The sequence below is a fragment of the Photorhabdus hindustanensis genome, assembly GCF_002968995.1.
Lineage (GTDB): Bacteria > Pseudomonadota > Gammaproteobacteria > Enterobacterales > Enterobacteriaceae > Photorhabdus > Photorhabdus akhurstii.
This window is the reverse complement of the sequence record NZ_PUWT01000032.1, coordinates 1-52,641: the sequence shown is the minus strand read 5'-3', so window position 1 is coordinate 52,641 and position 52,641 is coordinate 1. Positions and strand designations below refer to the sequence as shown.

At 42.6% G+C, this 52,641-nt stretch carries 43 protein-coding genes, 1 tRNA gene and 1 rRNA gene; 15 read left to right on the top strand and 30 right to left on the bottom strand.

Going from position 1 to position 52,641, the window contains the following annotated elements; genetic code table 11:
- Both C6H66_RS13215 and C6H66_RS13210 read left to right on the top strand, forming a co-directional pair.
- Positions 1–1,583: type VI secretion system Vgr family protein (locus C6H66_RS13215; RefSeq protein WP_105395841.1), on the top strand; the 1,583-nt coding region annotated here is incomplete at its 5' end.
- Positions 1,580–2,371: a DUF4123 domain-containing protein gene (locus C6H66_RS13210; RefSeq protein WP_105395839.1), complete on the top strand. Its 792-nt coding sequence runs from the start codon at positions 1,580–1,582 to the stop codon at positions 2,369–2,371. The genes C6H66_RS13215 and C6H66_RS13210, both read left to right, overlap by 4 nt.
- A gap of 1,016 nt (positions 2,372–3,387) precedes the next feature.
- Here C6H66_RS13210 and cas6e read toward each other — a convergent pair.
- The 9 genes from cas6e to C6H66_RS13165 all read right to left on the bottom strand — a co-directional run bounded on the left by cas6e (position 3,388) and on the right by C6H66_RS13165 (position 14,684).
- Positions 3,388–4,062: a type I-E CRISPR-associated protein Cas6/Cse3/CasE gene (gene cas6e / locus C6H66_RS13205; protein ID WP_046395573.1), complete on the bottom strand. Its 675-nt coding sequence runs from the start codon at positions 4,060–4,062 to the stop codon at positions 3,388–3,390.
- On the bottom strand, positions 4,049–4,795 hold the full coding sequence (cas5e, locus tag C6H66_RS13200) for a type I-E CRISPR-associated protein Cas5/CasD (protein ID WP_105395838.1): 747 nt from the start codon (positions 4,793–4,795) through the stop codon (positions 4,049–4,051). The genes cas6e and cas5e overlap by 14 nt, the downstream gene beginning before the upstream one ends.
- Positions 4,796–4,805: 10 nt before the next feature.
- Positions 4,806–5,840 carry a type I-E CRISPR-associated protein Cas7/Cse4/CasC gene (gene cas7e / locus C6H66_RS13195; protein ID WP_046395575.1) on the bottom strand — a complete coding sequence of 345 codons (1,035 nt, stop codon included), beginning with the start codon at positions 5,838–5,840 and terminating at the stop codon, positions 4,806–4,808.
- A 20-nt stretch (positions 5,841–5,860) separates the two neighbouring features.
- The gene (gene casB / locus C6H66_RS13190; protein ID WP_105395837.1) at positions 5,861–6,442 is read right to left on the bottom strand and encodes a type I-E CRISPR-associated protein Cse2/CasB; all 582 of its coding nucleotides are present in this window, start codon (positions 6,440–6,442) and stop codon (positions 5,861–5,863) included.
- Positions 6,442–8,046, bottom strand: a complete 1,605-nt coding sequence (casA, locus tag C6H66_RS13185; protein WP_046395577.1) for a type I-E CRISPR-associated protein Cse1/CasA — start codon at positions 8,044–8,046, stop codon at positions 6,442–6,444. Before casA ends, casB begins: the two co-directional genes overlap by 1 nt.
- A 14-nt stretch (positions 8,047–8,060) precedes the next feature.
- Positions 8,061–10,778, bottom strand: coding sequence for a CRISPR-associated helicase/endonuclease Cas3 (locus tag C6H66_RS13180; RefSeq protein ID WP_105395836.1), 2,718 nt, complete (start codon positions 10,776–10,778; stop codon positions 8,061–8,063).
- Positions 10,779–11,297: 519 nt separating this feature from the next.
- Positions 11,298–12,719 carry a Fic family protein gene (locus C6H66_RS13175; RefSeq protein ID WP_248000672.1) on the bottom strand — a complete coding sequence of 474 codons (1,422 nt, stop codon included), beginning with the start codon at positions 12,717–12,719 and terminating at the stop codon, positions 11,298–11,300.
- 89 nt (positions 12,720–12,808) lie between these two features.
- Positions 12,809–13,360, bottom strand: coding sequence for a dihydrofolate reductase family protein (locus C6H66_RS13170; protein ID WP_105395835.1), 552 nt, complete (start codon positions 13,358–13,360; stop codon positions 12,809–12,811).
- Between the two features lie 292 nt (positions 13,361–13,652).
- Positions 13,653–14,684 carry a hypothetical protein gene (locus C6H66_RS13165; RefSeq protein WP_046395580.1) on the bottom strand — a complete coding sequence of 344 codons (1,032 nt, stop codon included), beginning with the start codon at positions 14,682–14,684 and terminating at the stop codon, positions 13,653–13,655.
- A gap of 482 nt (positions 14,685–15,166) precedes the next feature.
- Between C6H66_RS13165 and C6H66_RS13160 the strand changes: the two genes are divergently transcribed.
- The 11 genes from C6H66_RS13160 to miaE all read left to right on the top strand — a co-directional run bounded on the left by C6H66_RS13160 (position 15,167) and on the right by miaE (position 31,659).
- Positions 15,167–15,676 carry a sigma-70 family RNA polymerase sigma factor gene (locus C6H66_RS13160; RefSeq protein ID WP_046395581.1) on the top strand — a complete coding sequence of 170 codons (510 nt, stop codon included), beginning with the start codon at positions 15,167–15,169 and terminating at the stop codon, positions 15,674–15,676.
- Positions 15,655–16,668: a FecR domain-containing protein gene (locus tag C6H66_RS13155; RefSeq protein WP_105395834.1), complete on the top strand. Its 1,014-nt coding sequence runs from the start codon at positions 15,655–15,657 to the stop codon at positions 16,666–16,668. The genes C6H66_RS13160 and C6H66_RS13155 overlap by 22 nt, the downstream gene beginning before the upstream one ends.
- Positions 16,669–16,754: 86 nt before the next feature.
- A complete protein-coding gene (locus tag C6H66_RS13150) occupies positions 16,755–19,358 on the top strand; it encodes a TonB-dependent receptor (protein ID WP_105395833.1) in 2,604 nt (867 codons plus the stop codon).
- Between the two features lie 488 nt (positions 19,359–19,846).
- Positions 19,847–20,974 carry a PLL family lectin gene (locus C6H66_RS13145; RefSeq protein WP_105395832.1) on the top strand — a complete coding sequence of 376 codons (1,128 nt, stop codon included), beginning with the start codon at positions 19,847–19,849 and terminating at the stop codon, positions 20,972–20,974.
- A 486-nt stretch (positions 20,975–21,460) separates the two neighbouring features.
- A complete protein-coding gene (locus C6H66_RS13140; RefSeq protein ID WP_105395831.1) occupies positions 21,461–22,585 on the top strand; it encodes a PLL family lectin in 1,125 nt (374 codons plus the stop codon).
- 667 nt (positions 22,586–23,252) lie between these two features.
- Positions 23,253–23,654 carry a DUF8189 domain-containing protein gene (locus tag C6H66_RS13135; RefSeq protein WP_181150204.1) on the top strand — a complete coding sequence of 134 codons (402 nt, stop codon included), beginning with the start codon at positions 23,253–23,255 and terminating at the stop codon, positions 23,652–23,654.
- Positions 23,655–24,435: 781 nt separating this feature from the next.
- Positions 24,436–24,933 carry a DUF8189 domain-containing protein gene (locus C6H66_RS27470; protein WP_479687611.1) on the top strand — a complete coding sequence of 166 codons (498 nt, stop codon included), beginning with the start codon at positions 24,436–24,438 and terminating at the stop codon, positions 24,931–24,933.
- 540 nt (positions 24,934–25,473) lie between these two features.
- The gene (locus C6H66_RS13125; RefSeq protein WP_105395830.1) at positions 25,474–26,604 is read left to right on the top strand and encodes a PLL family lectin; all 1,131 of its coding nucleotides are present in this window, start codon (positions 25,474–25,476) and stop codon (positions 26,602–26,604) included.
- Positions 26,605–27,346: 742 nt separating this feature from the next.
- Positions 27,347–27,802 (top strand): type II toxin-antitoxin system PemK/MazF family toxin, encoded by a 456-nt coding sequence (locus C6H66_RS13120; protein ID WP_036808434.1) that lies wholly within the window; start codon positions 27,347–27,349, stop codon positions 27,800–27,802.
- A 535-nt stretch (positions 27,803–28,337) separates the two neighbouring features.
- Entirely contained in the window at positions 28,338–30,893 is a 2,556-nt protein-coding gene (mutS, locus tag C6H66_RS13115) for a DNA mismatch repair protein MutS (RefSeq protein WP_105395829.1), read from the top strand.
- A 4-nt stretch (positions 30,894–30,897) separates the two neighbouring features.
- Entirely contained in the window at positions 30,898–31,659 is a 762-nt protein-coding gene (gene miaE / locus C6H66_RS13110) for a tRNA isopentenyl-2-thiomethyl-A-37 hydroxylase MiaE (protein WP_046397302.1), read from the top strand.
- Between the two features lie 104 nt (positions 31,660–31,763).
- On the opposite strand, the gene C6H66_RS13105 is transcribed toward miaE, so the two are convergent.
- The 17 genes from C6H66_RS13105 to cysJ form a co-directional block, all read right to left on the bottom strand.
- The gene (locus C6H66_RS13105; protein ID WP_105395828.1) at positions 31,764–32,051 is read right to left on the bottom strand and encodes a HigA family addiction module antitoxin; all 288 of its coding nucleotides are present in this window, start codon (positions 32,049–32,051) and stop codon (positions 31,764–31,766) included.
- 48 nt (positions 32,052–32,099) lie between these two features.
- Positions 32,100–32,333 (bottom strand): type II toxin-antitoxin system RelE/ParE family toxin, encoded by a 234-nt coding sequence (locus C6H66_RS13100; protein ID WP_339416778.1) that lies wholly within the window; start codon positions 32,331–32,333, stop codon positions 32,100–32,102.
- A gap of 464 nt (positions 32,334–32,797) precedes the next feature.
- Positions 32,798–33,796 (bottom strand): RNA polymerase sigma factor RpoS, encoded by a 999-nt coding sequence (gene rpoS, locus C6H66_RS13095; RefSeq protein ID WP_036808449.1) that lies wholly within the window; start codon positions 33,794–33,796, stop codon positions 32,798–32,800.
- 51 nt (positions 33,797–33,847) lie between these two features.
- Positions 33,848–34,825 (bottom strand): murein hydrolase activator NlpD, encoded by a 978-nt coding sequence (nlpD, locus tag C6H66_RS13090; protein WP_181150203.1) that lies wholly within the window; start codon positions 34,823–34,825, stop codon positions 33,848–33,850.
- Positions 34,826–34,994: 169 nt separating this feature from the next.
- Positions 34,995–35,621, bottom strand: a complete 627-nt coding sequence (locus C6H66_RS13085) for a protein-L-isoaspartate(D-aspartate) O-methyltransferase (protein ID WP_036778033.1) — start codon at positions 35,619–35,621, stop codon at positions 34,995–34,997.
- A complete protein-coding gene (gene surE, locus C6H66_RS13080) occupies positions 35,615–36,379 on the bottom strand; it encodes a 5'/3'-nucleotidase SurE (protein WP_036808455.1) in 765 nt (254 codons plus the stop codon). Before surE ends, C6H66_RS13085 begins: the two co-directional genes overlap by 7 nt.
- Complete coding sequence (gene truD / locus C6H66_RS13075) at positions 36,357–37,406, bottom strand: tRNA pseudouridine(13) synthase TruD (protein WP_105395826.1); 1,050 nt, start codon at positions 37,404–37,406, stop codon at positions 36,357–36,359. Before truD ends, surE begins: the two co-directional genes overlap by 23 nt.
- Positions 37,407–37,409: 3 nt before the next feature.
- The gene (ispF, locus tag C6H66_RS13070) at positions 37,410–37,883 is read right to left on the bottom strand and encodes a 2-C-methyl-D-erythritol 2,4-cyclodiphosphate synthase (protein ID WP_011145090.1); all 474 of its coding nucleotides are present in this window, start codon (positions 37,881–37,883) and stop codon (positions 37,410–37,412) included.
- A gap of 13 nt (positions 37,884–37,896) precedes the next feature.
- Positions 37,897–38,628: a 2-C-methyl-D-erythritol 4-phosphate cytidylyltransferase gene (gene ispD / locus C6H66_RS13065; protein ID WP_105395825.1), complete on the bottom strand. Its 732-nt coding sequence runs from the start codon at positions 38,626–38,628 to the stop codon at positions 37,897–37,899.
- Between the two features lie 5 nt (positions 38,629–38,633).
- Positions 38,634–38,954 carry a cell division protein FtsB gene (gene ftsB, locus C6H66_RS13060; RefSeq protein WP_036808472.1) on the bottom strand — a complete coding sequence of 107 codons (321 nt, stop codon included), beginning with the start codon at positions 38,952–38,954 and terminating at the stop codon, positions 38,634–38,636.
- Between the two features lie 146 nt (positions 38,955–39,100).
- Entirely contained in the window at positions 39,101–39,733 is a 633-nt protein-coding gene (gene cysC, locus C6H66_RS13055; RefSeq protein WP_105395824.1) for an adenylyl-sulfate kinase, read from the bottom strand.
- Between the two features lies 1 nt (position 39,734).
- Positions 39,735–41,177, bottom strand: a complete 1,443-nt coding sequence (gene cysN / locus C6H66_RS13050; RefSeq protein ID WP_105395823.1) for a sulfate adenylyltransferase subunit CysN — start codon at positions 41,175–41,177, stop codon at positions 39,735–39,737.
- 11 nt (positions 41,178–41,188) lie between these two features.
- Positions 41,189–42,097 (bottom strand): sulfate adenylyltransferase subunit CysD, encoded by a 909-nt coding sequence (gene cysD, locus C6H66_RS13045; protein WP_036808476.1) that lies wholly within the window; start codon positions 42,095–42,097, stop codon positions 41,189–41,191.
- 9 nt (positions 42,098–42,106) lie between these two features.
- Positions 42,107–43,519: a siroheme synthase CysG gene (gene cysG, locus C6H66_RS13040; protein WP_105395822.1), complete on the bottom strand. Its 1,413-nt coding sequence runs from the start codon at positions 43,517–43,519 to the stop codon at positions 42,107–42,109.
- A 216-nt stretch (positions 43,520–43,735) separates the two neighbouring features.
- On the bottom strand, positions 43,736–44,470 hold the full coding sequence (locus tag C6H66_RS13035) for a phosphoadenylyl-sulfate reductase (protein WP_105395821.1): 735 nt from the start codon (positions 44,468–44,470) through the stop codon (positions 43,736–43,738).
- Positions 44,467–46,197, bottom strand: coding sequence for an assimilatory sulfite reductase (NADPH) hemoprotein subunit (cysI, locus tag C6H66_RS13030; protein WP_105395820.1), 1,731 nt, complete (start codon positions 46,195–46,197; stop codon positions 44,467–44,469). Before cysI ends, C6H66_RS13035 begins: the two co-directional genes overlap by 4 nt.
- Positions 46,197–47,999 (bottom strand): NADPH-dependent assimilatory sulfite reductase flavoprotein subunit, encoded by a 1,803-nt coding sequence (cysJ, locus tag C6H66_RS13025; protein WP_105395819.1) that lies wholly within the window; start codon positions 47,997–47,999, stop codon positions 46,197–46,199. Before cysJ ends, cysI begins: the two co-directional genes overlap by 1 nt.
- 267 nt (positions 48,000–48,266) lie before the next feature.
- Between cysJ and queD the strand changes: the two genes are divergently transcribed.
- Positions 48,267–48,629, top strand: a complete 363-nt coding sequence (gene queD, locus C6H66_RS13020) for a 6-carboxytetrahydropterin synthase QueD (protein ID WP_036808482.1) — start codon at positions 48,267–48,269, stop codon at positions 48,627–48,629.
- A 44-nt stretch (positions 48,630–48,673) separates the two neighbouring features.
- Here queD and queE read toward each other — a convergent pair whose 3' ends face one another.
- Positions 48,674–49,345, bottom strand: a complete 672-nt coding sequence (gene queE, locus C6H66_RS13015) for a 7-carboxy-7-deazaguanine synthase QueE (RefSeq protein WP_046397290.1) — start codon at positions 49,343–49,345, stop codon at positions 48,674–48,676.
- A gap of 170 nt (positions 49,346–49,515) precedes the next feature.
- On the opposite strand from queE, the gene C6H66_RS13010 reads away from it, so the two are divergent.
- Entirely contained in the window at positions 49,516–50,901 is a 1,386-nt protein-coding gene (locus tag C6H66_RS13010; RefSeq protein WP_105395818.1) for an amino acid permease, read from the top strand.
- Positions 50,902–51,171: 270 nt separating this feature from the next.
- Here C6H66_RS13010 and C6H66_RS13005 read toward each other — a convergent pair whose 3' ends face one another.
- From C6H66_RS13005 to rrf, 3 genes are all read right to left on the bottom strand, one after another.
- The gene (locus C6H66_RS13005; RefSeq protein WP_105395817.1) at positions 51,172–51,954 is read right to left on the bottom strand and encodes an endonuclease/exonuclease/phosphatase family protein; all 783 of its coding nucleotides are present in this window, start codon (positions 51,952–51,954) and stop codon (positions 51,172–51,174) included.
- A 137-nt stretch (positions 51,955–52,091) separates the two neighbouring features.
- Positions 52,092–52,168, bottom strand: a tRNA-Asp gene (locus tag C6H66_RS13000).
- Positions 52,169–52,370: 202 nt separating this feature from the next.
- Positions 52,371–52,486: ribosomal RNA gene (gene rrf, locus C6H66_RS12995) — 5S ribosomal RNA — on the bottom strand.
- Positions 52,487–52,641: the final 155 nt, after the last annotated feature.

The following is a 52,641-nucleotide window of genomic DNA, read 5'->3' as shown; positions in this document are numbered from 1 at the left end:
AACTGGATGAATTTCATTACACACGGGAATATGTGACGCAGAAACGGGAGTCCGATTACGCCTTTTTTGCCCGGTTAGTTGCCGAAGAGGGGCTGAATTTCTGGTTTGAAGACGACAAGCTGTTTTTCAGCGACAGCCATTTAGGGATGACGGCCAATTTACCGCTGGTCTACAACCCGCAGATAGAGACGGCCACGGAAATGAATGTGGTTAATCAGGTGCGTCTGGGGGTCTCCATGACCCCGAATCGGGTCATTTATAAGGACTACAATCCCCAGAATCCTGCTTACCGCCTGACGCATCGGGCCAATATCGATCCCCGTGTCGAGGGGCAGAAAACCTTGTTTGAGCTTTTTGAAAGCTACGGCCGCTTTCAGAAAGACGCGCAGGCGAAACCGTTTGTCCAGCGCCGTCAGCAGGCTGTCGAAAATCAACGTCAGGCCGGCTGCGGGCAAAGCAACTGTTTTAAACTGATGCCCGGTAAAATCTTTGCGCTTAACGAACACCCGGTTGACGCCATGAACACCCGCTGGCAAATCGTCACTATCCATCATCACGGCAAATGTCCGCAGGCATTGCAAGAACAGAGCGGAGAATCAGGTACTTATCTGCACAATGAATTCAGTTTTATTTCGGGTTATCGAGACTGGCGAGCGCTATACCGTTACAAACCGCTGGCGGACGGTGATGAAGTGGCCACCGTGGTCGGCCCGGAAGGCGAAGAGATTTATGTCAATGAAGAGGGGTGTATCCGCATCCATTTTCACTGGGATCGTTATGATAAAGCCGATGAAAACGCCACCTGTTGGGTACGATTCGCGCAAGGCTGGAATGGCAGCGGTTACGGTTTTATGGCGGTTCCCCGTATCGGTCAGGAGGTGATTGTTTCTTATCTGAACGGTGATATTGATCGCCCGATTGTCACCGGTTGCACCTACAACGGTTCAAACCGGCCGCCGTTAAATTTACCTGCGGAAAAGACCCGCACGACATTTAAAACCCAAACCCACAAAGGGGAAGGTTTTAATGAATTGCGCTTTGAAGATGAGAAAGACCGGGAGGAGATTTACCTGCGCGGGCAGAAAGATCTGACCGCCCATATTCAGCACGACGCTTACTGGCATATTAAACATGACCATAAACAGCGCGTCGATAATAACCGCTATAGCGAAATTTCAGTGGATGATCATCAGCATGTCAAAGGCTCGGGGAAGTACAGCACCGATGGCGATGTTTCACACCGTATCTCAGGCAGTCAACATTTACAGACCGGGGAGGCGTTGGTGGCGGAAAGCGGTCAGGAAACGCACCTGAAAAGCGGCGGTAAGATGGTGTTGGAGGCGGCGTCAGAAATTACCTTAAAAGTCGGCGGCCATTTTATCCGGTTAACTCCCGGCGGTATTCTGACTTCCCCCAATTTGCTGGTCGGGCAAGGTTCAGCCGGTGCGGGCCGTGGATTGTCTCTGCAACTGCCGGAAGGAGTTGCGCCTCTGCCGGAGGTTAAACTCCCTGCCAAACCGCTTTGTGCCGTGCTGGCTCAACAGGAAACAAATTGGATTATTGATAATTTGGAGGATAAATGAACAAGTCAATAAATTGGCAACAGTGGCTGAGTATCCCTAATAAACCATCGGTTTTCTTTATGCTCAATTCACTGGCGGAACCTAACCCGGTGGCGCTCTTTTATCGCAACGACTGGGTAGAGCAGGCTTTTCCGCTCTACAGCAATACACCGATGGATCACATGCTGGCGCAAAGTCCCTGGCTGGTTCAGCCCAAGTCAGGTTGCCTGTCAGTAATCGGTCATCTGCTTGATAGCCAAACTCTGAGCGATAACAGTTGGGGATGGGCTTATCGCAGCGACGAGTCATGGATACAGCAGCTTAATCATTGGCGTTCACGCCAGCAGGTGATATTGCGGGAGAGGCAAGTGATTTTTCGCAGTATGGACCCACGTATCCTCGGTCTGTTATTACCGGCAATGATCGTCAGCGATTGGTCGGCATTTTTGACACCGGTGAGTGAGCTGATGATCGATATGCCCGAACCACAGATTTATTATCGGCCTGAAAATTGTGGTCAAGGCGGCAGTGAATCGCCCTTTATTCTGGGCGATCATTTATCGCATGCCTGGCACCATTCCGATTACGCCCTGCAAGGGATGGCATCTGCGATCAGTTATAATTGCTGGGAAAACCACGGAGAATTGGCTGATAAGCTAGATAAGCCAGAGGGACAGTTAGTGGAGCAAATTATCAATTGGTTAAAATACCGTTTGGCAAACGGAGATAATATTAGCAAACTTACCTACGTAGATTTTTTACAAACACTGACTGACGACGCCCCTTCCCAAAGGTTTATTGAAAGTTGAGAGAGAAACAACACACAATCAATAATATAATCAACAACACCATTATTATGTCCCCGTAAAAACGGGGAGCATTTTTACTTCAACTATCATCATCAAACCTGAATCCGGTTTATCCCCATAAATTCAGGGAACTCTGACCTTCTATGTCAATTACCTTTCCAGATGACGGTTGATCCCCGTAGATTACGGGGATCAAATTGTAACAAATGGCGATAGTTCTGTATTTAGCGGTTTATCCCCGTAGAAACGGGGAACAAATCTATCTCTGCCAGCTAAATACGCTAGCTGTTCGGTTTATCCCCGTCAATCACAGGGAACACGCTTCCAAACCCCAAGCATAACAGTATCAAGTCGGTTCACCCCCGTAGACACAAGGAACACCGCTTACTACCGACCGTATCACTGTTACTGTCCGGTTTATCCCCCCATAGAGGCAGGGAGCATCAGGAAAACCAGTTATCAGCGTCATTTTCACACGGTTAATCCCCGTTAGACAATACAGGGAACACACTTTTAGATCTACAGCTATTTGGGGCGCTGCTAGGTCCATCCCCGTTAGTACAGGGAACATTTAGCGAACATAGTAAAGCATCACTCATGCCGCGGTTTATCCCTACAAATGCAGGGAACACTTACATTCTCTCTTTGACGAGATATATCGAGTTTGGTTCACCCCGGTAACGGTCAGGAACATCCACTACACGATATCCTATCATTGATTATAACTGCTTATCCCATTAAACACAGGGAACATATTCTGCCTGGTTCAAATGTATACCAAAATTCAGGTTCATCCCCACAGACGTGAGGAACACGGTAATTATTTTATCCATATTTCCAAGAGTAGCGACTACCCCCTACTCTACAGAATGATATTAATTAGCAATATCACTTTTTACCATGCTTTTGAAATGTAACACAAACAATTAATAACCACGAATGCGTCACCTTTAACATCAATATCCCGATACAACAAAGAATATTGCATTACGCGCTCCGACAAAAATAAATTTCCATTACACTGATCTGATTAACATCAATCCGCATCCCATCGCTTTAGCGCGACCAAAGCCTTTTGCATACTGTTCCAAATATAGCTCACCGTTAGTCACCGTCAGAAGTCCTTGGAAATCAACACTGGAAAATTGTATTTTCTGCCCATGCTTTTTTACACTTCGATGCTGGGTATAACCTTCAACATCCAGTAAATCGTCAAACTGAATACCCCATTGCTGCATACGACGGCTATTCAACAACCAATTACGGGCGGCATCATCCATCATGGCTTTTATTTTCCCCTGCCTTGTTTCACCTTTCTGCCTTGCCATAAACTTAGCATGCATCAAGACATCATGACGCCGACGTTTTCCAAAAGAGTCGGTAATACAGATTGTTGGATTAACGCGTAATTTGAAAGCTAAACGTTGCCCCTCCTGCAATTGAGGATAAAACGCTTTCGTTTCCACCTCAAACAATGGTGACTGAGTTTGAGGTGATGTTTTAGATAAAACATAGAATACGGGTAATCCCATTATTCCGTTCTCTTCCCGAAATAGAAATTGACGTTTTTCGTCTGTTGAAAACAATTTCCATAACAATTGATGAGAAGTATAAACGCCATTCGCACCCATTTTTGCTAATATATTTGCTGTTTGACTCGATTGCCGAAGCACAATTTTAGACAAATACATCAACACTCTCCTCGATAGAAAGTTGATACATAGTACGTTGCCGGAATTGCCAACGCGCCCGGTTAATCGGCTCATCCCAAGGATGGCTGATCAAGATATTTGAAGAACTCATTTCATCTTTATTTCCCTCCCAAAAATAAGTCACAATCCCATTTGCCCCTAACCATAATTTATCCTCTCTATCCGAATGCATCAGCGGTGGAAAAGGGATATCCAACGCTGTTTTTAATGTTGATGACGTAATGAGTTTAGGGCAGAGAGGTAAAGCAAGCGGGCAAGATTTACGTCCAAGATGCAAGATAAATACGGGTTTAAGTAAAGCATCCCGTAATTGTTCAAGCGTAAAACCAGTGTGTTCAGTTAATGTAATCGCAACAATCCAAATACCATCACAACGATAATCGCGATTAGACAGAATGGTATTCAGTCTATCTGATCTTAATTCACTTTTACGGTTCTGATGAACCACATTACTATTGTGCGTCGGCACTTGCGTCGTATGATAATCACGCATTAAAGAGCCAGGAACAGTCTGCTTAATTGCAATCAACACACTTTTTTGTAATTTTGCTAATTCAGACTCATCATCTCGTCGAATACCTAATGCTGCTCCTAATAACCCCAAAATCGCGGAGCGACCCGGATACAATTCCGTTGGCCGCTCTCCCCCAACCGCAGGTTGGCCCCAACTTGCCATCGGGCCATATAATCGGAAGACTAAATATGCTTTCATTCTGCCTCCATTACCGCACAACAAATTCAAGCAGCTCGGTTAAAGTTCCTTCCCCTGTGAATGTGTTGAATTTATAGCGGGCATCGGCACAAGTACCGTAAACTTGATCAATATTGTGCATCTGGCTTTCTAAGGCATTAATTGCCGATGGCCCCTGGTCGCTGTCATTAATAGGTTTTAAAAATGCAACGGATAAAGAACGAGGTTGTTGTTCGCCTTTCTCAGCGAGAGCAAAACTGGCATAAGCACGAGAAGCAAAACTATTTTGTTTACCCGTAGGCGACACTTTCACAGCGGCTTCTGTTAATGCTTTAATCGCTTTATTAGCCAGGGTTTCATCGCCATCCAAATTTTTTATTAATTGCGTTTTATTAATGCAGATATAACTGTAAAACAGCGCAGCGGCAAAACCCAATTCGCCGATATGGGCTGACCCGGTATCTTCCTTGCCATCATTTAAATCATCCACCGCCGTAAAATAATCATCTTCAATCACCACACTATGCACACTAATAGCATGAGCGACCTGACAAGATGCCTCGACGTTAAATGCCGGACTTGAAGCTAACATCCGACCAAACAAAGCAATATCCACCGCAGTTTGCTTAGTTTTTAATAAATGAAGTTCTTCGGCTGTCGGCGCCCGATTTTCTTTCGCCAACACCTCAATCAACGACATGACAGATCGTTGTTCTGCCGGACTGATATGAGCCAATTGCTCAATTTCTAAAGCATCTTTTTTCGTTTTTCCAAAAACACCAGCAATCGTTGTAGCCAATGCTTTAGCGGATTTTTCTTTCACTCCAGCACTGACCAAAGCGTCAAATACCTTAATACCAAATCGCTTGGTGCGAATACCAATATTCTCTGATAGCACCTGTTCAAATAATTCAGAAGTACGCCAGTGGCGTTTTAAGCTTTGAGAACTCACGCGTAAACGTTCAAAACCGCCCATTCTCGCTGTTTTAGGCCGGCCTAAATCATCACGATTCAGATTAGATGGCGCATAGGAAGTTAATAAGTGTAATTGAACAAACTGACTCATAATAATCATCCTAAACTCAATTAATGAAAATCCGATAAATCAACCGATTTACCACTAGCTGCACGGTAATAATCCATAACCCACTTCACCTTAATACGCTTATCCGCCTTACATGGCTGTAATTGACCATATTCAGCGAACCACTCCTCAATATCCCGTGCTAGAGCCAAAACAGAAATATTGCCTTTGACTTTCTGTAAAATTTGACGTAATCGACGTAGTAATTCATTCGGTGTTTTAGCATTTTGTAATTGTGAGAATCTTAATTCACTGACAACCGGTTTATTTCCTCCTCCTTTCTTACCCGCCGCTACCGCCAATGTAATACCACTGTTGCTTTTAACATAAACTAATGCTGCCGCCATTGTGGCCCAATATTCTAATTTTACCGGACTCTCCGATAAGCTAATTTCATCAGGCAAACTGAACCACAAATCCCGAAAACCTTCAGTTAACATGGCCATCTCAACGTTTTCACAGCGCTTTAACTGAGCTTTATAAGTAGAAGGCGCTGGAATAATACCTTTCTCTTTTAACTGCTTCGGTGACATAAACATACTTTGCCACCAACGCAATAATATGATTTCGATCTTGCTGTCCATTACATTTCCTCTTTACCAGAGTGAATATGGTGATTAGTAATAAATGTATTGATCTCTTTTAAAGCTCTCTGTCCATATAGCCCGATAATTAACTGTTGACGCGCTCTCATACGTTTTACCATTGAACGTTCATTACCCAATTCAGATAAAGCAACATATTCATCGAATAAATTTCTACAGAGATGACGCAAGGTATTAAGCCAATGTTTAGCCTGCTCTGGTGTCAGAAAAGGTGAATCCGAACGTCTATTATTGATAAGTTGATACACCACAGAAAAAAACAGCGATTCACTTTGTTGCCAAAAATTCAGGTCAATAAAGGAAATGTCTCCTCTCACATCCGCAGGCTTTTCAAACCAAGCCGCTTTTATTTGATTCCGGCATAGCCAAATCATATTGGTCGCCAATTTTTGCAGCTCTTTGACTTGATATAGAATCTTTTCCTGTTGTTCAGGTAAGACAAAAAACAACGGCACAGTGACAGAATACCAACAACGTGCTTTCATATTATCCATATCGTAGCCAAATACCCACAGACGAGGCATGACTCTTCGCAGTTCAGCAAAATGACAACATAAAGAGTAAAAATGGCTGACGACCGGCGCGCAACGCTGCCCTCTCTCATGGCTGGTAAAGACTAAAGCATCCCAAATTTTATACGTCACCCCTCCAGGTTGGCCTTTAATCGATAAATGTTGGGTTGGTTCTTTAAGATCCCATTTATAGGGCGTTAACGGATGGGTCCAATTACCGGAATAATTACCGCCATAGTTTTGTGTCCGATATTCAGAGACAGTGAATGCAGAATATTGACCTGAAATTTTGCAAATATTTTCACCCTTTTCCACCACCAAACGTATCCGTCTCGGCATCGCCCAATACATATGTAAGGGATGAACATCCTTAGCATAAATTTCTGTCCCTCCATTAACACTCACTTTTGTTGGCGCTAGCCAGGGAAAAATCTGAGCACTGGTTAAATCAGGTTCTGCATAATGCCATTCACTTCGACTAATGACGTTTAACCACAGTTTTTGCCATAACGTTGTATCCGTTTGTTGCGGCGCCATTAACGTGGTTAATGGTCCTCCACCTCGTAATCCTACTCGATGCCCCACTCCTCCTGACGGCGCATTAATTTGTAAGGTAAACAGCGCCAAAGCCGCCATTTCAAGAGACATCACATCTCCGACGCCACGTTTAACAAAATGATCCGTATTAAGTTTTAAACCATTCGCTCCCGGCGCTTCAATTAATAATCCAGCTACAGTCGTTGATTTTGCGGTTTGCAGCGGATCAAAATCTTGCATAAAAAGTGGCCCTATACCGGTAACATTGAAGGCGTGTATCACTTTATTAAAAGCTTGCTGTAATACCTTTTTATCAGGTGATGTTTCATATAGAGCATGCCATTGATATTTATCTTCCGGCGCAAAAACGGTTTGTAATAAACCAATGGCAAATTGACAAGCTGCTCCTTGAAAATCAGCTCGTGGTAAAGCAAAGTCCATAACATCATGATCACATATCGCATTAATAGGCAGTACTTTTTCACTACCATCACGTAATCGAAAGGGCAACCACGGGTCCTGAACTAAGTTCATAACACCTCCTGCTTTTATCTTTCACAAAAGCCTATTGTTGAAGAATAGGTAAAATTCGGATCTTGTTCCGGCAACCAAGGTCGCAAATATCTAATTTGGTAATATCTCTGTTGCAAGGCATTGAGAGCGGGTATTAACGCTGTTGGAATTGGCGCTAATTTATTTGCATACTTATTTCTGGATAATTTAATCGTACTCAGCGACACTGAAAATTCGCCGGAATTTACCCAAGGCACCAGTTGTCCTGAATCATTTTTTTTCAGTAATAACACCTCAACAGTTTCAATATCACTGTAGCGAGCATTAATATCGGAATCATCTTCATACCAACGATCAGCACTGCGATCACAATAACCATATAATTGCCACTGTAACCAAAAAGATTTAGCTTTAGCTGTCTGACTTCGCTCCTCGTCAATAAATTCATTCCCTTGGTGTTTTAACACTTCCGGCGCTTGCTCATAGGCATGACCATAAACCGCTTCAATTAATTGGCGAGTTTCCGTAGGCATACGTATAGCACCTAATTTTCTCAACACGCGCATGCTTAACCACAGACGGACAGGCGAGCGATAAACACATTGCGTGTTACGAAAATTATAGCTTAACCAATCTGATCCAGGTTGCTCCCGCCATTCAGGCGCGTGAACAAACAATATTGGCGCAGGGCGTGAATCTTTAATACCCCATCGATAGATACCATCGCTATCGCGGGTGTGGCGATGCAAACGCCCGGCTCGCTGAATAAGATCATCAATAGGACAAATATCTGAAATCATGACATCGGCATCAGTATCTAAACTCTCCTGAAATATTTGTGTGGCGATTAATGCTTTGCCCCGCCGCATTTCACCCTGACTATTTTTACCAAAAATAGTCATAACATGATTTTCAATCTCTTTCCGATGCTGCAAGATAAACTGGCTATGAAATAATAGACAGCGCTCAGGTTCAGTAAGCAAACTTTGCAGTGTCTGATAAGCTTCAATAGCATCATCAACGGTATTTCTTATCCAAACGACACATTGCCCTTGTACAATGGCGGCTAATACTTTTTCAACACAACTACTAAAGCTATTTAAGAAATCAACTTTCACTTCCCGGCTAACATCTTTTCGGCTTGATAACGGTTGTTCAATAACGGGCGATACGGCATTTAAACTTATTTTTGTTGCTAAAGGAAAATCCGTTTTTTGTAATAATTGAGAACTTAGTCCACCGGCATTCAGCCAAATATCCGTTAAACGTTGACGCTGTTTAAAGGTCAATGTTGCTGTCAATAAAATGGCTGAACCGCCCTGATAAAGATGCAGCGCTAATAAATTTTCCAGCAAATTAAACATAAATTCATCAGCAGCATGGACTTCATCAACGATGAGTACTTTACGATTAAGCCCAAATAATCTCAGTGATTGATAACGCCTTGGCAATACAGCCAATAAAGCCTGATCAATTGCTCCGATTCCAACAGGCGCCAACAGCGCTTGCTTACGTGGGTCCGCTAACCATTGATTACACTGCGCCGAAGAGGGAATATCTGTTTTACCATAGTTTCTATCTGGATGACCTAACGCCAAAACGGGTTCACGAAATTGATTATTCATCTCCCGCATACCATGAGCTAAAACGATATTTGGTTTACTATCATCCTCTATCGATAGCATTTGCTGGTAATGTTTAGCAATGCGGCTAAATATTGCATTAGACGATGCCATTGTAGGCAAACCAAAATAAAAACCATCAGCGGCTTTTGCCTGCATTAAACGGTGTGTAAGCGCAAGCGCCGCTTCTGTTTTCCCAGCCCCGGTAACATCTTCCAAAATAAACAGTTGAGGAGAATGATCTACAGATATTGATTCGGCCCACTGTTGCAATGGTGTTGCGGCAAAACCGTAATATTCCTGGATGGAAATAAACGGCTTAACTACCGGCTCTTTATCTAAATTGGCCGCCATAACCGCCTTTTTTGCCATTGCTTGAGCATGTTTCCAATAATCAGCTAATGGTATAGGCTCAGATTGATACGTAAAATAATGATTATCAGAACCAATCCAATCCGCCAATATTGCAATACCCGCAAACTGCCAACTCACTTGTTCCAGTCGCCGTCGCCACTCTTTGGATTGTAATTTTTCAATGGGAAACTCAGGTTGAAATAATTCAACCAAATGATGTGCAAAAAGTGTAGCAGCATTAAGGTTATGAGGTTCAGTAAAACGTTTAATCGCTTTATAGTTTGTTTTATCAATTGGCCGACCGTGATGCCCTAATACACAATCCATGAATACCATTAGGGTATCAAACATCTCTCGCTGTTCTCTTCGCTCGACACCTTCAATATCAACCAGTCTATTAAGTAATTCCGTTTTGATATTTTCCCAGAAATATAACCCTATACGATCATGACAAAAATAACGACCACCAGACTCTTTAGGGCAATCTGGTCGATGCAGACCCACTGCCAGACCGGGAAGTAATTTTTGAAAAGCAGATGCAAATTTACCAATATCGTGCAAAGCCAATATAAAAGAGACTATGCTTTGTAGCTGCTGCGTAGATAACGCTAAAAAATTAGCGAGATCTCTAGTTAACGATCTTTCTAAAGAGAGTAACTGCATTCCTACCGCAGCAACATCTAAACAATGGTAAGGAAGCAGATGATAATCTGCACTATCAACCTCTAAGACTCGCTTCGCCTTACCCCAGTATTGAAAATAAATCGGCATTTCCATCTGAAATCCTTACTTAAACATCTGTTTTACCTATTTTTAGAACATAATGCGAAAATTTAGATCAGAAAAATACTAGTTTCTGTTTTTTTAGGATAATTCTGTATAAAAACTCATTACCTAAACAGACGAATTTTTGACCTATCTCTGAGCATAAGCCAGAATTGAAGCGACATCGTAGTGCAAGGAGCCGTTTAACCGGGTAGCCAACCTACATTTATCCATTTGATAAATAAAGATAATCACATGTAATGTCTGTACCCGTTTTACCAAAGGTTCATTTACACTGATAACCCTGCGTATATGATGTCAGGCCAAGGTGAGATGAAAATACTGACGGGTGTTTAGCGATGTCAATTACTATTATTTCGTAAATCGATCTAAATCCTTATCTGTATAAGTTTAAGCCCTGATACGACGGCATAACGAAAGCGCTAATTAATAGCTTCTCTAAGATAATGGCGTAATTAACCCGGAAATTTTTTATGGTCATTTAGCTATTCAATAGCGTGAATACAAAGACTATCGGTGTTTTCCTTTCCATTTTTCAAATTGCGAAGGTCGGAGGCTATATCTTGCCAACACACCTTCATGCAATCGCCGTAGCTCTTCAATAACCAATGCCTTTAATGTGTCATGCTCAGATTGGCTTAATTCATCGGAAATTAATTTATCTATAACGTCAATTGAATCCATCTCAGGTTTGGCAACTACCTGATAAACGATCTGCTTAATCACATTTCGATATTGTAATCTTAACGGATCTGGTGCGGTGATTCCCTGCGTGACAGCCAAATATTCTTGGGCAGAACGCTCATAAGCCCATAGATAAAGATCCCGTAGCAATTCAACTCGAGTCATTTCATAAATACCAAGCATTGCACGGCTATATGCCTCTTCCGGTACATCGACAAAAGTTAACGGACACAGATTTGAACGAATCAACGGCAAATTAGCCGCCAGACGGGAAGTTCGCTTATTTACATCGGCAAAAGGTTGTAAATACGGCAAGTGGACCATCATAAAAAAGGATTGCTCAAACGGATCTGATATAGCTCGTGCTTTCCCGAGCAACGAATTTAAAACTTCACTGATATGGGCCTCACCAAATAACGGTCTGAAAACACTTTTTCCTATTTCAACTTGATGTTGACGGATACGTCCTTCATAGACAGGATTAGATAATAAATTTTCAGATAATGCACTGTGTAAATTGAGAACGGTATATCGATTAAAATCGAGTTCCTCAATACCATCGACAAGTAATTCAATAGCGGCTTTATGGTTTAGGATCATTTGAGTTTCAATAGCGTTTTTTCCTACCGCAATTTTTCCATATTCAATCAACTTTACCGTATCCAATCGACTGTAAGTGTTTCCTTCCAAATAACTTGAAGCCCATGATAAATCAATGAGCAAACGATCCAAGATAGCTCTACCATAGGTTCCCGCGGGCTGTGAGATTTGTTTCGTATCTCCAATTCTCCAAAGCTGATTACGAATTGGCACCGACAGATAATAAGTGACATTCGGCTCATATGATTCCAGAAACTCTCGCTGATAACCGACAGGCGTCCTCGCTTTGATGGGTTGATCAATATAACGAAGAATATCCTTACTATCCTCAGACAGTGGAATATAGCTTGGGAAATTATCCGATCTATCCGCTACCGAATCTGATGTTTCCTCCGTAGCGATAACATAGCGGCGACTTCGACCTTCACCCAATATCTGTACTTTCTTATCTTCAACAAGTCGCCCCAACCAACGTTGAACAGTCCTTCTAGGAACAGAGGGATACTCCGCCAATAAATCCGAAACAGACATAGGTTGTGATGCAACACACAAGGTTTCATAAATATCAGTCATTGAACTCATAACGAACCAACAGATTCCAGTCAGAATACTGGCGCGATTATGGCGCAATTCAGATAATCGCGCCACTTTTGCGCCATCAATATGGCGCGATTAATGTGAGCAATACATATGGCTGTAGCGTTGAACCAGTTTAAATGAACATGACAGCAGTAATCTTATTTACGGGGTAGGATTGCATCAACATCTAGCAAGCTTTCAATCGCGCCGCTACGTAAAAAACGTTGAGTCTTAGGCGTAACATGTACTTTTTCACTCACAGGAAGAACCTCAACGCCCGCGCCTAAAAATACCGGAATCGTGGTTAAGAATATTTGCTGTAATTCACCAGCCTCAGCAAAATACGCAGCGGTTTTACCTCCCCCGACTAACCAGACATCTTTACCATTAGCCACTTTCTTCGCCCTGGCAGCAATAGCTCTTACTGTTTCATTGGTTATGGTGATATTCAACCGTTCAGGCGTTGACAGCGCCCTATGAGAAAGAACGAAAGCGGGAATATTTTTGTATGGCCAATCACCCGGTGAGTTTGCCATTATCCATTCGTATGTTTTTGACCCCATAATTACAGCGCCAATACCTCGATAAAAATCATCATAAGGTGTTGCATCATCCCCAAGCACAAACTCATATAACCAATCCAGCCCATTGTTTTCATTAGCAATATAACCATCTATTGTCGCAGCGACGTAATAAATTAATTTCGGCATTATTACCTTCCTATTAAACACGATGTTAAAACGCTATACGCCCAGATTGATGATAGTTGAAATGTTTTCACCAATAAACATATGAAAAAGAAAAACACTAAAACATTGCTTCCATATCCGAAAACGTAAATTCTATCATTCAATATCGCTTGGTCAAAGATATGAAAAATTCAAGAAATTAAAATAAAAAGTAAAATAAATCATTTAGCTAATAAAATAAGCCCAAATACGGAAATATAATATCTGTTGGCGCCTTAACACTTGATGATGAAAAATAGCTTATCTATAAAAGCTAACTTTCATCATCCATAATATTGTCATAGAAGCGATATTCAGGAACTTTAGCCTCATTAATCGTGCCAATTCTTACTGGCAAATGACCATACGAATGACATAATAATTTTATATAATTCCAATATTCCCGCTCTGTTTCTATATGCTCTATCAGTGGATCAAAAGCACCATCATAAAATTCAACATTTAATTCTCTACCATCATTACCTCCATTAATATTTCCACTACTATTTTCTTGTTGATTAATATACTCTTTATTATCCTTTTCGTTATTCATATTTCCGCGATCTATAATTTCTAACATCTCTTTTATCATCTCTAAACTATGACAAGCTGTTTGCGGTGAGTTATAGAATAATCCATCATTAAAAATAGCTTCCATCAATTCATAAAATGCGAACGAGGTTGTTCCCTGTATATATTTGATATTTCTATTATCATATATACCAAAACATTTATCATTCAAGATATCCGTATTATTATCATCATAGCCAATTAATATTTGCCTGTCACTGGCAATGATCGGAATATTTTTAATTTCGTGGATATATTCACTGATACTATAATGCTCTTTATCTCCTTTTCTATAACCCGATGCCATACACACCGATTCAATATTAAAATATTTTGTTGGCGTATGTTCACGATTAAAGTATTCAGACAGTTTTTCATTATCTTTCATATCTTTTCGCTGATATACCCGATGAACCGATGTGATTCTCTGAATACTAATCCAATCAAATATCGGCTCTTCTTGCGAAGGTTTTCTAATCTCTGCAATATAAGCGGCAATATCAATTTCCAACCAAGCGCTCAACATAGCCTGCCACGGTTCTATCGCGAGAAATATATTTGATATTGTCACTCCTTTTTCTATGATGACTTTATTTCTGAAATATTTCAGGAAAAAGAACGGATCATTTTTCCCTAGCTGTTCCTGAACTGACAACATCGGTACAGCTATTGCCATATCGTAATCTGAGCGAAATCTCAGAATCGAATCAACACAAATAATTAAAGTACCTTCCATCTTATCCCTCGTTAATTTAAGCTTTTCATATATTAACCACTGTAATTCTTATATATACACCCCTCTATTATAGTCATATATCTGGATTTTGCTATTTTTGAACATCAGATTTATTATTCCAACCACCTACATTACATCAATATTAAAAGATAGTTACATGATATATTAGGCACACATCAATAAATACGACACCATATTAATTTACCCTAAACATAAAATTATTAAAACTTTCCCTTAGTGAAAATATTTTTAATATTAAATTCAACCAGAAATTATTTAAATTCTCGATCCCTGTTTAAGGCTCTTATAATTTCCCCCTGTCAATCACGAACAAAACTACAAATTAATTCATTAACTTGCTTTATAGTAAATAAAAATGTATTTGATCAGCCGCTTCGCACCCATTATTCATTGGTAACGGAAAACAATTACCTGTAACATACCAGAATGATAATGATTTGCATTTACATTGATAGCTTGACATGAAAATGACCGTTAATGTTTCAGACACTCAACAGATCCAGTGCATGTACATCCACAATCATGATTGGCTATTTCGTTGGCTTAAGCATCGTCTTAACTGTGATGAAACCGCCGCAGACCTGACCCAAGATACTTTTGTTAAATTACTTCGTTCACCTTTACCACAGCAACTTAATGAACCCCGTGCCTACATCGTCACCATTGCCAAAGGGTTGATGGTTAACTGGTACCGCCGCCGCTCACTTGAACAATCTTATCTGGATTTACTCGTCAGTCTGCCTGAACCGCTCATTCCCGCACCAGAGCAAAAACTTATCATCCTCGAAACGCTTCAGGAAATTGATATCATGCTGAATCAACTCCCCACGCCAGTGCAAACTGTCTTTTTACTTTCCCAGATAGAAGGAATGAAGTATGAAGATATTGCAAATCAGATGAATATTTCGCTGTCCACAGTAAAACGTTATATGAAACAAGGCTTTTATCAATGCCTGATAGCAATGGCATAAGAGGGATTGGTTTGACTTTCACTGATAAATCTTCTTCATCAAGTACACCTTCTGAAACGATACTTGCCGAAGCCGCAGAATGGCTGACCGTTTTGCATGATAGCCACGCCAGCGAAGCTGATCGAAATGCCTGTGCTGCCTGGTGCGCACAAAGTCCAGAACATGCTCAAGCCTGGGAACGGGCGCAATGTCTGTTAGCACGGTTACACCATCTACCACCACATATCGCCTCACCGTTGTTAAACAACAAACAGACCTTCTCCCGTCGGGAAGCCATCAGAAAGCTTACACTCATGTTGTTAATACCGGCTGGCTCATCATCACTCTTCTGGCAATCTGATCAATTTCAGCTTCTCACTGGCGATTATCACACTGCAACCGGGCAAATTCAGCGCTGGTTATTACCGGATAACAGTCAAGTGACTTTAAATACACAAAGCTCAACAGATGTTCATTATGACGATACCCAACGGCTTATTGGTTTAAAGCTAGGGGAAATCTATATTGAAACTCATAAAGATAGCCGCTATCCGGCTCGCCCATTTCAGGTACAAACTCAACAAGGCGTTATTGTGGCATTGGGCACAAAATTCAGCGTTCGCCAACAAGCCTCACATACTCAGGTGGAAATAATAGAAGGAGCGGTTCGCATTACGCCAGATAACGGTTTGCCGCACATACTGCATGCTGGAGAGGCAACCCATTTCACTCAATTCGCCGTTGCCCCACAACATCCCCGTTCAACGGCGTCTTTAAGCTGGTTACAGGGCATGATGGTAGCTGATAACTTGCCGCTGGCAACGGTGGTTACTGAACTGAATCGCTATCGTTCCGGTGTCATCCGTTGTGATGATAAAGTGGCGAATTTGCGGGTTTCTGGTGCTTTTCCCATACGGGATACGGATCTGGCGCTGCATATGCTATTACAAACTTATCCGCTCTCAATGCGCAGCTTGACCCGCTATTGGATTACCCTCTATTCATCCAGTTAATAAAAATAATCATTTTTACTGACACTTTTTTCAATCTCATACGGCATAGAAATAAAAGAAGTTTAAAAAGTTATGGAGAACTTACTATGCCATATCAAAAAATTACTATGCCATATCATATTGACTGCCGAGATTCACAACCACATTGGCAAAAAAAGTCTTTAGTCGCTCTGTTATTATCATTAATACTGCTGCCGGCACGTTCCCTTTACGCTACCACACCAGCAGATACTCTCTATTCCGTTCATATTCCACCAGGTTCATTAGGCAATTCGTTGTCCCACTTTGCGGCGCAAACCGGTACCGCGCTCTCTTTCGATCCGAATTTAACCAACGGGCTAACAGCACCTTCATTAAACGGCAGTTTTACTGCTCATCAGGGTTTAGTTCAACTGCTCACAGGCAGTCATTTACAACTGTCCCAACGTACCGATGGCAGTTATACGCTGGTAAAAATGACAAAGAAGATGACCACCAAAGGTGTAGTCGTACTAAATCCCCTTACAGTAGCAGGCAATCGCGGATACTCAGGTAATGAACCATTGCGGTTCGACAGTACCACTATCAAAGGTAAAGATATTGAAAAATTCGGTGTGATCCACCCTGTCGATATTTTTAAAACCACACCGGGCGTATTATCTGGCGAAGCACGCAGTTCAGGCAGTCTGGATGTGAATATCCGGGGCTTGCAAGGACAAGGCCGAGTCTTAACCACAGTTGACGGCGCATCTAACCAGACCGCGCTATACCGTGGTTATCAAGGTGTCTCCAACCGTTCCTTTATTGATCCCGATTTCATTGGCCGGGTAGATATCAATAAAGGCCCGACAGGAAAAGGCGGCATGGGAGCTATTGGGGGAACGGTGGAGATAAAAACCATTGAAGCCAGTGATATCCTCCTTGACGGACAAAAGGTAGGGCTTCGCCTGAAAGGAAGTCTGTTGAGCAACCATTCCAATCCTGACGATTATCAACGCAATGACTGGCCTTCCCCCTCAAAAAACTCTCTTTTCGACGCTAAGAATCGCACCGGGAGTATTGTTTTCGCGATGGCCGAACCTTCCTATGAATTGCTGTTTGGCGCTTCTCAGCGCAAGCGGGGCAATTACCACTCAGGCAAACACGGACCGGGCGCTAAGGAACGTGGAATGCCAGGTTATTTGTGTGAGAGTGATCCACAAGATTGTCGCATTCCACAATTCAGTGAACAGATGGCCGGTTATTCGCTGTATGCAATGGGGGATGCCGTCCCTAACACTTCTGAAGATAGCCAGTCATTACTGGGTAAAGGAAAAGTTCGTTTTGGCGATGGTCATGAAATTTCCGCTATCATTAGCCATTACCAAAATCTCTACGGAGAATCCTATGTCGCGGATATGGCAAACCTGAGCCAAACATTTATGATCTTGGAACAGGGGCCACTGACACGGCTCAACATGAACAGGCACAGCCTCAACTATAAATGGGAACCTGCGTCAAATCCCTGGATTAATTTAGATATCGGAGTATGGCAAACACGGGTTAACGACCGCCCTCGAACCGCAAATAATACCCTCGGTGATAAAAAATTCATGCGCACAGTAGGGGTGAATTTGAGTAACACCTCATTATTTGAGCTCTCAATGCAAGATATTGAGTTGAACTACGGCGCCAGCTTTATTCGTGAACGCACAGGCCCCAGCGCAGGTAAATGGGAATATGCCGTTAATCGGGAAGGAGAGCGTAAAGAAGGCCGTTTTTTCCTGAGCGGGAATTATATGCTTGCCGACCGTCTGACCCTAATGGGCGGGTGGGATTTTAAGTCCTATCAGATCGAAGATTACAGTCCAGCTCGTCCGGGTAGCTCTTGGTTACCACAGCTCACCTCTGGGAAAGTCAACAATAAGCGAGACCATGCTCACGGCTATTGGGTAGGTACTAAGCTTGAACTTAATCATGAAACAGCACTGCACGCCAAATATGCCTATGCCCCACGTTTTCCATCAATGGTTGAAGGTATTCGCGGCTACATGATGAGTGTTGACGATCATATAAAACCTGAAATTTCAAAAAATATCGAAGTCGGGCTGACCTCACGCTTCCCGAATATCATTGCTCAAAATGATAGCTTCGATATCAAAATGTCCTACTTTGATAACCGGGTAAAAGACTATATTAGCCGAGCATGGATGGATGATTACTGGAACATGTACATCAGTAATATTAAAGAAGCAAAATTTGCCGGATTGGAATTGGCAAGTGTTTACCATAGTGATCACTTTGATGCCCGTTTATCGATGAATTACTATACAAAAGTCAAATTCTGCACGGAAAATGACGGGTGTGCTGCACGTAGTCTCCCTTCGGATTATGCAACTAATCACATTCCGCCTAAATATGCGGTATCACTCGATCTGACACAGCGATTCTTAAATGACAAGATATCTGCCAACGCCAGAATTTCCCATTATGGTCAACGATCTGTGCCAGCAGGAAAACCAGGACGCGGTTCTGCTCCTCTGTTGGCGCCCATTATCTGGCGACCTGCAACTGTAGCCGATATCTCTCTAACTGCCCGTATAAATAAGCATGTCGAATTTGAGTTTGGTGTGGATAATGTGTTCGATAAATATTATATCCAGCCTCTTAGCCTCGGCTATATCCCTTCACCGGGAAGAACGTTTCGTGCCGGTATCACAACTTATTTTTAAATTCATTCGTTAAGCTAGTCAATAATCTGTGGCATATCCATGATATGCCACTTTCTGGTAAAAGAATGTAATTAAGGTTAGAGCAATATATCAATATAAATTATTTTCTCTTATTTCTCTGGAATTAATACAACTTTCAAAATTAAATCTCGCCACTAATTTAAATTCTTGCATAAATACAATATGCCATCAGATACTTTTAATGAAGTTAAAACAATTTTAAAAATATATTTAAAATATAACTTAGATGAAACTTTAAATAATGAAATAGTTTACATGTAATTAATTGTTTTTAAATGATCGTATGTAAAAATATACATCAGCCTATAGAGATCTATAATATACAATCATATCTTATCGATAATTTAATTGTCATAAGTTAATTCCAAATAAAACATTAGCTATTATTTTTTAAGAAAAATCAAAACATTGATTATTAAATGACTATTTTATGAATATAAAAAATTATTTTTAACAAGGATATACACATGAAAAAAGAACCGATTAAAACATCAAATCCAGATAATACCGAATCATCTGATGCAAATGAGGTTGAAATCGAAAACCCTACTATCGCGGCGTCTGGCATTGTCTCAGTGGCGAATACCTCTGATGGTCGGATCGAAGTTTTCTGTGTGGGTGGTGACAACGTAGTATGGCGCAACGGGCAAACAACACATACAGGCGCTTCCTGGACCGGCTGGACCTCACTTGGCTTAAAAGCGACCAGCAAACCTGCCGCTTACCTCAATTCAGATGGTCGATTAGAAGTATTCGTACGTGGCTCCGATAATGCGCTGTGGCATAACTGGCAAACCGCTCCCAACGCTGGTTGGTCAGGCTGGCAATCTTTAGGCGGAACGCTCACCAGTAACCCTGCGGTACATATCAACGCCGATGGTCGGCTAGAGGTCTTCGCACGCGGCCCTGATAACACACTCTGGCACACTTGGCAAACCGCTCCCCACTCCAATCCTTGGTCGAGCTGGTATTCTCTAGGCCAAGTGATCACCAGTAACCCGGCAGTCCATATCAATGCCGATGGTCGGCTTGAGGTCTTTGCCCGCGGGGCCGATAACGCACTCTGGCACATCTGGCAAACTGCTCCCCATACCGGTTATTGGTCAAGCTGGCAATCATTAGGCGGCATTCTCACCAGCGATCCTGTGGTTGTCCTCACTGTTGATGGTCGACTAGAGGTTTTTGTACGCGGCAGCGATAACGCACTCCACCACATCTGGCAAACCGCTCCCCATTCCAATCAGTGGTCTAACTGGGTTTCATTAGGTGGCTTACACACCAGCGCCCCTGCGGTGGTGAAGAATTCCGATGGTCGGCTTGAAGTCTTTGCACGCGGCGCCAACAAAGAACTTTCACTCTACCACATCTGGCAAACTGACACTTATTCTGGTTCATGGTCAGGCTGGGCCTTATTGTATGGAGGACTCACCAGCGCCCCAGATGTCACGAAGAACGCTGACGGCCGACTTGATGTCTTTGTGCGCGATAGCGGTAATGGACTCCACCACATCTGGCAAACTGTTCCCCATTCCAATCAGTGGTCTGATTGGACATCCCTAGGGGGAACATTAATCGACGCCTCAGCAATAAAATAATCTGAAAGGAGACAGATTCGCACAACACATGCGTAATTTTCTGGCCCGATGCATTGAGAAAACATTCGCTACTCTGCATCAGGCCAGTATTATCTTATTTGCTAGAGCTATCCCAACAGCCAGATGACGAATTATATACCTTAATAATGATTATCAGATATTTTGAATAAAAATACCCACAAAAAAACAGACTTAAAATAGAAAACAAAGAGAACTTTAAAATAAGAAAATAGTTTATATATAATTAATGTTTTTTAGATATTCGAATTTAAAAATACATATCAACACATAGACCTCCATAATATAAGATCACATTTTATGAAAACTCAAGAATTATAATTTAACGTCAAATAAAATATTACTTATTCATTTCATAAATAAAAATATACAGAATGCAATCGAAAGTATTAATGTGAAATTAAATATACTGTTTACTAAATGACTATTTAGTGAGTCTAAAAAACCATGCCTAAAGAGGATATATATATGAAAAAAGAATCTATTAATACATCAATTCCAGATAATACCGGGTCATCTGTTGCAAACGAAATAGAAGTATCCAATGAAATCTCTTGGACTGCGTTACCCGGAGTTATTTCGGCGGCAAACAACGCCGATGGTCGGCTAGAGGTTTTTGGCGTGAGCATCAACAATGCTGTGTGGCACAACTGGCAAACGGCGCCAAATACCATATCTTTCTGGTCTGGCTGGCACTCACTAAATGAAGGAGCGACCAGCAAACCCGCCGTTCACATTAACTCAGACGGTAGATTGGAAGTATTCGTACGTGGCACAGATAATGCTTTATGGCATAACTGGCAGACCGCCCCCATCCCCGGCACCAGTTGGTCAGGCTGGCAATCTTTAGGTGGTCAGCTCACCAGCAATCCAGTGGTATATGTCAACTCCGATGGACGGCTTGAGGTCTTTGCTCGCAGTTCCGATAACACACTCTGGCATATCTGGCAAACCGCACCCCATGCCGGTCCGTGGTCTAATTGGCAGTCACTAAATGGCGTACTTACCAGTGACCCAACGGTATATGTCAACGCCAGTGGTCAGTTTGAGGTCTTTGCGCGCAGCAACGATTACTCTCTCTGGTACATCAGGCAAACGACTTCTCATGCCTATCCCTGGACAAATTGGCAATCACTGAGTGGTGTGATAACGAGCAATCCAGTGGTAATCAGCAACTCTGATGGTCGGCTTGAGGTCTTTGCACGCGGTTCCGATAACGCTCTCTGGCACATTTGGCAAGTTGCTCCTAATGCAGGTTGGACAAACTGGCAGTCACTGTCTGGCGTCATCACCAGCGACCCTGCGGTACATATCAACGCCGATGGTCGGCTTGAGGTCTTTGCACGTGGCCCTGATAACGCTCTCTGGCATATCTGGCAGACGGCAGCATCGGGTTCATGGTCTGATTGGGCCTCATTGTCCGGCGTGATTACCAGCGCTCCTACGGTGACGAAGAATTCTGACGGCCGGCTTGAAGTTTTTGCACGCGGTGCGGATAACGCACTCTGGCATATTCAGCAAATTACATCATCATTGTGGTCCGATTGGGTATCCCTCGGCGGCACCTTGATCGACGCTTCAGCAATTAAATAATCTGCTTCGCACAAGACACGCATAACTGCCTGGCCTGATGCATTAAGGAAAACATTCACTATGCCGCATCGGGCCAGCAATACCTTATTTACTGGAATCAACCCAAATTTACTGGAATCAACCCAATTCTCAACACGCAAACCAAGCATTCTCTCAAACTCGCGCATATTGTTGATGATGAAGATATAGTTTTGTCTATCCAATGTAGTCTCTTGGTCGAATTAGGCCCAAAAAGGCAATGTCAAACACCCCCCCGTTTTATAGAACATTCATGCACTAGAACCTGTGTTTTTTAATGCCAATCGGCAAACTATTCTCTTCCGTAAAGATTATCAAATGTTTTTAATGCAATTAAAACAATCATGATAAAAATATATTTTCAAATATAATAAAGATGAAACCTTAAAACAGCAAAACAGTTCATTCATAATTTATTATTTTTGAATAACCGTATGCAAAAATATATATAAACAGAAAAGGTTTTATAATGTAGCATCTGATTCACTTAATATTTCACGGATCATCAATCAGCATCAAACAAAGCATTAACTGCTTCTTCAAAGAATAAAGAGTAAAAGTGAGAATGTTAATTCACAGAATTAAATATCTTGTTTATTAAATAACTACTTAGTGAATCTGAAAAATTATCTCTAACGAGGATATATATATGCAAGAAGAATCTATTAATATACCAAAGCCAGATAATACTGAGCTTTCAGTTACAAATGAGCTAATACAGCTAAAAACCGAAAACTCATCTATCGCGATGTCCAACATTGTCTTAGTGACTAACAAACCCGCTGTTTCTCGTAATTTAGACGGTCGATTGGAAGTATTCGTGCGCGGTGCTGATAAAGCGCTCTGGCACATCTGGCAAACCGCGCCCAATTCCGGTTGGTCAGGCTGGCAATCTTTAGGGCACACAATTACCAGTAACCCTGCCGTATATATCAACGCCGATGGTCGCCTTGAAGTCTTTGCCCGCAGTACCGATAACGCGCTCTGGCACATCTGGCAGAAGGTAGCATCCGGTTCATGGTCTAGCTGGGCATCCCTCGGGACACCTTGAGCAACGCTTAAGCAATGAAATAATCTGTCAAGCTCAGCTCCGCACAAGATATACATAACCTTTTGGCCTGATGCATTAGAGAAAATATTCACTGTGCTGTATCGGGCCAGTAATATCTTATTTGCTGGAGTTAGCTCAATTCTCGACATGCAAGCCCGACACTTACTCAAGCTCGAGCCTGTTATTTATGACAAAAATATAATTTCGTCTATCCAATGTAGACTCTTGGTCGAATATACCCAAAAGGCAATTTCAAACAAAGCCTCCATTTTATAGAACATTCATAAACTAGAATCTGCGTTTTTTAATGCTAGTCATCAAACTGTTTGCTTCCGTAAAGATTATCAAATGTTTTTAATGCAATTAAAACAATCATGATAAAAATATATTTTCAAATATAATAAAGATGAAACTTTAAAACAGCAAAACAGTTCATTCATAATTTATTATTTTTGAATAACTGTATGTAAAAATATATATAAACACACGAGGTTTTATAATGTAGCATCTCATCCACTTAATACTTCACGGACCATCAATCAGCATCACATAAAACATTAATCATTTCTTCAAAGAATATAAGAGTAAAAGTGAGAATATTAATTCACAGAATTAAACACCTTGCTTATTAAATGACTATTTATTGAATCTGAAAAATTATTTCTAACGAGGATATAAATAGCGTTTCATAATTCTGCCACATATGACTTTCTTCAACCCATTGTTATATATGGAATTATGAGTAGTATAAGATGTAGCACTATTTTAGAATCTTATTTATATGCAAGAAGAACCTATTAATATACCAAAGCCAGATAATGTCGAGTTACTTGTTGCAAATGAGGTAGCAATCGAAAACGCGTCAATCGCGTTGTCTGAAATTGTCTCGGTAGTCAACACCACCGACGGCCGGCTTGAGGTTTTCGGCGTGGGCACTGACAATGCCGTGTGGCACAATAGGCAAACAGCGCCACATTCAGGCTCTTCCTGGTCTGGCTGGATCTCACTTAACGGAAATGTAACCAGCAAACCTGTCGTTTATATCAATACAGACGGTCGATTGGAAGTATTCGCACGTGGCACCGATAACGCTCTCGCAAGCCACACCATCGTGGTCCGCTTGGGTATCCCTCAATGGCAACTTAATCGACGCTTCAGCAATCAAATAATCTGGAATAAATCCAGCTTTGCACAAGATGAACGTCACCTTCTGGCCCGATACGCTAAGGAAAATATTCACTGCGCTTCATCGGGCCAGTGGTGCCTAATTTGCCGGTAAAAATCCAATATTCGATACACCAACCTGACACAGATTCGAACTCACATATTATTGTTGATAACCAGGACATATTTTTGTCTATCTGAAACAGGCTCTTAGTCGAATATGTCTGGAAAACAACTTTAAACAGAATAACCTCTTTTAGGTACATGATTAAATCAGGATCTGCGTTTCTCAATGGCCAGATTATGAATTGTGTGCTTTAATAATTATTACATAAAATATTTTAAACAAAACTTAAAAACCATGAAAAAAATATAGTTAAAATAGAATCCACGAGGACTTTAAAATAAAAACAGTTTATTTAAAAATTATTTCACTGATATGATCCCATGTGAATAAACATATAATCACATAATTCGAGACCATATTTACATAATACTTTATAGATCAATGGCTAACAAAAAAAAATCCATAGTTTATTTTATTAATAAAACGACATAGGAGGCTAGTGAATATATCAATATATAAAGTCGAATATCCCTCTCATTAAATGATTATTTTTTTAAGTCCGAAAAACTATTTTTAAAGAGAATATATATGAAAAAGGAACCTATTAAAATGCCAACGCCAGATAATACCGAAACATATGTTGCCAGTGAGATAGCAATCGAGAACTCTGCGATAGCATTATCTGGAATTGTCTCAATAGCAAACAATGCCGATAATCGACTTGAGGTTTTCGGTGTAAGCGCTGACAACGCAGTGTGGCACAATTGGCAAACAACACCGCTGCCAAACTCCTCCTGGGCCGGCTGGAACAAAGTTAACGGAGTCGTGACTAGCAAACCCGCCGTCTGTCGTAATGCGGACGGTCGATTGGAAGTATTCGTGCGTGGCACGGATAATGCGCTCTGGCACAACTGGCAAACCGCTGCCGATATCAATACTTGGTCAAGCTGGCAGCCGCTGTATGGTGGGATCACCAGTAACCCGGAGGTATGTATCAACTCGGATGGCCGACTTGAGGTCTTTGCACGCGGCGCCGATAACGCTCTCTGGCACATCTGGCAAACCTCTGCCCATACCAATTCGTGGTCAAGCTGGAAATCTCTGGGTGGCACGCTCACCAGTAACCCAACTGCACATATCAACGCCGATGGCCGGCTTGAAGTCTTTGCACGCGGCTCCGATAACGCTCTCTGGCACATTTGGCAAACCGCTGCCCACACCGATCAGTGGTCAAGCTGGAAATCGTTGAATGGCGTGATCACTAGCGACCCAGTGGTCATCGACAACTGCGATGGTCGGCTTGAAGTCTTTGCACGCGGTGCCGATAGCACACTCCGGCATATCTCGCAGATCAGCTCTGATTCCGTTTCGTGGTCAAACTGGCAATGTTTGGATGGTGTGATCACTAGCGCCCCGGCAGTAGTGAAGAATCTCTCTGGTCGGCTTGAGGTCTTTGCACGTGGCGCTGATAACACGCTCTGGCGCGCCTGGCAGGTTTATCATAACGGCCCGTGGTCTAACTGGAGCTCATTTACAGGCATAATCGCCAGTGCCCCAACAGTAGCGAAGAATTCAGACGGCCGGATTGAGGTCTTTGTGCTTGGCCTTGATAAGGCACTCTGGCATCTCTGGCAAACTACTTCATCAACTACATCACCGTGGACCACTTGGGCTATCATCGGTGGTATCACCTTGATCGACGCTTCTGTGATCAAATAATCTGGAAGGAACCAGCTTCGCATAAGACAAGCGTAATTTTCTGGCCCGATGCATTAAAGGAAAACATTCACTGCGCTGCATCGGGCCAGTGGTACTTAATTTGCTGGAGTTAACCTAATATTCGACATGTAAGCTCAATACGGGTTCAAACTCATGTATTATTGTTTATGACAAAGATATACTTTTGGTTGAATATACTTGGAAAACAATTCATTTATAATTTCTTATTTTTTAACTTCTGTATGTAAAAACTATATTTTAACCACGCATTTATAATTGATTAACACATCTATTATTACTGTCCCACTCAATTATCATCATCCAATGACAATGGTTTAAAAATAAATATATAGTGATACTTAAAGTGAATGTATGTCACGAATTATAAACTAATCCAGCCACTCAGTTAGTGCTTTCTCTAGAATACTACAGCCATATTTCCTTTTTTCAACAGAAGAAACGCTCACAGGAAATTTTCAAACCATGCGATTTTTTTGCGTCATGAACATCAGAAAAAATACGGACTTTGGGCTTTTACGGCTGTAGTAGTACGACTAATGAATACAGCAAATTTCATCCATATTTAAAATATGATATACATCACAATTTTCAGTAATCAACCGTTTTTATTTTACATCGATGAGAATGGCCGATTTCCATTATATAATCCTATTGAAATAAGTCCTTAGTAAAAATCATTAAGTCATAGTAGAATCTATCACCTTATATAGAGGAATAACAAGTGCCTATAAATTTTAGTCCCAAAGTGGGAGAAATATTGGAATGTGATTATGGGAATTACCCAAAAAATAAAGAAGGCAAAATAATAACTAATTCCTATGATGGTCATATACCACCTGAAATGGTAAAAAATCGGCTTATCGTTATTATAAACGGTAAAATAGATGGCAATGCCTGTATAGTTGTTCCTCTATCAAGCAAATGTGATCAAAATAAATTACAACGTGGAATGCACGTTGTAATTGATAAAAACGTTATTGAAAATATGAAATATTTTGAACAAATAACACGCTGGGCAAAAGCGGATCTTGTACAACAAGTCAGTCGAAAACGGCTACAAAGGCCAAGAACTAATAGAGGTTATTTAAATCAAATTTTACCCAAAGAAATTATCACTAAAATCCAATTGGCAATAATTAAATCCATAAATGCAAGTCAATTGTTATCAAAATCATAACACTTGATTTCTCCAGTAAGATCGCCCACAATATAGCTGTTGCCCATAGAGGCCCCAAATATTTATCCCCTTTGAGGGACCTGCGAAGCCTAGCTAAATTGCTAGGCTTCTGCCATTTTAGCATTCCATAATTTCAACAAAAAATTTCCATAAGAAAGTTCTTAGCACATAAAGGGTTAGGCTGCCGGCAAAGCTGATGATAAAACTAATAAGACACTTGCTCAGATTTTAGATTGGTCATACTGACGGCGACATCAATACCGAGTTCAACAATCTTACTATCATCACTGAGGAAGTTCTTTATCAACAATGCAATTACGGTTGTTAGTATTAGAAAGCAAAAACCAGTCAACATTGGGAAATTCTTTCAACCACTTCGGCAACGCAGCTTTATCTTCTACACACAGCCAAATTAACCAGACCAAAATTACAACTAAATTTGCGAATTGCTTCCAGATTTTACTTGTGTAAGTTTAAAGCTTGGTGCGATACCATAACGAAAGAATTGATTCACAAACTTAACTAAGACCACCGCATGATTAATACAGAAACCTTCGACACTCACACGCCCATGATGCAGCAATATCTCCGTCTTAAAGCACAGCACCCTGATATTCTGCTGTTTTATAGAATGGGAGATTTCTATGAGCTGTTTTATGACGATGCCAAAAAAGCGGCAAAATTGCTGGATATTTCCCTGACCAAACGAGGTCAATCAGCCGGCAATCCTATCCCTATGGCAGGCGTGCCACATCATGCAGTGGAAAACTATTTAGCTAAGCTGGTTCAATTAGGTGAATCGGTCGCTATATGTGAACAAATTGGCGATCCTGCCACCAGCAAAGGCCCGGTTGAACGTAAAGTCGTCCGCATCGTTACCCCCGGAACCGTGACAGATGAAGCACTATTACAGGAACGGCAGGATAACCTGCTAGCGGCTATTTGGCACGATAATCAAGGGTTTGGTTATGCCACACTAGACGTGACATCTGGCCGCTTCCAAATATCTGAAATGGCAGAACGGGAAACGATAGCCGCTGAATTGCAACGTAGCCGCCCTGTTGAATTGCTCTATCCTGAAAGTTTTGAGCATATGGCTCTAATTGAAAATTTTCATGGCCTGCGCCGTCGCCCTTTATGGGAATTTGAACTGGATACCGCAAAACAGCAATTGAACCTGCAATTTGGTACCCGTGATCTCATCGGTTTTGGTGTGGAAAAAGCAGCACTTGCTCTGCGTGCCGCTGGTTGCCTGTTGCAATACGTCAAAGATACTCAACGCACGGCGCTGCCACATATCCGTGGCATTACGATGGAACGTCAGCAAGATACGGTTATTATGGATGCGGCAACCCGTCGTAATTTGGAACTGACACAAAACCTGTCTGGCAGTACAGATAATACGCTCGCTTCTGTTCTTGATCTGTGTGTTACCCCAATGGGTAGCCGAATGTTGAAACGCTGGTTGCATGCCCCTGTCAGGGACCGCCAGATATTAGAAAATCGTCAACAAGCCATTGCTACCTTGCAGGAAATTGGGCTGGAGTTGCAGCCATTTTTGTTACAGGTAGGCGATCTCGAACGTGTGTTAGCACGCTTGGCTCTACGCTCCGCTCGACCAAGGGATCTGGCAAGAATGCGCCATGCATTCCAGCAATTACCGGATATCCACCAAATTATGGACTCCTCAGATTCCTCCTATATCAAGCAATTGCAGAAAAATATCGGCAGGTTTGATGAATTACAGGAATTACTTGAAAGAGCAATTGTAGAAACCCCGCCGGTATTGGTTCGGGATGGTGGCGTAATCGCACCAGGTTATAACAGTGAACTGGATGAGTGGCGCACACTGGCTGATGGCGCCAGTAACTATCTGGAACAACTGGAAATCCGTGAACGGGAAAAATTGGGTATTGATACTCTGAAAGTCGGCTTTAATGGTGTTCATGGCTACTATATTCAAGTCAGCCGAGGGCAGAGCCATCTGGTGCCAATTCATTATGTCCGCCGCCAGACACTAAAAAATGCTGAGCGTTATATCATCCCTGAGCTAAAAGAGTATGAAGATAAGGTTCTGACCTCTAAAGGGAAATCTCTGGCAATAGAGAAAGCGCTTTATGAAGAATTATTCGATCTGCTGCTGCCTCATTTGGCCGAATTACAAACCAGTGCCGAAGCACTGGCTGAACTTGATGTATTGGCAAATCTGGCGGAACGCGCTGAAACCCTGAATTATGTTTGCCCAACATTGAGCGATAAACCGGGAATTCAAATCACCGGTGGTCGTCATCCGGTTGTTGAACAGGTTCTGAGTGAGCCATTTATCTCAAACCCTCTTTCTTTATCTTCACAGCGGCGTCTGCTGATTATTACCGGTCCAAACATGGGCGGTAAAAGTACCTATATGCGTCAGGCAGCGCTTATTACACTTCTGGCCTATATCGGTAGCTTTGTACCAGCGGAAAAAGCGGTTATTGGCCCAGTTGATCGCATATTCACCCGTGTAGGCGCTTCTGATGATCTGGCATCCGGCCGTTCAACCTTTATGGTGGAAATGACCGAAACCGCCAATATCTTGCACAATGCGACAGAACAAAGTTTGGTATTGATGGATGAGATTGGCAGAGGGACATCAACCTACGATGGCCTTTCTCTGGCATGGGCATGTGCAGAAAATCTGGCAAACCGCATTAAAGCAATGACGTTGTTCGCCACTCACTATTTTGAGCTGACCACATTGCCGGAAAAACTTGAAGGCGTGGTTAATATTCATCTGGATGCGGTAGAGCATGGCGATACCATCGCATTTATGCACAGCGTACAAGAAGGCGCAGCCAGTAAGAGTTACGGGTTGGCAGTTGCTTCTCTCGCTGGCGTTCCACGTGAAGTGATTAAACGAGCGCGTCAGAAACTTAAAGAGCTGGAATCGCTATCCACCCATGCAACGGCAAGTCATGTCGATACACCGCAACTCGCGCTATTAACAGAAGAGACGTCACCGGCGGTTGAAGCATTAGAAAATCTTAATCCAGATTCACTGACTCCGCGTCAAGCATTAGAATGGATTTATCGACTAAAAGATATGGTGTAAGAACGTGTTTGACAAAAGCCTTTTACAACCGATATACCATTTTTTGCAATGTGAAACCCCGGATTTGTGGGTAGATAAAGCAAAACAGCCTGAAAATTTACCTGTGCTTCTACGGGATCATCTGTTATGTGAACTCAAAGCAGCACAGAGCGCTATGTTTTTGATCCGCAAGTATGCCGTAGATCAGCGAAGTGAGGATACACTTCTGGCATGGTTTAAACCTTATGAAGATTTTGCCTACAAGAAAATTGGCGATCTCAATTCATTAAGAGGTCAAAACCAAGCGACTAAACAGATCACCGCCAAAGCTAATTCACCCTATAGCCAGGATCTGATTGATAAAATGGTATTGCTGATTAAAGAAGAGCTACATCACTTCTATCAAGTGCTGGAGATCATGGACGCACGCGATATCAGCTATGAAAGCATCACTGCCAGCCGTTATGCTAAAGGCATGCTTAGCCATATCACCAACCATGAACCTTATACATTGGTGGATAAGCTAATTATCGGCGCTTATATTGAGGCGCGTTCTTGTGAACGTTTTGCCAAACTAGCCCCTCATTTGGATGAAGATCTGAGTAAATTTTATATCTCGCTGCTGCGCTCTGAAGCACGTCACTACCAGGACTATCTTTCACTAGCGCAATCTGTTGCTAATGAAGATATTACCGAACGGGTAAACTATTTTGGCCGTGTTGAAGCTGAATTGATTCAAAATCCAGATAGCGATTTTAAATTCCACAGTGGCATCCCTGTAATTTGAACTGAATGTAGTATTGATTAAAAAAGGTGAGGTTATACTCACCTTTCAGACCAACGACAAAACAATTGAGATGGTTCAGAATCAGGGACATTGAAATATGTCAATCAAGCTATTTGCAATCGATGAAGATGAGACACATCGATATGCTGTTTTGCCTGCCATAAATCATAGTCCACCTGCATTCCCATCCAAACTTGAGGTGAACTGCCAATAACGACAGACAATTTCAGTGCCATTTCTGGCGAAACATCAGACTTGCCAACAACCAAGCGTTGCACAGTTGATGGTGCGACACCCAGTGCCTTAGACAAGCCTCTGGCGCTCAAATTCAGAGCCTCCATAGCCTCTTTAACTAATATTCCGGGATGCGGGGGGTTATACATCATAGCCATTAGTGGTAATCCTCATAGTTCACAATGTAGACATCACCATCATACAACTCAAAGGTGATTCGCCAATTTCCTGTCACAGTAATAGACCACACACCATTCCGGTTTGGTTTCCTGTAAGTGGGTGTAAAAAAAGCCAGGGATATCTACATCTTCAATTTTTACAGCTCTATTCAACACCTCAAGACGAGTAGCAATTTTTGGAGCTTGTATAGCATTAATACCGGCGGTAGAACCTGTTTCGAAAAACTTACTCAGCTCTTTATAGTTAAAACTCTTAATCATATCCGTCTGCTGAACGGTGCTGCTCGGTACAATTATTACACTCAATCGCCGCGCTATACGCAACACTTTTGCAAGTCACAGTGGGACTTTAAAAGCCATCCGTAGCTTAGATGGAATTATGCTGGCAATAACAGACGAAATGAATTTAATCCCGAGAGGCCGGATATAATGTGGTGTATTGATATCAATTATATTCGCATGAAAATAAGGGTAGAGTTATCTAACTATAGCGACAAATTTGTCCCCGAAAAGCAGAATTATTGGAAGAGGGTAAATGAAGTGCCCTAAATTAGTTAACCACTGCAATTTGAATATTAGAAATCTTTACTTAAGACTTACCATCATCCTAGACAAAATTAAGGGAATTCTACCGGGTACTGAAGAACCTGATAATACCAAGCATCAACAATGCAAAAACAGGAACAACAGTTCTTCAGAACCCAAGTAGCCAAACTATTCAACAATTAAGTACGGAATAACGCTTCAATATTCAAACCTTGAGTTTGCATAATATCTTTCAGACGTCGCAAACCTTCGACCTGGATCTGACGCACTCTTTCCCTTGTCAAACCAATCTCTTTGCCCACATCTTCCAGTGTTTCAGCCTCATATCCCAAAAGACCAAAACGACGCGCTAATACTTCACGTTGCTTCGAATTCAACTCAAACAGCCATTTGACGATACTCTTTTTCATATCGTCTTCCTGTGTTGTTCCCTCCGGCCCGCTTTCATTCTCATCCGATAAAACATCCAATAACGCTTTATCAGAATCACTGCTAATAGGGGTATCAACCGAAATGATACGTTCATTCAATCGCAACATACGGCTTACATCATCAACCGGTTTATCCAGTTGTTCTGCTATCTCTTCCGGGCTAGGTTCATGATCCAATTTATGGGCAAGTTCTCTTGCTGTACGCAAGTAGACGTTGAGCTCTTTAACAATATGGATTGGCAACCGAATAGTACGGGTTTGATTCATAATCGCCCGCTCAATGGTTTGCCGAATCCACCATGTTGCATAGGTAGAAAATCTGAACCCGCGCTCCGGGTCAAATTTTTCAACAGCACGGATAAGGCCAAGATTACCTTCTTCAATCAAATCAAGAAGAGCTAAGCCTCTGTTACTGTAACGACGAGAAATTTTAACAACCAATCGCAAGTTACTTTCGATCATCCTCTGGCGGGCCAAAACATCACCACGTAATGCCCGCCTTGCGAAAAAAACCTCTTCTTCCGCCGTCAGCAAAGGAGAAAAACCAATCTCGCCAAGATAAAGTTGTGTTGCATCAAGAACCCGCTGGTTCATGCCCTGCAATACATCTAAATCATTCTCAAAATCAGTTAGATCATCCTCATCGTTCTTCAATAATTTCTCATCGAAGTCGTCAGCTTCAATACCACTTTCATCTAAATCCGCATCATCATACAACTCGTTAACTTTCAGCGTATTTTGGCTCATAAGCTGCCCCTACCCATGATAATGCAGGCAGAATTCAGCATTCTGCCCAGTTTATCGCTGCGGAAGATAACGCAGCGGGTTTACGGATTTTCCCTTGTAACGAATTTCAAAGTGTAATCTTACAGAACTGGTACCCGTGCTACCCATAGTGGCAATTTTTTGCCCCGCCTTGATGTCTTGTTGCTCACGAACCAGCATCGTATCGTTATGAGCATAGGCACTCAGGTAGTCATCGTTATGTTTTATAATTATCAGATTTCCATATCCACGTAAGGCGTTTCCGGCGTAGACAACTCGACCACCCGCTGTTGCAAATACTGACTGGCCCCTGCTGCCTGCGATATCAATCCCTTTGTTACCCCCTTGGGTATCAGAGAAACTTTCAATCATTTTACCTTCAGCCGGCCACATCCAACTGCTAACAACACTGTTTCCACTGCTCGCGGTTGTCGTCGGTGATTCTAAATACGTATTGTTTACTGTTGACGTAGTTGCCCTTGGCAACATTTTTACACTCTTTTGTATCCCGGAATTTGCAGGATACGCATTAGTTGATTGAGAATCAACCAGGGCTGTTTGCATTTGATTATGGTTATGAGCGGTTAACATCCCGCTACTACTGGTCCTCAAAGTCTGCCCCACTGTCAGACTGTAAGGTTCTGAAATATTATTTTTGCTCGCAAGATCACGAAAATCATTACCGGTGATCCAAGCGATATAAAACAGAGTATCACCATGTTTGACTGTATAAGTGCTGCCGTTATAGCTGCCCTTAGGAATACTGTCATAATCACGGTTATAAACAATTCTCTCCTGCGAATTGCTATCAGCCCCCCCCATTGATGAAGGTGAAGATGGCATCGGCGTAGATATAGCAGAATTGCCAGAATATATTACCGGATGATGACTCCCTCTGCTTTGTTTTTGATCAACACTGGTGATAGGCGCAGGACGAGTTGGCGTATTTGTACAACCGACTAACCAGACTCCCATCAATAAACACATTACGATCCGCTGTATTTTTTTCATTGGGCTTCCCGAATTCATATTTCCTTCCCCCATAACGGCAAAGATAAGCGTAAAAATTAATAATTTCTAAAGGTTATACATAACCGCAAAAATCCCAAAACGAAAGTAATTTCGCTTATTAAAGCAAATATAACCATTAATTGAAAAATAGTTGCAACAGACTATGAACTTAAGCCAGTTCCCCTTGCACAAGGGGCACAAAGCGTACAGCTTCGATCACTTCACTATGAAAACCATTGCCATGACGTTTCACGGATTTAAGAATTTGTGTACGCTCACCTACCGGTAAAACCATAACTCCCCCATCCGTAAGCTGAAGCATCAATTCTTGTGGGATATACGGAGGCGCTGCGGTCACAATAATAGCATCAAATAACCCACGCGACGGCCATCCTTGCCAACCATCCCCATGACGGGTTGAAACATTATGCAAATCAAGTTGTTTCAACCGCCGTTTAGCCTGCCACTGTAAACCCTTGATCCGTTCTACCGAGAAAACATGTTTGACCAAATGCGCTAATATTGCCGTCTGATAACCAGAGCCGGTACCAATTTCCAAAACCTTAGCATCAGGTGTTAATTGAAGCAGTTCAGTCATACGGGCGACAATATAAGGCTGAGAAATCGTTTGCCCATGACCAATAGGCAAAGCTGTATTTTCATACGCTTTATGTGCCAGTGCTTCATCGACAAAACGCTCCCTCGGCACAGCGGAAATAGCGGCCAGTAAACGTTCATCTTTTATTCCCTGCTGGCGTAATTGTGTCAGCAAATTTTTCATTGCCCGACTCAGCATTCTCCATCAACCTCAGCTTTAGCTAACCAATCTCTTACTAACGCCTGCGCTTTATACGCAGTCAGATCTACCTGTAATGGCGTAATAGAGACATATCCCTGTTCCACCGCCGCAAAATCTGTTTCAGGACCAGCATCATGTTTATCTCCCGGCGGCCCCAACCAGTAAAGCATGTTGCCTTTAGGATCTTGCATAGAATAAACTTCTTCCGCGGCATGACGGCTACCACAACGCGTTACCCGAAATCCTTTAATTTGCTCAAGTGGCAAATCAGGAACATTCACATTCAGAATATTACCCGCTCTCAAAGGCGTTGTTTGTAACATTTGTAGTAAACGACAGGTGATTTCTGCCGCTGTTTGGTAATGCAATTCACCATTCAGTGAAATAGCCAATGCTGGCAACCCTAGATGGCGGCCTTCCATTGCAGCCGCAACCGTTCCCGAATAAATCACATCATCTCCAAGGTTAGGACCGCGATTAATACCAGAAACAACGATCTCAGGACGAGGAAGAACCAGACGATTAACACCGAGATAGACACAATCCGTTGGTGTGCCACCCAACACCGAGATATCACCATTCTCCAACGTCTTAACACTTAATGAGCGATCAAGAGTCAATGCGTTAGATGCGCCACTCCGATTACGATCAGGCGCAACAACCTGCACATGATAATTTTCTCGCAATGCTGCCGCCAAAACCTGAATCCCTGGCGCAGTTACACCGTCATCATTACTCAACAATATTCGTAACATTATTTTGATCCTGATTGATAATTTCCCTGACCACACTGGTAGCAAAACTGCCAGCGGGTAACCAGAAACTGATTTTCACCGTGTCATTATCTTGCCATTGCCAACTCAGATTCTGAGGCTGCACCAGAATCGCCCTACGGGAACCATCCACCCTTTCACGCTTGATAAGTTCCCACAATGATTCATAGGGCTGTAAATATTGCCGTTCAAAATCCGCAGCTTGGTGCTGTGTTCCCAATTCACCATCACCAGGCAGCGGGGCGGTTATCTGTAATTCTCCATCGATCACCCGCTGTTGCAATAAATGCAATTCAGTTTCGTCAGCAACAAACCAGCTACCACGCCCTGTTAATTGTAAAGCATCACCCTTCATTACCTGTTGCTGTTGTTTCAGAATAATCCGCGCACTGGCTATCGTATTAAACATAGCACTACGACTGGCTGACAGATAAAAACTGCGTTTATTTCTCTCTTTTACTCGGATTTCATTATTTGCCCAACGCTGCGCTTGAAGCAGATTCTGCCCATCCCGACCAAAACGCTGTTCACCAAAATAGTTAGGCACGCCACTTTGATGAATCAGCCGTAGTCTGTTTTCAACAAATTGGTGATGACTGATTTCCCGCAAAATAAGCGTAAATGAATTTCCTTTCAATGCGCCAATGCGCAGTTTACGTTTCTGACGAGCGGTCGTCAGAACTTCACATCCCTCAAGCTGAAACGAGGCAAAATCAGGTTCCTGTTTGCCCGGTAAGTGCAAACAAAACCACTGCTCTGTCACTGCGTGACGGTCTTTTAAGCCAGCATAACTGACCGATCTAGACGGTATACCAGCGAAACGAGCGAGGTTATCTGCAACAAATTGGGTATTACAGCCCGTTTTACGGATGTGCGCCATTAAGTGCTCGCCTTCTCCATCAGGAGAAAACCCCAAATCTTCACAGACAATAAAATCTTCCGGCGAGGCTTTTAGTATCCCCGTCGCTTCTGGTTGTCCATACAGCCAATTTAATTCAGCCAATACCATCAATTATTCCTTAACCAGCAAAGCAACCGCTTCGCAAGCAATACCTTCTTTACGCCCAACAAATCCCAATTTCTCAGTAGTTGTGGCTTTAACATTGATATCATCAATGTGACATTGCAGATCTTCTGCCAGATTGACTCTCATTTGTGGAATATGCGGCAACATTTTGGGTGCTTGAGCGATAATCGTAATATCCAGATTGCCAATCCGATAACCCTTTTCTCTGATACGTGAATAGGCTTCGCGCAATAATTTACGACTATCCACCCCTTTAAACGCCGGATCAGTATCTGGGAATAATTTCCCGATATCGCCCAATGCCGCAGCACCTAACAAAGCATCCGTTGCCGCATGGAGAGCAACATCACCATCAGAATGCGCCAACAACCCTTGTTCATAAGGGATACGAACACCACCAATAATAATCGGCCCTTCACCACCAAATTTATGTACATCGAAACCGTGCCCGATCCTCATGATGTCTGTTCCTTTATTTTCTAGACAGATAAAATTCTGCCAATGCCAAATCCTCAGGACGCGTGACTTTTATATTGTCCGAACGCCCGTTAACCAACACCGGTTGATAACCACAATATTCCAGTGCGGAAGCCTCATCTGTAATATTAGCGTGTTGCGAAAGTGCTTTTGACAAACAATCCCTTAGTAACATCAATGGAAAAAACTGCGGAGTCAGTGCGTGCCAGAGATCTTGCCGTTCTACTGTATGGTCAATAACTTGACCAGCCCGCCCACGTTTCATCGTATCGCGGACCGGCGCTGCCAGAATACCACCACATGCAATATTTCCCTGTTCATCTGCTACTGCCAACTGTAGTAAACGTTCAAGATCGTCATGATGTAAACAAGGGCGGGCAGCATCATGCACTAAAACCCAACAATTATCATTGCCAGTCAAATGAGCCAGATGATTTAAACCAGACAGTACAGAATCTGCCCGCTGTTCACCGCCAACTACCGTAGTAATGCGCGAATCGGATGCAACCTCAAGGGATTGAAACTGTGTGTCCGTGGGATTTAAAACAATCACAACATGCTGAACACGGGGATGATCAAGTAATACAGCCAAGGTGTGCTCAATAATGGTCTTTCCGGCAATAGACAGGTATTGCTTTGGGCAATCCGAATTCATTCGGCTACCAATACCCGCTGCTGGTACCAAAGCAATAATATCAGCACAGGAATGAAGTAATAGATTGTTCATTTTAATTATTGAGTATTATTTGGAGTCGAGGGACGCGAAGTATTTTCTTTAGATTTATCAACGATTAAACGATAGAAAGTTTCACCCGGTTTGATCATACCCAATTCATTACGGGATCGCTCTTCGATAGCTTCCTGTCCACCAGTAAGATCATCAATTTCTGCCGATAACTGATCGTTACGCACTTTAAGTTTGCTGTTATTACGCTCTTGCATCGCAACATCATTCTTAACCCGCACATAATCATGAATGCCGTTTTTACCAAGCCACAGTGAATACTGTAACCATCCAAGTAAAACCAGTAATAGTAGCGTCAGTTTACCCATTTCCGCCCCCTGAAATATCTGTCAATCATCCCATAACTCAAAGAATGACGCTACTATCACAAAACAGGGTAGGAGAAAAATAGTCGAATGCAGTTATTTTACACAAGCACATCACTGAAAACGCAATAATGTGCTTTTTGTTGACGTTATCCGTGATTAATCCTTGAGCGTATAATGCCGCTCTTTTCCAATTCCACCAGCAACTGGGCCACGGAAGCTTCAACGGGTTGTTGGCCTGCAAGATAAATTTCCGGGTTATCGGGAATTTCATAGACTGAATCAATCCCCGTGAAATGACGAATTTCACCGGCACGGGCTTTTTTGTACAATCCTTTCGGATCACGAGATTCGCAAATTTCCAACGGCGTATCGACAAAAACTTCAATAAATTGCCCTAGTTCCAGCAGTTCACGAACTTTTTGCCGTTCTGCTTTATGAGGAGAGATAAAAGCCGTCAGCACGACTAAACCTGCATCGACCATCAGATTGGCCACTTCACCTACACGGCGGATATTTTCCTGCCTATCCTGTTCGGAAAAACCCAAATCACTACAAAGGCCATGACGCAAATTATCGCCATCAAGCAGATAAGTTTTTATTCCCCGTTGAAACAGGGCCTGTTCTAAGGCCCCTGCTACAGTGGATTTTCCTGAACCCGATAAACCAGTGAACCAAATAACTAATGCAGGATGTCCATTTTCAACCTCCCGCTGCGTTCTGGTCAATTGATGTGGATGCCAGACAACGTTTTCTGATGCCAGATTTTCAATGTCAGCCAATTTATTTACCTCCCAGTAAATCTCTGGCTCCCCAATGAGGGAAATGACGACGAATCAACCGATTCAATTCCAGTTCAAATTCGCTGAATTCTTTTGGCCCTTCATAAACATTTGTCTGAATTTCACGTACCAACCCCGCACCAACAGTGACATTAGTCAGTCGATCGATCAAGATAATACCGCCAGTGTCGCTATTTTGCTGATAGCTATCGAGCATTAATGGTTCTTCAAAAGAAAACTCCACCGATCCGATGGCATTTAATGGTAAATCAACAGCCACCCGCTGCGTCAGGTTCGTAATATCCACCTGGTACTGAATATTCTCAACTTTCCCACGGCTCTTTTTACCCGCCACTTTGATATCAAGGTTCTGCCCCTGTACCAAAGGCTGCTCAGACATCCATACCACATCCACCAGCGCATGTCGGGTAACCACCATCTCATCATCGGCAGAAATCAGTAGATCTCCTCGGCTGATATCAATCTCATCTTTCAGCACCACCGTAATGGCCTCACCCGGAACAGCAAAATCCAGATCACCATTGAAAGTCACTATCCTCTCCACCCGTGAGCCGATACCGGATGGCATGACTTTAATTTTCTGCCCTTTACGTAAAATCCCGGACGAAAGTGTGCCACTGTAACCACGAAAATCGATATCAGGCCGGCTAACATATTGAACCGGAAAACGCAGTAACTGCTTCGAGGCTTGCTTTTTTACATCAGCTGTTTCAAGGATATCCAACAACGTTGGCCCTTCATACCAATCCATATTGAGACTTTTAGTGACAATATTATCGCCATCAAGTGCCGAGATTGGGACAAAATGAACGTCCAAATCTGTCGGTAATTGGGCAGCGAAATTCATATAATCCTGTTTGATTTGATTAAAAACTTCCTGACGATATTCCATCAGATCCATTTTATTCACTGCTACCACCAAATGGCGAATACCTAGCAATGTACTGATAAAACTGTGACGACGGGTCTGCTCCTGAACACCTTTACGCGCATCAATCAACAGAATTGAGAGATCACAGGTCGATGCCCCCGTTGCCATATTACGGGTGTACTGCTCATGTCCCGGTGTATCAGCAATGATAAATTTGCGTTTTTCTGTTGAAAAATAGCGATAAGCCACATCAATGGTGATGCCCTGCTCACGCTCTGCGGCAAGACCATCCACTAATAAAGCCAGATCTAATTTTTCACCTTGAGTACCAATACGTTTACTGTCATTCTGCAACGTTGAAAGCTGATCTTCGTAGATCTGACGGGTATCATGTAACAAGCGTCCAATCAGGGTACTTTTGCCATCATCCACGCTGCCACATGTCAAGAAACGCAGTAATCCTTTCTCTTGTTGAGCACGCAGATAAGCTTCCACACCGCCCTGCTGTTTAATTTGATGAGCAATTATTTCATTCTGTGCAAGTGCTGACATGGTTGCTCTCCTTAGAAATAACCTTGACGTTTTTTCAGTTCCATAGAAGCAGATTGATCACTATCAATCAGCCGACCTTGCCGTTCACTTGTCGTCGATATCAGCATCTCTTCAATAATTTCCGGCAATGTTTCAGCATCAGATTTCACTGCTCCCGTCAACGGCCAACAACCAAGAGTACGGAAACGAACTTTGCGCTGACTGATAACCTCGCCCGGTTTCAGATCGATCCGATCATCATCAACCATAATCAGCGTACCCTCACGCTCCAATACCGGGCGTAATTTGGCAAAATAGAGAGGAACAATATCAATTTGTTCCAAATAGATATATTGCCAAACATCCAATTCAGTCCAATTAGACAGTGGGAATACGCGAATGCTTTCGCCTTTATTAATCTGGCCGTTGTAATTGCGCCACAATTCAGGACGCTGGTTTTTAGGGTCCCAACGATGTGAGCGATCTCGGAAAGAATAGATCCGCTCCTTGGCCCGCGATTTCTCCTCATCACGACGAGCGCCGCCGAAAGCAGCATCAAAACCATATTTATCCAGTGCCTGCTTTAACCCTTCCGTTTTCATGATGTCAGTATGTTTGGCACTACCATGCACAAATGGATTAATTCCCATTGCTTCCCCTTGCGGGTTACGATACACCAACAGTTCAAAGCCGTAATTCTTCGCAGTACGATCACGAAACTCGTACATTTCACGAAATTTCCATCCCGTGTCCACATGCAGCAAAGGAAATGGCAATGTTCCCGGATAGAACGCCTTGCGTGCAAGATGAAGCATGACCGAAGAATCTTTACCGATAGAGTAAAGCATCACCGGGTTTTCAAACTCGGCGGCCACTTCCCGTATAATATGAATACTTTCAGCTTCAAGTTGCTGCAAGTGTGTCAATCTTTTCTCATCCATTACAACTCCTTATGCAAAATCGACTACTGCCGGACGGCTTATCTTGGCAATAGATTGCTGCCCAAACCAAGCTATCTGATGGTGAAGTTGAGCCACCTCTCCCACCACCAATAAGGCCGGCGACGGGGCTTGCTGTGCTAACTGTTCCAGTTCAAGCAAAGTGCCGGTTAACACTTGCTGCTCTAAACGAGTACCACAACCAATGACGGCTACCGGCGTATCTTCTGCTCGCCCATGTAAAATTAATTGATGACTTATTAAGGCGGCTTTGACCGTCCCCATATAAATCACCAGTGTCTGATGACCTCTGGCTAAAGCCGGCCAATCCAGCTCATTCCCCTTTTCTCGGCAATGCCCTGTAATAAAAGTGATACTCTGTGAGTGTTCCCGGTGAGTCAAAGGAATGCCCGCGTAAGCCGTCGCCCCGATGGCGGCAGTAATTCCCGGTACCACCTGAAAAGGAATGCCTGCTGACGCTGCAACTTGTAATTCCTCACCACCACGGCCAAAGATAAAGGGATCACCGCCTTTAAGACGAACGACTTTTTTCCCCTGTCTGGCAAATTTCACTATCAACTGATTAGTTTCCTCCTGAGAAACAGAGTGATTACCCGCTCTTTTGCCGACGCAAATTTTATCTGCATCGCGGCGAACTAGATCCAGTACCTCGCTGCTGACCAAATGATCATAAAGCACCACATCAGCCTGCTGAATAACCTGCAATCCCTTTAACGTCAGCAATCCCGGATCACCCGGCCCGGCCCCAACCAAAGCCAGTTCTCCCTGTGAATCATGCTGTTCCAGTTGTTGCTCAAGCTGTTTTTCCGCCTGTTGGATCTGACCGTTTGCAACTAACATAGCAAAACGACCACTGAAAGCCTGTTCCCAAAAGGAACGACGCTGGCGCATGGAAGTGAATCGCTGTTTTACTCGCTCACGCCACTCCCCGGCGATTTTTGCCATCGTGCCAAGACTGGAAGGCAGTAACGCCTCCAGTTTCTCTCGGATTAAACGCGCTAATACCGGCGCTTTTCCCGCCGATGAGATCGCCACCAAAACCGGAGAACGGTCGATAATTGATGGAAAAATAAATGAGCAATGAGCTTGATCATCAACGACATTGACCAAAATACCACGCTTATCCGCCTCAGAAAAAACCCGATGATTTAGCATGCGATCATCAGTCGCCGCAATAACTAAAAAGATGCCATCAAGATATTCAAGCTGAAATTCTCCCTTATACCATTCCAACTCACCAGCTTGATAACGCTGTTGTAATTCAGAGCACAATTCAGGCGCTACAACCTGTAATAACGCACCTGCCCGTAGTAGTAGAGTCGCCTTACGCGCGGCCACCTCACCACCACCGACAAGTAATACAAGCCGCCCTTTCAGCTCGACAAATATCGGTAAGTAATCCACGATTGCCCTTGATATCCAGTGAAATATTTATAAGTACTGAAACTGTTTCGAATGAATATATGAGTTGGCGGTAAAGTTATAAAATGACAAAAAAGAATTTGATGTTCTGTAATGGAATATAGGTGATCTCGCCAAAATAGCTTTATTAATCATCCCCCTCGCCCTAAAACACAGCGAGGGCTTTATCATTATCCCCACTCAGGAAATACCGGGTTTTTAATTTTCATGTAACCCACATTCTCGTTTCAAGCCAAAGAAACGGGTTTGTTCTTCACTCATGCCCGGTTCCCATTTTTGGGTTGTATGGATGTCACCAACAGAAAGATAACCTTGTTCCCATAATGGATGATATTCTAAGCCATGTTTTGTCAGATATTGATGCACACGCCGGTTATCCCAGTCGATAATCGGCAAAATCTTAAATACTCCCCGCTGTACAGCCAGAACCGGTAATTTTGATCGACTTTCAGATTGCTGACGGCGTAAACCAGCAAACCAACTTTGTACATTTAAACTTTTCAAAGCTCGATTCATTGGTTCAACTTTATTAATCTGATTGTAACGTTCTATTCCCGCTACGCCTTGTTCCCACAATTTCCCATAGCGAGCTTCCTGCCAGGCCGGAGAATATTCAGCACTGAATATTTGCAGATTCAGTTTCAACTGCGTTGTGAGTTTATCGATGAATTGATAAGTTTCAGGGAATAGATAACCGGTATCAGTAAGAATGACCGGAATATCAGGATATTCTTGTGTCACTAAATGAAGGCACACCGCCGCCTGAATACCAAAACTAGAGGAAAGAACAAATTCCCCTGGCAAATTTTCTAATGCCCAGTTTACCCTCTGATGAGCATCCATCATTTCAAGCCGAAGATTAATCTCAGCCAGTGATTGCTCTTGCTGTTCAGCAGTCACTCCAGCAAATTGAGATAAGTTGAATTGGCTCATACCGCCTCCTGCCAATCATAAAAATCGCGAGCTGCATCCAAGACCGGCTTGATAATATCCATGCGAATCAGGAAATCGCCAAAACCTTCATTTGACTGCCGCTCTGTCGCCCAACGCCCAATAAGTTCATCCATAATAGATAAGATCTCTTGTGAGCTGATATTTTCTTTATACATCCGTGGAATACGAGTGCCAATCCGATTACCACCAAGATGAAGGTTATAACGATCAAGCGCTTTGCCGACTAGCCCAACTTCCGCCAACATCGCTCTACCACAGCCATTCGGGCAACCTGTCACTCGCAAAACAATATGTTCATCACCCACACCATGTTTATTCATCAATTGTTCAATATGGGTGACAAACTCCGGCAAGAAACGTTCAGCCTCAGCCATTGCCAACGGGCACGTTGGAAAAGAGACACAAGCCATTGAGTTTTCACGCTGAACTGTGGTTTTATCATCAATCAGCCCATGCTCACGGGCGATGGTTTCAATGCGTTGTTTCTCACTTTCAGGAATACCAGCAATGATTAAGTTCTGATTGGCCGTCAGGCGAAAATCCCCTTGATGTATTTTTGCAATTTCAGCAATGCCACTTTTCAGCGGTCTATCTGGATAGTCCAAAAGGCGACCATTCTCAATAAACAGCGTCAAATGCCATTTATCATCGATGCCTTTCAGCCAGCCAATTTGATCTCCACGACCAGTAAATTCATAAGGCCGGATGGCCTCAAATTTCACGCCAGCGCGTCTCTCCACCTCTTCTTTAAAAGTATCAACACCCACCCGCTCCAAGGTATATTTGGTTTTGGCATTTTTACGCTCAGTCCGATTGCCCCAGTCACGCTGAGTTGTCACCACAGCTTCCGCAATCGCCAGTGTATGCGCAAGGGGAATATAACCAAACTCACTCGCCATACGTGGGTAAGTATTTTTATCGCCATGAGTCATCGCCAAACCACCACCCACCAGCACGTTAAAACCCACCAGCTTGTTACCTTCTGAAATGGCAACAAAGTTCAGATCGTTAGCATGTAGATCAACATCATTTTGTGGAGGAATGACTACCGTGGTTTTGAATTTACGCGGCAAATAAGTCGGCCCAAGAATCGGCTCTTCATCGGTTGTCGCGACTTTTTCTTTATCTAACCAGAGTTCAGCATAAGCACGGGTACGTGGCAGTAAATGCTCTGAGATTTTCTTCGCCCATTCGTAAGCTTGCTGATGTAATTCTGATTGAATAGGATTCGAGGTACAAAGTACATTCCGGTTAACGTCATTTGCCGTCGCAAGCGAATCTAGTCCAACCTGATTCAGCAATTGATGCGCAGGTTTTACATTTCCTTTTAGAATGCCATGAAATTGAAATGTCTGGCGGTTCGTCAAACGGATACTGCCATAAAGGGTATTTTCCGCAGCAAACTTATCAATGCCCAACCATTGCTGTGGCGTAATCACGCCCCCCGGCAGACGACAGCGCAGCATCATTGCATGACGTGGCTCCAATTTTTGCTCTGCGCGTTCAGCACGGATATCACGATCATCCTGCTGATACATGCCATGAAAACGAATCAACAGGAAATTGTCCCCTGCAAAACCTCCCGTTAAACCATTAGTCAAATCTTCGCTAATCGTACCTCGCAGGAAGTTACTTTCCCGCTTCATACGCTCACTGTCAGCCAGTTTACCTTCAACAATCAAAGGACCATGTTGTTTATTGTTCATTAGTACACATCCCTCTGATAACGGCGCTCAAGACGCAGTTCACTTAAAAATTCATCTGCCTGTTCGGTATCCATGCCGCCATACTCAGAAATAATATCCAGCAACACATGTTCCACATCTTTCGCCATGCGGTTTGCATCACCACACACGTACAGATGTGCTCCTTCCTCTATCCAACGCCACACTTCTTCACCTTGCTCACGCAGTTTGTCTTGAACATAAACTTTATGCTGCTGATCACGGGACCATGCCAGATCAATACGGGTTAACAGGCCATCTTTGACATAACGCTGCCACTCCACTTGATAGAGAAAATCTTCCGTAAAATGTGGATTACCAAAGAACAACCAATTTTTCCCTTCTGCGCCATCAGCCTCCCTTTGCTGCATAAATGCCCGAAATGGCGCAATTCCGGTTCCCGGCCCAATCATGATGACAGGCGTGCGTGGATCAGCAGGCAGACGAAAATTATCGTTATGCTCAATAAAAATACGAATATCACCATTTTCTTGTAAGCGATCGGCTAGATAGCCGGATGCGCCACCGGTGCGGACCCGTCCGTCAATTTCATAACGAACCACACCAACGGTAAGATGAACTTCACTTTCCACTTCCGCCTGAGAAGAAGAAATTGAATAGAGCCTTGGTGTTAAAGGCCGTAGCAAATCAATAAATTGCTGGGCCTCCGGTTGAGAAGCCGCTTCTCTTATCATATCGGCGATCGGTTTATTGTGAGCGTATTGCTGTAATGCTTGCTTATCAGCAATCAAAGAAAGTAATTTTTCATCTTTCGCAAGAATAGCGTATTTTTCCACAATCACACTGGTATTTTGAGTTAGCTCAACATGACCGATCAGTGCTTCCCTTAATGGCAATTTCTGATCATTAACCTCAACCTGTTCTGTTCCTTTCAACCAGAGCAAATTCAACACTTCATCCACCAGCTCCGGATCATTTTCAAACCAGACACCCAGAGCATCACCTGGCTGATAACGCAGTCCTGAATCACCCAGATCAATTTCAATATGGCGAACATCTTTATCAGAACCACGCCCCGTTATTTTCTGACGGGTAGCTAAAGCAGCAGTCAATGGCGCCTGTTTAGTATAAGAAGTTGAGAAAATTTCATTTACCGATCTGTTTTGTGCAGAAACAATCACAGTCCCTGTCCCGGCAGGAATACGCTGTTTCAGAACCCCAGTTAATTGTTGACGCCACTGAGCCGCAGCCTGTTGATATTCCACATCACCATCTACACGCTCCAGAAGCCGTTGAGCACCTAACTCATTCAGACGATTATCGAAATCTTTTCCGGCCTGGCAGAAGCGCTCATAAGAGGTATCACCCAGACCAAAAACCGCAAATGCCGTACCATCCAGCTTCGGTGCCTTTTTAGAATAGAGATATTTATATAATGCAACCGCTTCCTCAGCAGGTTCTCCTTCACCCTGAGTAGAAGCAATAATTATCAGCACCTTCTCTTGAGCAATTTGTTTGAATTTATAATCACCGGCATTGACCAAATTGACATTGAGTTTTTCTGCCGACAAATCATCACGGAGTTGTTCAGCCAAACGACGAGCATTACCAGTTTGTGAAGCTGAAATTAATGTAATCGTCTCCTGCGCCGGAACTGCCGGAGCCACAACCTGAACTTGTGGTTGCTGATTTACCATTCCCCAAAAATAACCAGACAGCCAGGCTAATTGAGTCGGTGAAAAATCCCCAATTGCCGACTGCAAACGCGCTAGCTGTTCAGGTGAAACCGGAAGAAGTGAAATTGAAGGTGGTTTTATGCTCATTATCCTGTGCTGCCCTTTACGATTACCAATGTCTGTTATTTTTAGTAAATAAAATAAATAGGGATGGTTTGTAAGGTTATCTCAGCGACTTGTTACTATTTAAAGAAACTATCGCAATATCAAATAACCAAAACGCCTAACCATATTTACAGATTTAATATATCTATAAAACAGTTAATAAGAGCGATTGCAAAAAAATGAAAAAATCAGGTTTAATTCAGAAGATCGGGTAGAATAGCGGGTTTTTTGAAGTCAGAGAGAACCACTATGAGCACAACGATTTTTAAAGATTTTCAGTTTGAAGCCGCCCACCGTCTGCCACATGTTCCAGAAGGCCATAAATGCGGTCGCCTGCATGGGCACTCATTTATGGTACGACTGGAAATTACCGGGGAGGTCGATCCTCATAGTGGCTGGATTATGGACTTTGCCGATTTAAAAGCCCTGTTCAAACCCATTTGGGAACAGCTAGATCACCATTACCTGAATGATATCCCTGGACTGGAAAATCCAACCAGCGAAGTATTAGCTGCCTGGATTTGGGATAAAGTTAAACCAACAATTCCACAACTCAGTGCCGTTATGGTGAAAGAAACCTGTAATGCGGGAGCTATTTTCCGCGGTAAATGAAACAACTTACTGCACCAGGAAACCTCCAGTGCAGTAAGCTTTTCTCAGGCGATATTCAAATATTTATGTGTTTGCATAGAAAACCGCCAATTACGGGCAATACAAGTTTCAATACATAAACGAGTAGCGTCTTCTTTCTGGCTAATAGGTTGCAGTGCAATAATACGCGATGAGTTGTCATCCAATGTCGCTAATAACTCATCCAATGCTTCAATATCTCTCTCCCTAGCAACCGGATATTTTATTTCATTAGCCCTTTGTAAAGCCTGCTGCAATACCTGGTAACCACCACGCATGTTAACTTTTGGGGAAACTGTCACCCAAGTAGTATCAGAACATTTAACATGATACGTACCACTGGTTTCTATCTGACATTGGTAGCCAAGGCTTTCTAACTCTTCGATCAGAGGTATAAGATCATAAAGGCAAGGCTCACCACCAGTAATAACAACATGACGTGCGGTATATTTCTGTTGAACAAACAGCGCTGCAATTTGCTTAGGAGACGCTTCACTCCATTCATTGCTTTCACTCGTCTTCAACAAAATTGTTTCCAATGTCCGTTGCTTTTCCGCTTCTTTCTCCCAAGTGTGTTTAGTATCACACCAGCTACAACCAACCGGACACCCTTGCAGACGAATAAAAATTGCCGGGACTCCGGCAAAAAAACCTTCTCCCTGCAATGTCTGGAATACTTCGTTAATCGGGTAAAACATAAAAATCTCTGGTTTCATTAGGCAAGGGCGCATTATTGCAGATATCTATCCCGCGAACATCAATCTTTATGGTAAGGTACGGGGTTTGCTTCGCTTGGCTAACGTGCGACTTGTCGAGGCATTGTGTGCTTAAAATATATCTAGCACTGAGAAAGTGACAGGAATAAATAATGCAGAATAATGAAACTCAGCTGAAACGGGGTCTAACCGGGCGGCACATCCGCTTTATGGCATTAGGCTCCGCGATAGGCACAGGGCTGTTCTATGGCTCGGCAGCGGCTATTCAGCAAGCTGGACCAGCCGTATTACTCGCCTATTTAATCGGCGGTGCTGCCGTATTTATGGTGATGCGTGCATTAGGCGAAATGGCTGTTCACCATCCAGTAGCCGGTTCTTTTTCACACTATGCCAGCCATTACCTCGGCCCTTTAGCCGGATTTCTAACCGGATGGAATTATGTATTCGAAATGCTGATCGTTTGCCTGGCTGACGTTACTGCATTCGGTTTCTATATGAAGCTCTGGTTCCCCCATGTGGAACAGTGGATCTGGGTATTAAGCATTGTCTGCTTTATTGGCGCAATTAATCTTTGCCATGTGAAAATTTTCGGTGAAATGGAATTCTGGCTTTCGATTGTGAAAGTCACCGCAATTATCGCTATGATTATCGGCGGCATGACTATCATGATCTATGGATTCGGCCAAGAAACAGATCACTCAACCGGCATTGCCAATTTGTGGGAATATGGCGGTTTTATGCCTAATGGCATCAGTGGCGTAATAGCTTCACTCGCCATTGTAATGTTTGCTTTTGGGGGTATTGAAGTCATTGGTATTACTGCCAGTGAGGCCAAAAACCCCGAAAAAACGATTCCAAAAGCAATCAATGCTGTCCCTTTCCGTATTCTACTGTTCTATGTACTGACTCTGTTTATTTTAATGTGTATCTACCCGTGGAATCAGATCGGTCAAGAAGGTAGCCCATTCGTACAGATTTTTTCTAGCTTAGGTATCAATTCTGCTGCCAATATTCTCAATATCGTCGTAATTACTGCCGCAATTTCAGCGATCAATAGCGATATTTTTGGTGCTGGCCGTATGATGTATGGCATGGCACAAGAAGGGCAAGCGCCTAAATCATTCACCAAGCTGAGTCGTAATGGCGTACCTTGGATGACTGTAATCGTTATGTCAGCAGTTTTGTTAATTGGAGTCATACTCAACTATATGATTCCGGAAGAGATTTTCGTTATCATTGCCTCTATCGCAACATTTGCTACTGTATGGGTATGGTTGATGATCCTACTTTCTCAAGTTGCTATGCGCTGCAAAATGAGCAAAGAAGAAGTGAAAACCCTGAAATTTCCCGTTCCTATGTGGCCAATAGCACCTGCATTAACTATTATCTTTATGGTATTTGTTATTGTATTACTAGGCTATTTTGAGAAAACCCGCATTGCATTAATTGTGGGAATCGTATGGGTAATCTTATTATCAGTCACCTATTTCTTTAGTATAAAGAAAAATATTTTTCAAACACATCAGATAAACAAATAATTTTTACTCATAAATGCCAGATTACTCTGGCATTTATTTTAATTTATTCAGAAAAGATATATTTGATATTTATTTAAATATCAATTTTACATATTAATTAAAATAAATCTTATTTTTGAAATATAAATTCATCGCAATACATAATAAATAGTTACAATAAATCAACAATGATATAATATTTTTTTAGTTATAAAATCATATTCATTTATAATGAATTAAATAAGAATTTAATTCATTATAAATAGACCAATATATTCTTATAACAAAGAATTAATGAAAATTTACAACAAGAGGATTATGATCGGAAGCATCAGTAGGTATCACAATAGCATCAGCAATATTCAACTCTCGGTAAAAAATAAAATCCAAAGGCTTACCAAACGCGATTGTCCGATAGTCGTCAATAAAAGATACCTCTTCAAGATGTAAATATCTGGTAAAACGTTTTAAAGCATTTAATCGTTGCTTACTCCATGCATTAAAATCACCAGCCATAATTACTGGGCCATCATGCAAACGAACATGAGCACCAATATTATTTAGCTGACGGCTATACACATCTACACCAAAACTGAAATTTATCGCATGTACATTAATAACCATTAACTGACGATTATCCTGTAAAAGATAAACAGTGATGAGAGCTGATTTAGATAAACGTAAAAGAGGCTCTTTCTCTCTCAAAGGACAACAATAGACAGGATGAGAAGTTGCTAACGTCATTACACCTGATGGATGTTGTGGCAATAAAAATGCGGGAACTTGATCAGCTATCAAGTAATTTGAGGTAGCAAATTCAACTAAATCAGGAGTAGTCTGCGCTTCTTGTAATAAAATCAACTGACTTTCGTTAGTTAGCTCCTTTAGAACCTTTCTCCATGAAGGACGCTGCTGTTTATAGATATTCCATACAACAACCCTAAGCTCATTTGTGCCAGTGATCAAAGGAGTACCTACAGGTAATGCATTCCTAAGCTGATGAGTCGACATAGGAAAAACACGTTCAACAGGCTGGCCCGCGACATACCTTATCGCATAGGTTTTTTTTACCACGTAAAAAACCTCTTAAATACAGAATAACTATAAAACTATCCGATTCTATCAAATAAAATAAGGTAATTATTGATTTTAATACTTATAAACGACAAAAAACCCTGAGATTTCTCTCAGGGTTTCTCTGCAAATTAAGGTGGCGGTGCGGACGGGGCTCGAACCCGCGACCCCCGGCGTGACAGGCCGGTATTCTAACCAACTGAACTACCGCACCACCGAATTCTCTGTGATTTATATCGCTTGCTACGATATAAAACTTAAATACCAACTTTGGCAGTTTACGAACAGCTTGCCTGCCGTTCGCCCTTCGGAACGCCGCCCCTCGCGACGCTTAAATCCGTCTGCAACAGATTTATCCTACTCACTGCTATTCGTGCTTTATGCTGCCTTTGATTGCAACATCACGCTAAATTAAAGCCTGGCAGTGTCCTACTCTCACATGGGGAGACCCCACACTACCATCGGCGCTACGGCGTTTCACTGCTGAGTTCGGCATGGGGTCAGGTGGGACCGCCGCGCTATCGCCGCCAGGCATATTCCGTTTTATTCCAACCCTTGTCTGACTCTCCGTCAACACAACCATTGGAACCAATCTCTGAACAAGCTGAAATCTGTCTCTCTTCTGTCTTCCGACTTCTGTTTGCTGTCTTCCGACACCAAAACCCCTTCGGCGTTGTAAGGTTAAGC

Excerpts from the sequence above, each read along its gene's own strand:
- ispF (WP_011145090.1), bottom strand. The coding sequence starts at position 37,883 with ATGAGGATCGGGCACGGTTTCGATGTACATAAATTTGGTGGTGAAGGG.
- rpoS (WP_036808449.1), bottom strand. The coding sequence starts at position 33,796 with ATGAGCCAAAATACGCTGAAAGTTAACGAGTTGTATGATGATGCGGAT.
- mutS (WP_105395829.1), top strand. The coding sequence starts at position 28,338 with ATGATTAATACAGAAACCTTCGACACTCACACGCCCATGATGCAGCAA.
- C6H66_RS13010 (WP_105395818.1), top strand. The coding sequence starts at position 49,516 with ATGCAGAATAATGAAACTCAGCTGAAACGGGGTCTAACCGGGCGGCAC.
- C6H66_RS13140 (WP_105395831.1), top strand. The coding sequence starts at position 21,461 with ATGAAAAAAGAATCTATTAATACATCAATTCCAGATAATACCGGGTCA.
- queD (WP_036808482.1), top strand. The coding sequence starts at position 48,267 with ATGAGCACAACGATTTTTAAAGATTTTCAGTTTGAAGCCGCCCACCGT.
- C6H66_RS13165 (WP_046395580.1), bottom strand. The coding sequence starts at position 14,684 with ATGGAAGGTACTTTAATTATTTGTGTTGATTCGATTCTGAGATTTCGC.
- C6H66_RS13210 (WP_105395839.1), top strand. The coding sequence starts at position 1,580 with ATGAACAAGTCAATAAATTGGCAACAGTGGCTGAGTATCCCTAATAAA.
- nlpD (WP_181150203.1), bottom strand. The coding sequence starts at position 34,825 with ATGAAAAAAATACAGCGGATCGTAATGTGTTTATTGATGGGAGTCTGG.
- cysD (WP_036808476.1), bottom strand. The coding sequence starts at position 42,097 with ATGGATGAGAAAAGATTGACACACTTGCAGCAACTTGAAGCTGAAAGT.
- C6H66_RS27470 (WP_479687611.1), top strand. The coding sequence starts at position 24,436 with ATGCAAGAAGAACCTATTAATATACCAAAGCCAGATAATGTCGAGTTA.
- queE (WP_046397290.1), bottom strand. The coding sequence starts at position 49,345 with ATGTTTTACCCGATTAACGAAGTATTCCAGACATTGCAGGGAGAAGGT.
- C6H66_RS13085 (WP_036778033.1), bottom strand. The coding sequence starts at position 35,621 with ATGCTGAGTCGGGCAATGAAAAATTTGCTGACACAATTACGCCAGCAG.
- cysJ (WP_105395819.1), bottom strand. The coding sequence starts at position 47,999 with ATGAGCATAAAACCACCTTCAATTTCACTTCTTCCGGTTTCACCTGAA.
- C6H66_RS13135 (WP_181150204.1), top strand. The coding sequence starts at position 23,253 with ATGCAAGAAGAATCTATTAATATACCAAAGCCAGATAATACTGAGCTT.
- cas5e (WP_105395838.1), bottom strand. The coding sequence starts at position 4,795 with ATGAAAGCATATTTAGTCTTCCGATTATATGGCCCGATGGCAAGTTGG.
- C6H66_RS13105 (WP_105395828.1), bottom strand. The coding sequence starts at position 32,051 with ATGGCTATGATGTATAACCCCCCGCATCCCGGAATATTAGTTAAAGAG.
- C6H66_RS13100 (WP_339416778.1), bottom strand. The coding sequence starts at position 32,333 with ATGATTAAGAGTTTTAACTATAAAGAGCTGAGTAAGTTTTTCGAAACA.
- C6H66_RS13145 (WP_105395832.1), top strand. The coding sequence starts at position 19,847 with ATGAAAAAAGAACCGATTAAAACATCAAATCCAGATAATACCGAATCA.
- cas6e (WP_046395573.1), bottom strand. The coding sequence starts at position 4,062 with ATGTATTTGTCTAAAATTGTGCTTCGGCAATCGAGTCAAACAGCAAAT.
- C6H66_RS13155 (WP_105395834.1), top strand. The coding sequence starts at position 15,655 with ATGCCTGATAGCAATGGCATAAGAGGGATTGGTTTGACTTTCACTGAT.
- C6H66_RS13150 (WP_105395833.1), top strand. The coding sequence starts at position 16,755 with ATGCCATATCAAAAAATTACTATGCCATATCATATTGACTGCCGAGAT.
- cysN (WP_105395823.1), bottom strand. The coding sequence starts at position 41,177 with ATGTCAGCACTTGCACAGAATGAAATAATTGCTCATCAAATTAAACAG.
- cysI (WP_105395820.1), bottom strand. The coding sequence starts at position 46,197 with ATGAACAATAAACAACATGGTCCTTTGATTGTTGAAGGTAAACTGGCT.
- casB (WP_105395837.1), bottom strand. The coding sequence starts at position 6,442 with ATGGACAGCAAGATCGAAATCATATTATTGCGTTGGTGGCAAAGTATG.
- ftsB (WP_036808472.1), bottom strand. The coding sequence starts at position 38,954 with ATGGGTAAACTGACGCTACTATTACTGGTTTTACTTGGATGGTTACAG.
- C6H66_RS13180 (WP_105395836.1), bottom strand. The coding sequence starts at position 10,778 with ATGGAAATGCCGATTTATTTTCAATACTGGGGTAAGGCGAAGCGAGTC.
- C6H66_RS13170 (WP_105395835.1), bottom strand. The coding sequence starts at position 13,360 with ATGCCGAAATTAATTTATTACGTCGCTGCGACAATAGATGGTTATATT.
- ispD (WP_105395825.1), bottom strand. The coding sequence starts at position 38,628 with ATGAACAATCTATTACTTCATTCCTGTGCTGATATTATTGCTTTGGTA.
- truD (WP_105395826.1), bottom strand. The coding sequence starts at position 37,406 with ATGGTATTGGCTGAATTAAATTGGCTGTATGGACAACCAGAAGCGACG.
- surE (WP_036808455.1), bottom strand. The coding sequence starts at position 36,379 with ATGTTACGAATATTGTTGAGTAATGATGACGGTGTAACTGCGCCAGGG.
- C6H66_RS13035 (WP_105395821.1), bottom strand. The coding sequence starts at position 44,470 with ATGAGCCAATTCAACTTATCTCAATTTGCTGGAGTGACTGCTGAACAG.
- C6H66_RS13125 (WP_105395830.1), top strand. The coding sequence starts at position 25,474 with ATGAAAAAGGAACCTATTAAAATGCCAACGCCAGATAATACCGAAACA.
- C6H66_RS13160 (WP_046395581.1), top strand. The coding sequence starts at position 15,167 with ATGAAAATGACCGTTAATGTTTCAGACACTCAACAGATCCAGTGCATG.
- casA (WP_046395577.1), bottom strand. The coding sequence starts at position 8,046 with ATGAACTTAGTTCAGGACCCGTGGTTGCCCTTTCGATTACGTGATGGT.
- cas7e (WP_046395575.1), bottom strand. The coding sequence starts at position 5,840 with ATGAGTCAGTTTGTTCAATTACACTTATTAACTTCCTATGCGCCATCT.